Below are 57450 nucleotides of genomic sequence, written 5' to 3'. Positions count from 1 at the left end.
AGCTGAATTGACCTTCGGAATCATCCCCCCAGTGATCACTTCCTGTTTGATCAGCGTATGAACTTCTTCAGGGGTCAGAACGTCGAGACGCTGTTTTTCTTTCATGATCCCATCGACATCTGTGACGAACATCAGCTTATCAGCTTCGAGCGCCCCGGCGACTGCTGAAGCAGCCAGATCGGCATTCACATTCAGCGTCTTGCAGTCACTCGTCATAGACAACGGCGCGATAACAGGAATAATGCTCTTTTCCATCAGCGCGGTCACCATGGATGCATCGACCTTTTTGATTTCTCCGACTTCCCCATATGCTTCCGGATCGAGATAATCAGCCTCCAAAAGGCCGCCGTCCTTACCAGAGATGCCTGCTGCACGCAGTCCGTGTTTGGCAAGCTCCGCCACAAAAAATTTATTCACCGAGCCGGATAAAACCATTTCCGCCACTTCGAGCACCGGCTTCGTCGTTTTCCGCTGTCCTCCGGAAAACTCTGTTTTGATGTTTAACCGTTTCAGCATATTTGTGATTTCCGGGCCGCCGCCGTGAACGATCGCCAATTTCCATCCTGAGGCCATCAGTTCTTTCAGGTTATGAAAAAATTCCTCCGACAGCTCTCGGATGACACTTCCCCCGCATTTAAAAACGATTGTTTTCTTCATCATGCTCCCCTTTATTACGTGCGATAACTCGCGTTAATTTTGATATAGTCATAGGTTAGGTCACAGCCCCACGCTCTTCCTTTCCCGTCACCTTCATGCATCTTGATGATAATGGTGATTTCATCTCCTTCAAGGTACTCCTTAGCGAGAGATTCAGAGAATGGCTGAGGTTTATTGTGCTTAAACAGGCATTGGCCTCCGAGATAAACTTCTACTTCTTCTGCCGTTACCTGAGCTGCGCTGTGCCCGATGGCTCCGATGATGCGCCCCCAGTTGGCATCTGTTCCATAGACCGCAGTTTTCACGAGACTTGAGCCGACAATTTTTTTGGCAATCACATTTGCGTCAAGATTATGTTTCGCTCCCTGCACTTGGGCTTCGATTAGCTTTGTCGCGCCTTCTCCGTCTCTGGCAATCTCTTTCGCCAAATCCTCGCAAGTGAGCAAGAGCGCTTTTTTAAAGACCGGCCAGTCTGGATGATCTTCTGTCAGGCACTTATTTTTCGCGCAGCCGTTTGCCATGACCAATACCATATCGTTCGTGGATGTTTCACCATCAACTGTGATTTGGTTAAATGAAACGTCAGTGATATCGCGAAGCGCTTTTTGCAGCGCTTTTTCTTCGATGGCTGCATCTGTTGTGACAAACCCCAGCATCGTGGCCATGTTCGGGTGAATCATTCCCGAGCCTTTCGCCGCTCCGCCGATCGTGACTGTTTGACCGCCGATTGTCAGCTCATAGCACGTCTGCTTCATCACCGTATCGGTTGTTAATATCGCTTCTTCAAAATCTCCCGACCCCGCAGGTGTTTTTGTCAGCCGTTTGATGCCTGCCTGAATTTTTTCCATGTCTAAATACTCGCCAATGACGCCTGTTGATGAAACGGCGACAAGTTCCGGCTCAATATCAAGCTGTGCAGCAAGGCTCTCCCGCATTGTGTATGCGTCCTTTATGCCCTGTTCTCCCGTGCAGGCATTGGCAATGGCGCTATTGACGATGACGGCTTTCAATGCTGATCCATGCTTTAAGCTGTCTTGTGTGACTTTGATCGGAGCGGCCTGAAAGTGGCTTTGGGTATAAACCGCCGCACTTACGGCCGGTGTCTCGCTGATAATGACGCCGAGGTCTTTTTTTGAGTAGCGCAGCCCGCAATGCACGCCCTTTGCCTGAAAACCTTTTGGCGAGGATACATCACCTGTTACTTTTATAATTTGATCTTCACTTAACTGAATCATGGTTCGATTCTCTCCCGTTCTATGGATAAATTGGCGTCATGGTGAGCCCAGTCTCTTCATTCCAGCCATTCATCACATTAAAGTTTTGCACAGCCTGACCGGCGGCGCCTTTCATTAAATTATCGATTACCGAGACGATCGTGACTCTGTTCGTTCTCTCGTCAAGCGCAACGGCGATATCACAGAAATTGCTGCCGTACACTTCCTTCGTTTGCGGATAATGCCCTTTTGGCCTTACTCTCACAAAATATGAATCTTGGTAAAATTCCGAATATAATTGATGCAAGTCATCTGCTGATCGATCAGAGGTTAATTGTGTGTACATCGTCGCCATGATGCCCCTTGTCATCGGCACCAAGTGAGCCGAAAAAGTAATAGGCCCGAGCCCCGGCTGCCATTCTTGCAGCGCCTGTTCAATTTCCGGCGTGTGCTGATGTTCATTGACTTTATAAATTTTAAAATTGTCGTTCAGCTCAGAAAAATGAGTTCCCATGGATGCTTTTCTTCCCGCTCCGGAAACACCGGTCTTCGCGTCAATGATAACGAACGATTCATGAAGCAGTTTCTGTTGGGCCAATGGCGCGAGGCCAAGCAACACCGCCGTTGGAAAACAACCCGGATTGGCAATGAGTTTCGCCTGTTGAATTTGCTTTTGATTCAGTTCTGCAAGACCGTATACCGCCTCATGAATCACTTCCTTTGGTGCTGAATTCCGTTTATACCACTTTTCATATTCAGCGGGCTCTTGTATCCTCAGATCACCTGACAGATCAATCACCGGAATTCCCGCGTCTGCCAGCTGCGGAGTCAATTCACTTGATACCCCGGGCGGCGCAGCAAGAAACATGAGATCTATTTCGTGTTTGATCGTCTTCATATCAATCGGCTTCAGCTTCTGATCGGCTAAGCCGGTAAGGTGAGGATACACCTCGCTATAGACATTCCCTTCACCGCTGGATGAATAAAGCATACATTCCTCTGCATGAGGGTGTTGGGAAAGGATCCTGACAAGTTCAGTGCCTCCATAACCTGTAGCGCCTACAATTCCTATTTTCAAAACAAGTTCACCTTCTTGGTCTTTGTGAAATTATTTAACATTATAGCATGAATAAAAATTAATTCAATCGTATATTTAATATTTTTATTCACTTATACATTTTCTGTTCACTGAAAAATCCGTTCAAAGAAAATAACGTTGTTGCATTAAGAAACACTGACCCGCCGCTTTTTTCAAGCGCATAAAAAACAGGCTGACCGCGTCAGCCTGTTTTCATCATCATCAATCCGCTCAAAAAATAGACAATAGAGCTTGCATAAAAAATCATTTGCACCGTAAAAAAGTCGGCCAGAAAACCGCCGAGCATAATGGCCGCCGCTGAAAAGATCGCCGTCCAAAAGTGGTAATTCCCAATCTTTCTTCCCCGCTCTCCGCTGTCTGTAAAATCGGCGATTAGCACTTTTTCTCCGTGCTTTTGCATCGCTCCAAAAACCCCTAACAGCACTTGGACGATGTACACTTGAACAACGCTGCCAATATGCGGGACATACAAAAGCAGGACGGCCATGCCCCAAGAGTTCGCCAGCAGAAAATAGCGGCTGTCGAGCCTTCCAGACAGCCGTCCGAGGAGCGGATAAATGAGCGCCCCGCTTAGCCCGAACAATCCGTAGGAAAAACCGAACTGCGTGTAGCTTGAGCCGATGTTTTTCACAAACAGAATATAAAACGGAAAGATCAAGCTGCTCGCGAAAAAGACGCTGCTCTGTGATAATGTGAGCCATTTTAATTTGTTTTTCCCCATTATTTATACCTCTGATAAAAATAATTCATAAAGCGTTCATCCGGGTCATACGTTCGTTTTTTCTGAAAAAACACTTCGCTTTTCGGATACGCCTGCCTCATTTGCGCTTTTGTCTGGTAGGTCATATACGGCAAATAATAGCTGCCGCCGTGCATGATGGCAACGTCTGTCATGCGCCTGATGATCCGGGCGGTGTCTGCCTGGGCTTCTTTTGAAAACCCCTCGTTGATTAAAAGCACGAGCGAAAACATATCATCCTTTCCATAGGAAAGGTCGGCTTTTTCATTTTTCTGCACGTAGCGGATCGTAATGTTCACAAGGTTTAAATCCTCGTCAGACAGCGTTTGTCTCAGGTCGTCAATATAGGACGCATACTCCTTCACCGGCACAAAGTATTCCTGCAAAACATCTGTGTTGTCATTGTTTTCATATTCGAGAAATGCTGATTCGGACCGCATGACGTTATTGCGGGTGATCTTTGTGCCGTTTTGGCTCAGAAAATAGGATTTCTGCGTGTTCCACAGCCAATTTCTGCCCCATTCATACCGTCTTGACAAGCCGAGTGCAAACTTTGTGACCCCGGTATACTCGTCTTCTTTAAGATCGCTGTATGATGACAGCTGATCCTGATCATCTGCCACTTCATAATTCGTAACATACATGTCTTCCAGAAAACCTTTTTTCGCTGTTGAAATTCGCGCCAGATGCATTCGGACATCCGGATTTCCTTTTACGTGCTTTGTAAAATAGTCTGCGTATTCGCTGTCATTCATTTTTTCCGTCTTCATGACATACAGCTCATCATCCGTCAGCTCAAGCGTTACATCAAGAATCACGCCAAAAAGACCGTACCCTCCGATGACTGCTGTAAACAAATCATCTTTTGGGGTGACGGTGACGATCGTTCCGTCCGCTTTTAAAAGCCGAAATGATTTGACAGTATCAATCAGCGAGCCGTAGCGGATATCACGTCCGTGAGCATTGGCGCTGAGAGATCCTCCAATGGTGAAAATATTTTGTGACTGCATGACCTTTACCGCAAGTCCGTATGGATTCACATATTTCTGGATGTCATTCCACGTCGCGCCGCTTTGGACTCTGATGGTTTTTTTCTCTTGATCAAGTGATAGGATTTTGTTATAGCCTGTCATGTCGAGAACGATGCCGTCCTCATAGTATGTATGGCCGCCCATGGAGTGCTGGGTCCCGGCGATTGAAATCTTTATGTTTTTTCGATTGGCCTCTTTGATCGTGTCAATGAGCGTTTCCTCTTCCTGCCCTTTCACTGTTTGCTTAATTTTCACAGGCATCAGCCGGCTGACATCCGTCATCTCGCTTGTGTCTGTTTTTTGCTCTGAGTGCACAGAGTAGGCAAACAGGGCCGCATACGCGCCTGTACAAAGCGCGAATGCAAGCAATTTCTTTTTCATAGCGCTCTCCCTGCTGTTTTTATGGCCATTATACCATATCTCACGCCCTCATTTTTCCATATTATCTCCTTGCCCGTTTTTCAGCGCGGCGGTCAGCCACGACAAAGCAGGCGTGAATCGCGCCCGGCAGCCAAAAGATACAGGTCAATATGAGGTTCAGCAATGCCTGAAACGGTTTTCCCGTCAACAAAACAGCGAGCGGCGGGCACAGGACAGCCAGCAGATACATCATTTTCTTTCACTCCTTTCAGCTGTAAAAAAGGACAGCCCCACAGTAAGGCTGTCCTCTTTTGTTTGTTTTATTGAATGCCAAGCGCGATTTTCGCGTATCTGGACATTTTATCTCTTGTCCAAGGCGGATTCCACACAATGTGAACCTCCGTCTCTTTTACTTCTGGAATGTCCGCTAACGCTTTTTTCACTTCATCCACAATAATCGGCGCTAAAGGGCACCCCATTGATGTCAGTGTCATCGTCACGTGCGTTAATCCGTCGTCATCCATATCAACATCATATACCAAACCAAGGTTCACGATATCAACGCCAAGCTCAGGATCAACAACCTGTTCCAGGGCGCCCATGATGTTTTCTTTTAATGCTTCTTCCACGTTCCCTCACTCCTTTTTCTACAGTATAACGTAAATCCGGCCCTTCTTCACACCATTGTGCTTTATAAGTGCGTATCAAACCATTCAATCGTTTGTAACACAGCTGTTCGCGGGACTTTATGGTCGGCGTGTTCATCTCCGATAAATTGGAGGCGTTCCGGCTGCTCGCTGTAATGCGATTTAATCGTCTCATAAAATTTTCGGGTCGGCGCGTAAGGCACGACTTTATCTTTTGCGCCGTGCCAAAATAGTAGCGGGCGCTGGCGCAATTTCTCCGGCTGAAGGCTGAGATCCCGCATTTCGAGACGCTTCGTCAGCTCTTCTACCTTTTCTTCCGGCACCTCGATATCAATGCCCTGAGTTTGAATATGGTCAATCTGCTGCTGAAACAGTTCCATGTAATTCGGGCTCCCCATCAGGCTGACGCCGGCTTTTATCCAATCGTAAGCAGTCAGTGCGCCAAGCGTTGTGATGCCGCCCATTGACGTGCCGGCTAGTCCGATGCGGCCGCTGTCTATCAGGCCCTCACTTTCAAAGTGGGTTTTGAGTGCGCCGATCTCTTCAATCTCGTTGAGGACGATGTCCCAAAAATGGCCGGCCAGCTCTTCAACAGCCATTTGCCCACCTCGTTCGCCATGGTGCAGAGCCTCTGGCAGAATGGCTCTGAAGCCCTTCTCCGCCAGCAGATAAGCGATATGAAGATTGTGTTCTTTCGCGCTCGTAAAACCGTGGATAAAAATCACGAGAGGAACAGCGCGGTGCCTGTTCTCTTCCTTTACAATATGTAAAAACGGAATACCGGAAACGGTTTGATGTTCAATTTGGATCAAAATGTGTCCCTCCTTAGGATAACCATAATCATAAGTGTAACATGTAGACAATAAAGATGGTAAAAAGCTACACTGTAAGTAAGGCAAAACAAGCAAATTCTAAGATCAAAGGAGCTTTTCATGGAGACAAAACCCTATTTAATCGCATTAGACTTAGATGGAACGTTATTAAAGGATGATAAAACCATATCCGAAAACACCCTTCGGACGATACAGCGCCTAAAAGATGACGGGCATCATGTCTGCATCTCGACAGGCCGGCCATACCGTTCAAGTTCCTTGTACTACCAGCAGATGGAGCTGACAACGCCGATTGTCAATTTTAACGGAGCGTTTGTCCACCATCCGCAGGACGACAGCTGGGGACGGTACCATACCTCGCTGCCGCTTGATGTTGTCATGCAGCTCGTGGATATCAGCGAGAAATACAACGTACATAATGTGCTTGCTGAAGTCATTGACGACGTGTATTTTCATTACCATGACGAGCACTTGATTGATGCTTTTAACATGAATACAACACATGTGACAGTCGGAGACTTGCGGGAAAATCTCGGTGAGGATGTTACATCTGTGCTCATTCATGCAAAAGAAGAAGATGTGCCAGCCATACGCTCCTATTTATCGGATGTACACGCCGAGGTGATCGATCACAGAAGATGGGCCGCGCCGTGGCATGTGATAGAAATTATTAAAAGCGGAATGAATAAAGCGGTCGGCCTTCAGAAAATAAGTGATTATTACAACGTGCCGAGGGAGCGGATCATTGCTTTCGGGGATGAGGATAACGATTTGGAAATGCTTGAATTCGCCGGCTGCGGCGTTGCGATGGGAAATGGAATTGACGCTGTCAAGCAGGTGGCCAACCGAACTACGGGAGCAAATGAAGAGGACGGCGTGGCAAAATTCTTGAAAGAATATTTCTCACTGTAAAGGCATGCCCGTATTAATTTTTGCCACTTATAAACCTGACTTTGCCCCACCATACTATTGAAGACGACTCATCTCGTCAAAGTATGGAAGGGGGCAGTCTCAAAATGGGTAAACGAAGCAAATCCAGAAGGTTTATTCACCAGGGTAAAGACTCCATCGGGCAACACGCCACAAGATTTCCATATCGGTCTACTTTAGAAGAAGCTCACCAGCATGCCGCGGCACGAGACTCGGCTGAAAGGCAGTATGAATATTAATGAGAAATGAACTGTTTCAGCAGGCAAAATCATTTGTTCAACAGGCTGTCATGGTGACAAACGGCTTTGAGGAAGGCGATCAAGATCAAGCGATTCTGAGAGCCAAAAATGCTGTGTCTTCTGCGTACGCCAACTCGACAGATGCAGAACGTCGCCAGCTCCATCAGTTTCAGGATCAGCTGGACAAACTCCAATAAAAAAAGGCTATGGCGATTGATTCGCCATAGCCTTTTTATTTCACTTCAAACTGCTGAACAGCCTGAACCTGCTTGAGATTTTCCGCTCTGCCCTTAAATGTTACCTTCACCTCGTAGGTTCCAGGCTCAGGGACTTCCTTCCATACATCAGAGAAATCGTACGTTTCTCCAGGTTCAAGTGTCATGTTTTGAAAAGCCTGCGTAAACATTTTGTCTTTCGAATAACGGTATCTTTCTTTGTGCTCAGAATCATACACGACAAGTTCAAATTTTTGCCCTGTGCTAAATTGAAAATCAATCGCACGTTCGCTTTGGTTCTTCAGCGACATGTTAAACTTGATTTGTTCAGGCTCCTGAATTACGTCAACAGATAAAACAACCTCTTGATTCTCCATTCCGCCTGATACCTCCTTATCGGGTTCTGTCTGCTCATCCTTTCCGCAGCCTATCAAAAGCAGTACGGGCAGGAGCATCACAAGCAGCCGTTTCACGACTTCCACCTGCTTTCGTCAGTCTTTTCTAAAGAAGCCAAAAATCCCAGTTGTTTGCACAATGTTTGTAAATGCTTTCGGATCGACTTCTTTGACGATCTTCTCTAAATCGTACAGTTCATACCTTGTGATGACGATAATCATCATCTCTTTCTGTTCATTCGTAAAGGCTCCTTTGGCCGGAACAGTGGTAATGCCGCGCACCATTTTTCCGTAAATGGCTTCCTTGATTTCGTCCGCCTTTTTCGTCACGATCATCGCCGTGAGCTTCATGTGGCGCGTGTGAATGGCATCGATCACCCTTGTTGTCACATACAGCGTAACCAGGGTATATAATGCTTTCTCCCAACCTTGCAATAATCCTGCCGTCAAGATGATAATCCCGTTTAGAATGAAGAAATACGTGCCGATGGGTTTATCCTTCCACTTGGCAAGCACCATGGCGACGATATCGAGCCCGCCTGTCGAAGCGCCGTATTTTAATGTTAAGCCGATACCGACCGCAGAAATGACACCGCCAAACACCGCGTTCAGCAAAATGTCATGTGACAGGCTTGTTTCCGGCAGGATTCCCATAAACAATGTAGTCAGCCCGACACTTAAAATGCTGTACACCGTAAACGATTTGCCGACCTTCATCCATCCTAAAATACCGACCGGAATGTTTAAGAGGAACAAGAGCGTTCCCGTCGATATGTAAAAGGGGGCGTATTGAACAATGACGCTTGATAAAAGCTGGGCGACTCCCGTAAATCCGCTGGCATATACATCTGCGGGAATTAAAAATAAGTTCAGCCCGGCCGCATTAAGTAAAGCGCCGATGATGACGACGAGTAATTTTTTTGTTTGATCTAGTACCATGGCATGTTCCTCCGCTCTATCTTCTTTAATATGTTTTCCCTTAAAACAAATATTTGAACACGATTTTGGCAAATTAATATGATATAGTTGGCTTAACTCTTATGATAACGAGCGATAACAGAAAGAAGGGAAGCAATATGACAGTTCATCTCATCGCTGACAGCGCCGCCGATCTGCCCCGTTCTTACTTTGAAGAAAACGGCATTGGCTTTATTCCGCTCAGGGTTTCTCTCGGCGATAAAGAATTCGAGGATGCAGTCACGATTGATGCGGATCAAATATTTGAAGCGATGCAAAATGGAGAAACGCCTAAGACGTCCCAAGCTTCACCGCAAACGATTAAAAATGTATTTTTGCAATATGCCAAAACAGGTGAGCCCGCTCTTTACATTGCCTTTTCCTCAGGCCTTTCCGGCACGTATCAGACGGCTGTGATGATGGCCAATGAAGTGAAGGAGGAATTCCCCGATTTCGATTTGCGGGTCATCGATTCCAAATGCGCTTCATTAGGATACGGTCTGGCCGTCCGGCATGCCGCCGATCTCTGTATCAACGGGAATACAATACAAGAAATCGAAACGTCTGTAAAGAACTTTTGTGAACAGATTGAGCACATATTTACCGTTGATGATCTGACCTATCTTGCACGAGGCGGCCGCATCTCCAAAACATCCGCTTTTGTCGGCGGCCTGCTCAATATTAAACCGCTGCTTCAGATGGAGGACAGCAAGCTTGTGCCTCTGGAAAAAATCCGCGGACAGAAAAAACTTTTCAAACGGATCATCGAAATAATGAAAGAGCGCGGTGATGATTGGGGCAATCAAACCGTCGGAATCAGCTACGCCGCGGATGAAGATAAAGCCATTAGCATGAAACACTTAATTGAGGATGAGTTCAAGCCGAAAGAGATCATCATCCATTCAATCGGCTCTGCGATCGGGTCGCACGCCGGCCCCGGCACATTGGCGATATTCTTTTTAAGAAAATGAACAAACAAAAACCTCCAGTATGTGGTGCAGTCTGGAGGTTTTATAGCAATGTTTTCTTTACATACATGATGACTCCCGCTCCATATGCCAAAATCATAGGCGGAATCAGCTGGTCTTGTCCTTGAAACGAAATAAACCCGTTTAACAGAATAAATATCCCTGAATTCAGAAAAAAGTATCCCGCAATTCTAGCCAGACGGCCTTTGTCACGTATCCGGGACTCCCCGAAACCGGACAGTATCCATGTTTGCTTTTTTATTCCTGCCATATAAGCAATCCAAAAGAAAAGCCCCGCAATCAAGATCAATAAAAAATCGATCCGAACTTCCATGAACTCTCCCCCCTGTCTTTTCACTGACAACACACTCTGTCTCCCGTCATGATACGTAACAGCATTTTATTTGTGAAGTCCTTATATAAAAAATAGAAGGCGCGAGGCCTTCTATTTTTTCTCGTATGTCCATCCATTTTCCTGATACACTTTTCCGTATTTCATTAAATGGCCGAGCGCGCGTTTAAAAGCGGCTTTGCTCATGTTAAAACGTTCTCTGATATCGTCAGGCTCGCTTTTGTCGCTATACGGCATAGCGCCGTTTCTTGTTCTCATATACGTCAGAATGTACTCGGCATCTATAGACAACGCATCCTGTTTTCTCGGAAGCAGCGACATGTTGACTGAACCGTCTTCTTTTACTTGAATCACCCGTCCCGTGATTCTTGAGCCGAGTCTTGGCTCCTCTTTTCTTTCTGACGGATGGATAAAACCGCGGATGCCGTCGTCCGTAATGATGAATGAACCCGTTGCGATCAATCTGTACACCGTACCTGTCAGCTCTTTATTCATCAGGTCTTCTGAGGCGTCGGTAAAGAGTTCGCTGATGATATCTTCCGGCGCTGGTTTCGCAAACATGCGCCCCCGGTTCGTCACCTTCAGCATACAGTAGAGCTTGTCGCCTTTTTGCGGCCAGACATCCTCGTATGGCGGCAAATGCTCAGTTGCGACAAGCGCATCCTTGGATAAGCCGACATCAACGAAAACGCCCATATCTTCCACTTTATCCACCACTTCGACCCAGCCGTACTCGTCCGCGCTGATGGACGGAATTTTCATCGTGGCCGCAAGTCTTTCCTGCTGGTCGACGTATATAAAGACCTCTACTTCGTCTCTGTCCTCGATATCCTCAGTTATTTCACTGTTATGTAAGAGAATCGTGTCTTCTCCATCGGTCAAAAAGTAACCGAAGTCGGTTTGGTGATCTATACTCAAGGTGAGTTGCTGCCCTGGTCTCATGCTATCGTCCTTCCTGTTCCGCTTGTTTTCCGCGGATTCTGTTAACATTTTTTCCAATCATCACAAATTGATTCTTTGTTCTGTTGGAAGTTTCTCTTTATTCTACTATAATCAACACATAAGTTAAATGTTATGGAGGTTTTCATATGGCAAAAGAAAGTTCATTTGATATTGTATCCAAGGTCGAGTTGCCTGAAGTGCAAAACGCGATCCAAATCGCACTCAAGGAAATCAGCACACGCTATGACTTTAAAGGCAGCAAAAGCGACATTTCTTTAGATAAAGAGGAGCTTGTCCTCGTTTCTGATGACGAATTTAAATTAAGCCAGCTGAAAGACGTGCTGGTCAGTAAATTGATTAAGGGAAACGTGCCGACAAAAAACATTGATTACGGCAAGATTGAAAGCGCGTCAGGCGGAACGGTGCGCCAGCGCGCCAAACTTGTTCAAGGCATTGACAAGGATAATGCCAAAAAAGTTAATGCGATCATCAAAAACTCCGGACTGAAAGTCAAGTCACAAGTGCAGGATGATCAAGTTCGTGTCACCGGTAAAAACAAGGATGATCTGCAGCAGATTATTACAGCAGTGAGAGGCGCAGATTTGCCAATTGACGTTCAATTTATAAATTTCAGATAAATTTTCTGAATCCTATTGATTATTGTCTTTATTTTCGGTAAATTTAGAGAAAGGGAAAAAGCCCCGCAGCTTTTGGCATTTCCTCATACGAAAACTTCATATCCGTTCTTATCAAGAGAAGCAGAGGGACTGGCCCGACGAAGCTTCAGCAACCGGTGTAATGGCGTTCAGCCATGACCAAGGTGCTAAATCCAGCAAGCTCGAACAGCTTGGAAGATAAGAAGAGACAAAATCACTGACAAAGTCTTCTTCTTAAGAGGACTTTTTTTATTTCTCTTTTTTTCCTTGCTGAATGTGAATAAAGGAGGCAGACAATGGGACTTTTAGAAGATTTGCAAAAACAGGTGTTAATCGGTGACGGCGCAATGGGGACGCTCCTCTACTCCTACGGCATTGACAGGTGCTTTGAGGAACTCAACATTTCAAAGCCGGAGGAAATTCAGCGCATACATAAAGCGTACGTTGAGGCTGGAGCCAATATCATTCAAACAAATACGTACGGAGCCAATTATATTAAATTATCCAGGCACGGGCTTGAGGGTGACATTAAAAAAATGAATCAGGAGGCAGTGAAGATTGCGCGGGCTTCAGCAGGCGATGCGTACGTTTTGGGGACAATGGGCGGCATCCGCACATTTAATAAAAACGCGTACAGCCTTGACGAAATCAAACGCAGCTTTCGCGAGCAGCTGTACCTGCTCCTGCATGAACAACCGGACGGCTTGCTGTTGGAGACGTATTATGATTTGGAAGAAGCCCGTGAAGTGCTGAAAATCGCGCGCAAAGAGACCGCCCTTCCGATTATGCTTAACGTCTCCATGCACGAGCAAGGTGTACTGCAGGACGGAACACCGCTTTCTGAAGCATTGCGGTCAATCGCTGATCTCGGGGCTGATATCGTCGGCATTAACTGCCGGCTCGGCCCTTATCACATGATTGAAGCGCTAAGCGAAGTGCCGATTTTTGATGATGTGTTTTTATCCGTTTATCCGAACAGCAGTCTTCCTTCGCTTGAAGAGGGACGGCTCGTCTATGAAACAGACGACACATATTTTCAAAACAGCGCCTTAGAATTCCGCAAGCAAGGCGCGCGGATTATCGGCGGCTGCTGCGGCACCACGCCAAATCACATTCAGGCGATGGCGGAAGCGGTTGGCGGGCTTGCTCCCATTACTGAAAAAGAAGTCAAAGTCCCTGCTAAAGAATGTATTTCTGTTCAGCATGAGCGGACAGAGCCCGGCCTGAATGAGATCGCGGTTGAAAAACGCTCCATCATCGTAGAGCTGGACCCGCCGAAAAAATTGAGCTTTGATAAATTTTTGTCCGCCGCTGCTGAATTGAAAGAAGCGGGAATCAACGCCCTGACGCTCGCCGACAATTCTCTGGCTACTCCGCGGATCAGCAATGTTGCCTGCGGCGCTCTTGTGAAGCAACAGCTCGATATGCGCTCCCTTGTCCATATTACATGCCGTGACCGAAACATTATCGGCTTGCAGTCACATTTAATGGGCCTTGATACGTTAGGGCTGAATGACGTGCTGGCCATTACAGGCGACCCTTCTAAAATCGGGGATTTCCCGGGGGCGACGTCTGTGTATGATTTAACATCCTTTGATTTAATCAGGCTGATCAAACAATTCAACGAAGGACTGTCCCTGTCTGGAAAACCGCTTGGCAAGAAAACGAATTTCTCAGTCGCCGCCGCATTTAATCCTAACGTGCGCCATCTGGATAAAGCGGTGAAACGGCTTGAGAAAAAAATAGATTGCGGAGCCGATTACTTTGTTTCACAGCCTGTTTATTCCGAGCAGCAGCTCGTCGACATCCATAACGAAACAAAGCATCTGAAGACACCGATCTATATCGGCATTATGCCGCTCACAAGCAGCCGGAACGCTGAATTCATCCACAATGAAATCCCAGGCATTAAGCTGTCTGACTCTATTCGCGAAAAAATGGCTCTCGCCGGCGAGGATAAAGAGAAGCAAAAAGCGGAAGGCCTTGCGATTGCACGCTCCCTGTTGGATACGGCATGCGAGCTGTTTAACGGCATCTATTTGATCACGCCTTTTCTCAGATCTGACTTGACCGCTGAGCTCACATCGTATATCCAGCAAAAGGATGAGCAGCGCCAAAATATCTATTTGCATTAATACTAGAGACCGCCTGAACCAATCAGGCGGTCTATTTTTGCCGCATTCGTGTTACGATATAAAAAAGCCATTTTTGAGGAGAAACATCATGCTCGTAGTCAAAACCATTTTCGCGGAAGATACATACGACACCCTGCAAAAACCGGCAGACAAAGGCGTGCAGGCAGTATGGCACAATGCAAGACAACATGTCCAAGGCTGCTACGCAACGCTTGGCTGGGAACCGTTTGAGCTTCCCGGCATTGGCACACATATTGTGATGTACAAAACACTCGGAACAAGCAGGTGACCTGTATGAAGATAGCAGATGAGCTGATTGAGCTTCACGAAAAACATACCCCCGGTCTATTGCGGCTTTGCAGGCAAGCCGGGTGGCCTGATTATGGCGAACTAGAACTGAAAATGCTTGTCCAACAAGGACGCTTTTTCGGTTATCAAAATGACCGCGGAGACCTCATTTCCTGCATCGGATTGTTTTTGTTTGGCCGTCTTGCTTCAATCGGACTCGTCATCGTGGATAAGGAATACAAACGGCTCGGTCTCGGGCGGCGGATGGTAAACGCGTGCATCAGCCAAACGGATGAAAGCACATTCATCAGGCTTTGCGCCACAACAGAAGGTTTGCCTCTTTATGAAAAAGCAGGTTTTCATACGGCGGGGTCAGTCCAAAAGTACAGCTGTCACAGGTTTCAACCGATTGAAAAGCGAGATTACCTTGATGCTGAACTGACCTCCTTTCGAGAACAAGACTTTCAAGCATTAGCCGCTGCCGACCTGGCGGCTTTTGGGGGAGATCGGTCAAACCTTCTGCAACAGCTTATTTCCGCTTCAGAGGAATGTATCATCGCCAGAAACAACAAGGGGCATCTGATTGGCTACGGCCTATCTGTACAGACACCTGCCAACTTGAAATTCGGGCCCGTCATTGCGCCATCATCGGACATTGCTGCACGACTACTCAACAGGCTGGCCGCCGGCAAACAAGGTCCGATGCGCATCGATATACCGGCAGAACACACATCGTTTCATGACAGGCTGATAAAAATGGGATTTCAAGGAGACGCAGAGGCACCGCTTATGCTTTACCAGGAAAAGATGCTACCTGACCAGAATGGACATTTATATGCGTTGACTTCGCAGGCGCTCGGTTAACCCTCTTTTTCCCGAACAGGCAGTTTCTGTTCGGTTTTTTACTGTCTTAACGTTGAATAAACGAAGCTATCAGGGACATTCTAAGCAGAAGAAAAGGAGTGTGCTCTGAGATGGAATCATCAAAACAAAATAACGGAATGACGATTGTTGCAATTGGTTCAATTCCTTTAATATTAACACTTGGAAACTCAATGCTAATTCCGATTTTGCCAAAAATGAAATCTGAACTTCATTTATCACAATTTCAAGTCAGTCTCGTAATCACAGTATTTTCCTTGATTGCGGCGTTCGCCATTCCGATTGTCGGTTATCTCGCAGACCGGTTCTCAAGGAAAATCATCATTATTCCCTGCTTATTTCTGTATGGTGCCGGCGGCTTGTTAGCCGGATTTGCCGCAGGTTTTTTTGACAATGCCTACCCTTGGGTCATGGCAGGACGGGCGCTTCAAGGAATCGGGGCAGCCGGAACCGGCCCGATTGCCATGGCGCTGACGGGGGATCTGTTTAAAGGCGCCCAGGAAAGCAAGGTGCTCGGCCTCGTTGAAGCTTCAAACGGCATGGGGAAAGTGCTTTCGCCAATCATCGGCTCCCTTATCGCCCTGCTTGTCTGGTATGGCGCGTTTTTTGCCTTCCCTGTGTTTTGCATCATTTCGATCGTGCTGACTTGGGTTTTTATTAAAGAAAAGAAAAAGGAAAAAGAACCGCCCCCGATCGGAAAATACGCGAAAGGCCTGTTAAGTGTTTTTAAACATGAAGGCAGATGGCTATTTACCGCTTATTTAGCCGGTGCGACTTGTTTGTTTACCTTGTTCGGGATCCTCTTTTACCTATCTGATGTCCTTGAAAAAACGTACGATACCGACGGCGTCAAAAAAGGCTTGATTTTGGCGATTCCGCTTTTGGTCATGTGTGTGACGTCCTATATAACCGGAAGCAAAATCGGGAAAAAGCAATCGCTGATGAAAAAGCTGATCGTCCTTGGATTGGCTTTTATGACGGTTTCTTACGCATCATTGTCTTTCATTGAAAATCTTGTGTTCTTTATCAGCGTTCTCGTGTTGAGCAGTATAGGCTCCGGCCTTGTCCTTCCTTGTGTGAACAGCTTTATTACCGGGGCTGTCGGTAAAGAAAGACGGGGATTTGTGACCTCGCTGTATGGATCGGTTCGTTTTTTAGGCGTTGCCATCGGGCCTCCCATTTTCGGCCGCCTCATGCAATGGTCCAGACCCGGCATGTTTTTAAGCATTGCGGGATTGACGCTTGTTGTCGGCATTCTCGTGATGTTGCTCATCCATGTGAATCAAAACAAAGAAGACACAAAAGAAAAAGAAGATTCTAAAAAGGCTGGCAATCGGCTTCAGCCTGCTCAGGAAAGGTAGTATCAGTTTGAAAATCGAACGGGTTGAGACCTTTCCGCTTTTGCATCGGTTGAAAGAGCCGTACGGAGACGCAAACGGATTCAAACAGTATCGAACTTGCTATCTCATCAGAATTGTCACAGAAAGCGGGATTGACGGCTGGGGAGAGTGTGTTGATTGGCTCCCGACTCTCCATGTCGGTTTTACCAAACGGATCATTCCTTATCTTTTAGGAAAACAGGCCGGCAGCCGCCTGCCATTAGTGCGCACGATTCAGAAATGGCATCAGCGCGCGGCCTCCGCCGTGAGCATGGCGCTGACAGAGATTGCGGCCAAAGCTGCGGATTGTTCGGTTTGCGAACTATGGGGCGGGCGGTACAGAGAAGAGATCCCTGTGTATGCCTCTTTTCAATCGTATTCAGATCACCCGCAATGGATCAGCCGTTCTGTTTCCCATGTAGAGAAGCAGTTAAAAAAAGGCTTTAAGCAAATCAAAGTCAAAATTGGCGGGACTGCATTTGAGGAAGATTTTCGGCACATTAACGCCCTGCAGCATACGGCCGGCAGCTCCATGACGATGATTCTGGACGCGAACCAAAGCTACGACGCCGCGGCCGCTTTCAAATGGGAACCTTATATTTCAGAGTGGATGAACATTGGCTGGTTTGAGGAGCCTTTGCCCTTTGATCAGCCGCAGGATTACGCGCTGCTCCGCAGCCGTTTATCTGTTCCAGTTGCCGGGGGAGAAAACATGAAAGGAGCGGCTCAATTTGCCTCCCTTCTTTCACAGCGGTGCTTGGATATGATTCAGCCTGATGTTATGCATGTCAACGGGATCGATGAGTTCCGGGACTGCCTCCAGCTCGCGCGTTATTTCGGCGTCAGAGCATCTGCACATGCCTATGATGGATCGCTCTCACGCCTATATTCTTTATTTGCGCAGGCCTGCCTGGCTCCATGGTCTAAAATGAAAAGTGACCAAATTGAACCGATTGAGTGGGACGTCATGGAGAATCCTTTTACAGATCTCATCAGCCTTCAGCCTTCAAAAGGAATGGTCCACATTCCGAAAGGCACAGGCATTGGCTTAGACATCAATATGGACATCATCAGCCGCTATAAGTGGGATGGCTCAGCCTATTAAGCTGGGCCATTTCCTTTTTTGCAGACATAAATCTTGGACAGCCTCATAAAATGGAAACAGCGGACAAGTCTTTTCATAAAGGAGCAATTGACGTAATGGCTGAACTGCTGATGAAAGCAAAACTCACGTTTATGATTGTCGTAGGCGGCGTACTGCAGGGACTCGGCATGTCCTTGTTTTTATTTCCGCATGATATTCCGACAGGCGGGGCAGCAGGTATTGCGGTGCTATTGCATTATCTGTTTCAGATTCCCCATGGCTTTTCAGTATGGGCCGTGAATGTGTCGATGCTTTTTACCGCTTTAAAATGGCTGGAGATGAGAACATTCACCGGCACCCTCGCCTCGATTACCGTCACATCTGTCTCGGTATTGATCTTTGACGCGATTGTTCCGGATATCACATCAAACCTGTGGATTGATCTGGCAAGCGGCGCTGTGTTATTGGGACTCGGTATCGGACTTTTATACAAATATAAAATTTCAAACGGAGGATTCGGAGCCCTTGCTCTGATGATTTCCATTTATCGGGGAGGCAATCCCGGAACGATCCTGCTCATCATGAATTGCATCATTTTTATGGTGACCGCTTCAATTATTGACTGGGGCATCGTGTTCCAAGCCCTGATATGCCAAGTGATATCAACTAGAGTCATTGATTTTATCTATAACATCCGCCTGACTTCCCTTCCCTATCTCACGCCTATGTACCGCCATAAAAAATAATAGGCAGAGGCTCTCTGTAAGGCGAGAGCCCCGCAGCCACCGTTTTACAAATAAAAGGTATCGGATCTTAACCCTAAACGCAGCGTCTCCAACGCGATCGCATCTTGAAACGGGATGTTGGCCAGATTCACATTCGACCCGACCCTTTGGATAAACCCCTGCTGGAGCGTTTTGTTCGGCGCTTCAAAAATCAGCCTTGTGATATCAATATCCGAGGACATGATGTCATCAACAATTTGAAACCGGACATCCCCGCTGCTGGAACAGATTCCGCCTGTCCCGCTCTCCCTTGCCTCTGTCATCACTTTTTCCGCGCCCGCTTCCATATCCTCAACGATATACTCAAGCCATTCCTCGGAGCTTTGCCGGCTTGATAATTCCGCATCCTTGCTGCCCACCTCGCTCAGCACAAGAAATTCATCAGAAAAATCGGCAATATAAGCCGCTTTCTCTTTATTTGTCATCGGAAGCGTGCCATTTGAAATCTCGATATATTCACAGCCGAAATAGGTGCAGTACCGATGAAATTCATTCACTTTTTTCTGGCTCACATACTTCTCAAACAGTGTGCCGCCAAAGAAAAATTGAATGTCGTGCTCTTTCAGCGTGCTGATTTTTTCTTCAAGGTCTTTCGTAAGTAATGATGTGCCCCAACCGAATTTCACAAAATCAATATAGTCAGACGCCGCTGTGATGACATCTTTGAAATATTGCAAAGGATAGCCGTTATCAATTAAAATGGTCTGCCCGGTTTCTCTCGGCTTGCTTGTTCTCACTGGCAATTCTAGTGAAAAATCATTCATATTATGACCCTCTCTATCGTAGGAACTTCTCTTTCTTGTCTCACTTTCATGACAAAATCGCCTGCCAATTCTTTTGTGCAATAGGCGATGTCTTCTGGATCAAACAATGGCTGGCGGCGGTCAAAAAATTTCTCCGCAACAGTAGAGCGATTGATTCTTTCAATCGCCTCCGCAGCCGTTACCTCATTTGTCTCTTCAATGATGCCCTTTATATACTGCGCACACACCATGTCGTCATCACCTGACGGATGGGAAGCGACAATGTTGATCACGCAATTCTTGTCGCCAAGCGTTTTCACGTGCTCTGCCGTTGTTCTGGCGTTGGAAAATCCAGTCACGAACAAGTGCTTGGCGTTCAGCGCCCCTAACGCCGCTGTGACGCCGTTTGTTGTTTTCTGGACCAGGTGCTTATCCGCCATGTCCTGCTCCGCCATGCGTTTTGGCGAATTATCCAAATCAAATCCGCTGATACCGACCCCCTTTTCTTCTCCCGTCAATACATAATCCGGATAGGTGTTTTTCAGTGCAAAGGCTTCGTCAGCTGTCCGGACCAAGTAAATCTCTTTCGCCCCGCCGATAAACGCATAATGGGCGACCGTAAAGGCTCTGATGACATCAATCACGATATGAATATCCCCCGGGGCAAGCGTATGATGATGCCCCTGATAAATGGTAATCGGCATAATACCTCTCCTTGGGCATAAAACCATTTTGCTTAAAAGCATATTCAGGCGGTCTCTTAATGGTTCCGCTCCTCATTTTAGGCGCGGGCCGCACCTGAAAAACCTGAACCTTTATGCAAAACATGAATAGTCTGCCTATAACTCGATCAATAGATAAAAAACAGAGATGCAAACGGGGGGAAAACGTTGAAGGAGCAAATCATCACTTATGACACGTGGAACGACACGCTGTCCAAACAGATAACAGATCAATTGATCGATGAGCTCGATGTGTTGAAATGGGCTTTCCGAACATACGGGGATAAGATTGTGTACGCGTGCAGCTTTGGCGCAGAAGGAATGGTGCTACTCGATCTCATATCAAAAATCAACAAAAACGCGCACATCATCTTTTTGGATACAGGGCTGCATTTTCACGAAACGTATGAGCTGATCGAGACCGTCAAAGAGCGATATCCGGCATTTACAATCCAGCTGCTCAAACCCGAGCTCAGCTTAAAAGAGCAGGAAACAACATACGGTGGAGAACTGTGGAAGCATAACCCGAATTTCTGCTGCCAATTGAGAAAGATTGAACCGCTGCAAAAGCACCTGTCCGGCATGACAGCTTGGATTTCGGGACTGCGCCGTGAGCAATCACCCACGAGAAAGCATATTCAATACGTGAATCTTGACCAGAAGTTCAAACTGATCAAAATTTGCCCGCTCATCCACTGGACATGGGATGACGTGTGGACGTACATCCGCCTGCACCATTTGCCTTATAACAAACTGCACGATCAACATTACCCGAGCATAGGCTGTGAAATGTGTACGTTGCCTTCCTCGGACCCGAACAATGAGAGGGCCGGAAGATGGGCCGGACGGGAGAAAACAGAATGCGGCCTGCATCAAGATTAATGGCCGGCATGTCTTTGTTAAGGGATTGAAAACATGTTGAGCGCTGCTAAAACTTTCAGCAAGCGCAGATAAGAAAACAAAGCAAACGTAAAAATGGAGGTTGAACACGTTGAATGGAAACGAACCCCATGGAGGGGTGTTAATCAACCGCTGCGATCCCGCATGCCATTTTGAAGGGTGCACGTGCGAAGCGGAGCTGGACCAACTTGCACTGAGCGACCTGGAGCTTATCGCGATCGGCGGCTACAGCCCGTTAACTGGTTTTTTGGGAGAAAAAGATTATCATTCTGTTGTGAAAGAAATGAGGCTGGCAAACGGATTGCCGTGGAGCCTGCCAATTACGCTAACGGTCAAGGAAGAAACAGCAAACAAACTGTCTGCCGGAGATCGCGTCAAGCTTGTGAGAGACGGCGTTGCCTACGGCATGATCACAGTCACTGATATTTACCGGCCTGATAAAACACAAGAAGCGCTGTCTGTTTTTCAAACAACCGATCCTGCCCACCCAGGCGTAAAAAAATTGCTGGAGCGTCCGGATTACTATATCGGAGGGCCTGTCACGGTCAGCCGCCTGCCCGACAAATCCTTCGAACAGTTCTATGCGGCGCCTGCCGAAACAAGAGCGGCCTTTACAAAACTCGGCTGGAAAACGATTGTTGGTTTTCAAACCAGGAACCCTGTTCACAGAGCGCATGAATATATTCAAAAAACAGCGTTGGAAACGGTCGACGGTCTGCTGCTTCACCCGCTTGTCGGAGAAACGAAGTCAGATGATATCCCGAGTGATATCAGAATGGAGAGCTACCAGGTTTTGCTTGATCACTATTATCCAAAGGATCGTGTCATGTTATCGGTTTTCCCTGCCGCCATGCGGTATGCAGGTCCGCGTGAAGCGATTTTCCATGCGCTCGTCCGCAAAAATTACGGCTGCACCCATTTTATTGTAGGCCGAGATCATGCGGGTGTCGGCAGCTATTACGGAACGTACGACGCGCAACATATTTTTCAATCATTCACAGAAGAGGAGCTGGGCATCAAGCCGCTGTTTTTTGAACACAGCTTTTACTGCCGGAAATGCGGAAACATGGGCACCTCAAAAACGTGTCCGCACAGCCCAAGAGACCACATCCACTTATCGGGCACAAAAGTGAGAGAGCTTCTTCGCCAAGGCAAAAAGCCGCCTAAAGAATTCAGCCGGCCTGAGGTCGCCAACGTGCTGATCAAGGGACTTCATCAACAGCCTGTTGCGATCCAGCAAAACAACGGGGGATTGCAATGACTCACAAACCGAACCTCATTTGGCACCCCGCTGCCATTTCAAAGTCTGACAGACAATCCTTAAACGGACACAAAAGCTGCGTTCTCTGGTTTACCGGGCTGTCGGGCTCAGGAAAATCGGTGCTGGCCAATGCCGTTGATGAAAAGCTGTACCGGATGGGCATTCAGAGCTATGTGCTTGACGGCGATAATATCCGCCACGGCTTAAACAAAGACCTTGGTTTTCAGATTGAAGACAGGATTGAAAACATCCGCCGGATCGGAGAAGTGTCGAAGCTGTTTGTCGATAGCGGGCAAATGATTTTAACGGCTTTTATTTCTCCATTCAGAGAAGACCGTGACATGGTCAGAGCGCTCTTTCCTCAAGGAGAATTCTTTGAAATTTACGTAAAATGCCCGCTGCATGTCTGTGAACAGCGCGATCCGAAGGGGCTTTATCAAAAAGCGCGAAACGGAGAGATCAAACATTTTACCGGGATCGATTCTCCGTATGAAGCGCCGCTTTCACCGGACTTCATCATTGAATCAGACCAGATCTCTATTTCCGATGGAGCTGACATCATCATTGCGGAACTGCAAACCAAAGGCATCATAAAAAAACCCGAATGATATCGGGTTTTTTCTTATGATTTGGCGAATTGCGCAATCAAACGGTTCATCTTCTCTTTTTCCTCATAAAAAGCGCCGTGCCCACTGTTTGCAAACGGAACCAATTCCGACTGCTTGATGCCGCGCTTCAATTCTTTCGCGAAATCAAACGGCGCAATTTGATCCTTACTCCCGTGCAGGATCAGTGCTGGAACTTTGATTGACACAAGATCCTTTCTGAGATCCTCGTCTCTTAATGCATGGCCTGAGCGGATCGTCCCGTAGGAGGAAGCCTCCAGCATCAAATGGAGAAACCACCGCCTGAGCTCTGGTGATACCTCTTTCTCAAAAAATTGTTTCCCTAAATCATCCAGCGTTTTTGGCCGATCCATTTTGAATTGTTCAATCATATCGTCAATATCCTGCTTCCTCATCCCGTACGGATAACCCGGGCGTTTTGTAAATGCGGGCGCCGCTGCTGACAATAAAATCAGCTTATCAATATCGGCTCCATCATGCCTTGCCATATAACGGATGGCAATGGCGCCGCCCATCGAAAAACCGGCAAGCACCGCGTTTTCAAGCTGCAGCGTATAAATGACTGCCTTCACATCGTCGGCCATCGTATCATAATCGTAGCCTTCCCAAGGGCGGTCAGATTGCCCATATCCCCGGAAATCAATGCCAATAAAACGAAATCCTCTTTTCGGAAGCTCATTCATTTGATATTCAAACATCTTATGATTCAACGGCCACCCGTGCAAAAAGATGATCGGCCTTCCATGCCCGATATCCTCTACAAACAATGTGACATGCTCCTCGGTTTTGACGTAATGCCCCATTTCGCATTCCTCCTGTTCCCTTTTCTTTCCCGGCCTGTAAACGCCTTGACGCACAGGAAGCTTTCCATTTATGCTTACAAAACAAGCGGGCTGCTGTACCAAGAAAAGGCTCTTCACGATTCACTATATGTAGCAATCCCCGTAACGATCTATTAAATTGATCCCGAAGACGTCTGGTTTTCGGGCAGCAAAGGATGTCATCGTATGAATAAAATAGTGATTCAAAAACCGCACATACCGGAAAGCCTGCAAACCGCAGATTTTCATGAAACCGTGACACAGGATGATGTGGTCAGCATGCATTTGTTTCAAAATTGCACAATCTGTGGCGAAGATATCGACAGACTTTGTGTGGAAAAAACGCTTTTCAGAAATGTCGTGTTTATTGATGTGTCTTTCCGGCATATTGAATTGACCGATGTGATCTTTGAAAAATGTGATCTGTCAAACGCCGATTTCAGCGGAGCTGTCATTCACAGAACTTCCATTAAGCAATCCAAAATGGTTGGAATGAATGTGGCGGAATCAACGCTGCGGAATGTGTCATTCGAGGAGTGCCACGGACATTTCAGCTCATTTTCGTACTCAAATATGAAACAAGTTCGATTTGATCGCTGCGCCCTTTTGCAAAGTGAGTGCAGCAATACGATGCTCCAGCACACACACTTTGACGGATGCGAACTGGAAGGTGCGAACTTTTCCGGCACGTCCCTTCAAAACATGGACATCAGCACGTGCCGCTTTGACCAGCTTCATGTCTCTCTCGACAAATTGAAAGGCTGCAAAATCGCGCCGGAGCACGCGATTGCTTTTGCCAGGTCGCTTGGAGCTGTCATTGTATAACAAACGCTTAAGACATCATCAGGCGTCGGGCTGTATCAGCTGCCGCTTGAATGCCCTTTTCCAAATCCGCAAGAGATGCATAAGAATATGACAGCCTGATGCTGCTTCGCTCTTCGCCGTTGTAAATAGAACCGGGATTCACCAGCACCTGCTGTTTCAGCAGTTCATGAAAGAAATGGCTGACAGGCAAGGGTTTGTGAAATGTCACCCATATATAAAAGCCGCCTGCCGGAATCCGCCACGTGGCGATGTCTCCGGCATACCGCTTGAGAAACTGAACTGCCGCGTCTCTCTTTTGTTTTAAGACCCCGCGTATCCAAGTCAGATGCTTTTCATAATGCCCCTGCGACAGCCATTCGGCGGCCGCCCACTGGGACAATCCGCTCGAGCCGTAGTCTGTCTGCATTTTAATGTCGGCCAGCCGTTCAATGACCGGCTCCGGTCCGGCCAGCCAACCGATTCGAAGGCCAGGGCTCACTGTTTTTGAAAACGTGCCCACATATAAAACATTGCCTTCATGATCCATTGCTTTTAACGGCTGTGCCGGTTTTTCTTCAAACCATAAATCACCGTACGCATCATCCTCAATAATCGGCAGCTGCTCTTTTTTTGACAGGCCGATGATCTCTTTCCTTCGCTGCTCTGACATGACAGTGCCCGTCGGATTATGAAACGACGGTATGGTGTAAAGCAGCTGTCCCCCGTATTGTTTTCGATAAGAAGAAACCAGCCCCGTTTTGATTCCCGATTCATCCATCGGCAAGCCGCGAAGCCGCATCCCCGCTGATTGAAACACATGCAATGATTGAAGGTAGGACGGCTTTTCGGTCAAAATGACAGAACCTCGTTTTAAAAGCCCGATCGAGATGAGCTGAAGCGCCTGAAGTGCCCCGGACACAATGAAAATCGCTGACGGTGATACATGGATCTGCTTGCTTTTTAAATGATCCGCCACCGCCTCCCTCAACTTAGGATTTCCTTTCGGCTGCTCGTATCCTAAAGACAGGGCGTGCGGATTGATCTGCTGAAACATCCGGCGCATTGTGTCAACAGGCAGCAGATCCGGTGAAAGCTCCCCTGTGCCTAATCTGATGATATCCGCTCTTGGTTCGTTTTGATGAATCCCCTGAATGATAGAAGAATTTGGGTGATGAATGCCCGAACGGACGTAATCGTTCCAATCTAGCGGAGGCTCAGCCGCCAGCACGCTCCACGTACTGTTTACAACCTTCGTGCCCCCGCCCCTTCTCCCCTCTAACAGGCCTTGAGAAGTGAGTTCATCAATGGCTGCTGTCACTGTGCTGCGGTTCACTTGAAACATATCGGCCAGCGTTCTCTGCGAAGGAATTTTCGTCCCCACAGCCCACTCTCCGTGAAGAATTTTATCTTTTATGTATTGTTCGATCTGCCGATGCAGCGGAACATCCGAATATCGGCTTGGCTGCCATTGCGTCAAGGTCATCCCCCCTCTTTTCTTCACATTATACATTTGGCTGGTTCTCAACCCAACCAAATGGCCGGTGACTCGGGAAAAAATCTCCCTTATGATTGAAAAAACAGATGTGAAAGGAGTTTTTTCAGCATGAATGCAATCATTCACGGAGTTGTGCTTGCCTTTGGCCTCATTTTGCCGCTGGGAGCGCAGAATGTATTTATTTTTCAGCAAGGGGCGTGGCAAAGGCATATTTGGCGGGCACTTCCTGCCATCATCAGCGCTTCTGTCTGCGATACTCTGTTAATTGTTTTAGCTGTTGCTGGCGTATCTGTCATCGTCCAGCAGCTGCCTGTGTTTGAAACAGTGATGATGGCCGGCGGATTTTTGTTTCTCCTCTATATGGGCTGGGTGACTTGGAACAGCCGTCCGGAAGCAAACCAAAATGAGGAAAATACGTTCACAGCTAAAAAACAAGCTGCGTTTGCGGCCGCCGTTTCTCTTTTAAATCCGCACGCTATTCTGGACACGATCGGCGTCATTGGCACGAGCTCGCTCCAATACTCTGGGAATGAGAAATGGCTCTTTATGGCCGCATGCATCGCTGTGTCTTGGATTTGGTTTATCAGTCTTGCGATAGCGGGACGGCTGTTTCAGACAATGGATACAAGCGGCAGGCTTATGCTGATCGTAAACAAATGCTCGGCAGTTGTAATGTGGATAGCAGCAGGATATTTCGGGGCATCATTATTCAGAAATTAAAGGAAAAACAAAAGAGACAGCGAATGTCATAGAAAAGGAGGCAATGCTGATGACTGATGCTAAACAGTTTTATGACTACCACGCGTGGGCAAACAAGCGAATATTCAATCATATCGAAAACCTGCCAGAGGAAACAGCTTATCAAGAAGTACAAAGCGTATTCCCTTCTATCAGCGATGTGCTGCTTCATATGTGCAGGGCTGACTACATTTGGCTGAAGACTCTTTCAGGAGCAACCTACCAAGAGGTGATAGACAGCGTCGGAAAATTCGAGGCCGCGCATCGTAATTTGGCAGTGATAAAAGAGCATGTTTCTGAACTGGAGGCACAGTATCACGATTTCTTCAGCCGCCAGACGGACTTTGAACAGCAGGTCTTATTTCAGCATCCGACACACGGGACACTGGCAACAACTTATACAGGGGTCATCCTGCATGTCGTCAATCACGGCACGTATCATAGAGGGAACGTGACCGCTATGCTGAGACAGCTTGGCCATTCAGGCGTACCTACTGATTATGTGTACTATTTATATGAAAAGAAAGAAAGCAAGGGCTAAACTGTCCTTGCTTTTTTGATCGCAAAGAGGTACGTGCGGGAGTGCCGACGTCTATAAACGAATATGAGCACGATTCACATCCAGCTGTACAGGCCTGCCGGTTCGATACGAATGGGTCGCGGCAATGCCCACTTCTAAATTGATCGTTGCATCGACATCTGTCACGATCGGTGTTTTTCCATCCCGCACACACTCGGCAAAATGCTGCAGCTCTAAGCAGTAGGCTTCATGAAAACGAGTTTGAAAGTCTGGAATAATGTCATAGCTGCTCCCTTTCGCCGACAGGATGGTCACATGTTGGTTTCTCAATGTCCCTATGAAAATACTCCCCTCTGTCCCGATAACCTCCGCTCGAATGTCATGTCCGTATGGAGAGGTTCTGCTTGCCTCGACATCTCCCGCAGCACCCGAGTCAAATTCTAAATACGTCAGCGCCTGATCCACATCGCCATACTGCTCCATAAACGGATTCTTCAGTATCCTGCCGTGTCCCGAAACAGAAGTAATCTCCGCTCCTAGCAAATAACGGGCCATATCATAGTCATGGATGGAGCAGTCTATAAAGATCCCGCCGCTGTGTTTGATAAACGCTGCCGGAGGCGCTCCCTGGTCACGCGTAAAGCCTTTATAATAGATGGGTTTGCCGATTTCTCCAGCGTCGATCCGCCGTTTGGCATCTGCGTACGCGGGATCGAATCGCCTCATAAAGCCGACTTGGCAAATGACGCCGGTCTCTTTCACTTTTTCAGAAACCGCTTTTGATTCCTCAAGTCTTAATGTTAACGGTTTTTCAACGAAGATGTGCTTTCCGTTCTCCGCTGCTTTGATGATCATATCGCCATGTGTGCTTGTCGGCGTTACGATAATGACAGCGTCAATGCCGGGATCTTCTAACAGCTCATTCGGGTTCTCAGACCATTTTTCGATACCGAATTCTTTGGCAACCTGCTCCGCTCTCCCTTTCATCGGATCAGCGACACTGACCAGCTTTGCCCCCAGAACACGGGTGACGAGATTTTTCGCATGATCATAGCCGAGCCGTCCTAATCCTAATACCGCGCATCTTACTTGATGTTCCACGTCCCATCCTCTCCTTTACCGCATTTTTGAACCGCTTCAGGAAAGCGCTTTCTTACAATAGCTAAAAAAACAGCGCTCCAAACCGCTTTCACACCTTGCGCAAGCGCTTTCTCAAAAGGTGGTTTCATTTTACAATGTCTTATGCCTGCACGCAATATGTTTTTTGGCTTCAACTGTCAACATGAAAAAACCCGCTCATTAGCGGGCTCGTGTTTTGAGCGTTGATGTGGAATGCCTGACCACAAGCTCAGGCGGCAGCACGATTTTTTGTTTCATCTTTCGTTTTCCTTCGATGGCTTCGGCCAGCAGCTCGATGACGCACTGTCCCATATCTTTAATCGGCTGGGCCACGGTCGTCAGGGGCGGGGCCGCCATTTCTGCAAGTATCGTGTTATCAAAACCGATGATGGAAAGGTCATCCGGCACTTTTATGCCTCTTATCCTCGCAGCTTGTATGGCGGCGCAGGCCAGTACGTCGTTGAAGGCAAAAATAGCCGTCGGGGCGTTCCTGTCCAGCAATTTTCCCGCTTCTTCTTTGCCGCTTTCCAAAGAAAACCGTGTCGGAACGATAAGCGATTCATCGACAGGCACGTTCGCCTCCTCCATCGCCTGGCGGAAGCCTTTGATCCTGTTTTTTTCACCCGTTGTTGATCCGTCCCCAACAATGCAGGCGATGTTCGTATGCCCGAGTGACAGCAGGTGCTTGGCTGCCTCATAACCGCCGCGAACGTCATCCATGACAACAATATCCATCGGAAGCAGCGGCTTATCCTGCGAAATCATCGCAAGCGGAATTTGTTCGCTGGCGATTTCCTCCAAAGCAGACATGCTGTCATGATTCTCAATCCCAGTCGCAAAAATAATGCCATCCACTTTTTTCTGCTTCAGCACTGAAAAATACTTTGTTTCTTTTTTCGGATCGTAATCAGTGCTGCAAATCATCATTTGAAAACCGAGCTCATCCGCCTTTTCCTCAATGCTTTTGGCCAGTTCGCCGTAAAACGGGTTTGAAATATCTGGCGTCACAAGCGCAATCATATTCGTTCGTTTTCCCGTCAACGCCGCGGCATGGACATTGGGCGTATACGCCATTTCCTTCATGACATTGATCACCTTCTGCCGCGTTTTGCCGCTGATTCTGCCGGTATTGTTAATGACACGCGACACCGTTGTAATCGAGACCCCCGCCGCCCTTGCCACATCGTAAATGGTCGTTTTCATATTCATCCCTCGTCTGGTTATTGAACTTTCCGGCTGACAATTTTCCGGTATTCAATTGGTGAAATGCCTTCTATCTGCTTAAAGAGTTTGGAAAAGTATGTCGGGTCTTCCATTCCGACCGTTTCCGCAATGACGCCCATTTTATCGTTTGTAGAGGATAGAAGACGCTTCGCTTCCGTCATTCTCACCCGGTTCGTGTATTGTGCCGGGGTAACGCCGAGCACCTGTTGCATGCAGCGGCTCACATAATCCTGATGATAGTGAAGGGCGAGTGATAGATCTTTGATTGTTGTTTTTTCCTTATAATGCTCCTGTAAGTACCGGGCCGCCTCCCAGGCAACCCGCTCTTTCGCAGACGGAATTTGAAACGCCTCTTTTTGAAGATGCAGCATCAGCTCCTCAAATAAGATTTGTTTTCTAAGCGGCAAATCGGAGTTTTCCGCGGAGTAATCGATCAGCCTTTCAAACTGCTGCGCCATAAACTGCGGGCGCTGCACCTTGCCTTTTCTCGGCAAAGCCAGTCCGTAGCGGGCCGGCTCCACGAAGCTCCCTTTCTCCTGTTGCAGCTCAGACCAATTGCTGCCTCCCTTTGCCGTCAATTCATATCGGTTTTCATCAAAGTGAAGCCAATAATAGGAGGTCGCTTCATCACTGCCCTTCGTTCCATAGTGTTCAAGACCGGGAGAAAGCAAGATGTACTCGCCTCCCTCTACAGAGAACGATTGTTCATTTTCCGTTATATATAACGTTCCCTGCTTGACGTATATCAGGTCAAACACAGAGAATACGCGTTTTACATGGGTTTCTCCCCTTTTAAAAACCCCTTCTCCGGCTGCGATAAATACCGGGAATGGGGGAACTGTAAACTGGATGCGGGGCAATTTGGTCATCCTCCTTTTTAAGTCGGATTTTTGCAAGAAGTATCGTTTCTCTCCCTTTTTATTATAAGGAAATGGAGGTACACTTTAAAACGTTGATTTTATTTACGAAAGGGGTTAGACACAATGAAACAAGCTGTCTTCAAATCAACTGCTTTGAAAAAACCCGCTGACAAGTCGTTTTCCTTATTTACGCTTACTTGGCCGATCTTTATTGAGGTCTCATTATATATGTTTATGGGTAATGCCGATACACTGATGCTCAGCCAATACTCAGACAACAGCGTGGCAGCAGTCGGCGTCAGCAACCAGATTTTGAATTTAATTATCGTGATGTTCAGCTTTATCGCAACAGGAACGACCGTAATCATTTCACAATTTTTAGGGTCACGGCAAAAGAAAGAAGCCATGGAAGTCGCTTATGTGTCAATCGGCGCCAACTTCTTCATCAGCCTTGCCATCAGCGCCCTCGTCTTTTTCGCGGCGGTCCCTCTCCTTCATATGATGGGATTATCAAACGAACTGATGCCTGATGCGAAAGTCTTCTTACAAGTTGTCGGAGGTCTGTCCTTTATTCAAGCTTTAATCATGACATTCAGCGCGATCTTAAAAAGCTATGGTTATACAAAAGATACGATGTTTGTCACAATCGGCATGAACCTTTTCAATATTGCCGGAAACTTTATTGTGATTTTCGGACTGTTTGGCTTTCCTGTTCTCGGCGTTACCGGTGTGGCCATATCCACATCTATCGCCCGCGTCATCGGATTAATCGCGATGATTGTCATTGTCAACAAACGCATTCAGCTTAAGATGTCACTGAAAAAAGTCTTTCATATGCATAAAGAGCATTTGCGCAAGCTGCTGAAAATCGGCATCCCTTCTGCGGGAGAACAGCTTTCATACAACCTGTCGCAAATGATTGTCACTTATTTTATCGCCATCATGGGCGCGCAGGCTTTAACAACAAAAGTGTACACGCAAAATATTACGATGTTTATTTTGCTGTTCGGCACCGCGATCAGCCAAGGCACGCAAATTTTAATCGGCCGCTATATCGGCGGCAAACAGTTTGACGCCGCTTATGAGCGCTGCATGAAGAGCTTATATTGGGCACTCGGAATTGCCGCGGCAACATCAGTTTTAATGACGATCTTTTCAAAAAACCTGATCGGCATCTTTACACAAAGCCCTGATATTATCGCGACTGCGAGCCTTTTGATTGCGATGACGATTATTCTTGAACCGGGCCGTTCATTTAACGTCGTCATAATCAACTCCTTGCGGGCGGCTGGCGATGCGAAATTCCCTGTCTACATGGCCATGATTTCGATGTGGGGCATCGGGCTCCCTCTTGCTTATCTATTCGGCATCCACCTCGGTTTCGGTCTTGCCGGCATTTGGATTTCCTTTATCGCGGACGAATGGGTCCGGGGAATCTTAATGTATAGAAGATGGCGCTCACGCATCTGGATTCAAAAAGGTATGGCATAACACCCGGCACAAACAAGGCCGGGTGTTTTTTTATATGTCGGACAGAATCCCCTTCGCTTCGTTCTCCGTGACCTCGTATTGCTGGCGAAAGACATCGTGCTGCGCCGACCGGATTTTTTCTAAAACAGCACGGTGCAAACGAAGAGCGGCTTTCACCGTTTTTTGAGAATACTGCGGACATAGCGGCAAGGCATCCTGACACTCCTCAAGGTAGGCTTCCGCTTCAAAAGCGATATACTCCCATGTCATTGTGAACGGCTTATTGACGGTTCCCTTCTGAAGATCGTCCTCTGTATAGCCGAATTGCTGCATCACCTGCCGGGGGATGCGGTTTTTTTGCTGTTGGCTCGTGCCGAGATCACGTAAGGTTCGAATCAGCTGTATAGCCAAGCCGAGAGAGACGGCTGCTTGTTTGAGCTGATCTTGGTTTCGGCGTGTCAGTATCGGCAGCAGCATCAATCCAGCCGCACCGCCCGTCTGATATGCATGCATGAGCAGTTCATCAAGGCTTTCGAACGGTTTATCTTCCGCTTTCTGTGCGGCAAAGAACTCACGAAATGGCTCGCTGTCCAATGTAAAGGTCTGGTACGCATGGCTAAAAGCCTTCCACAAAAAATGATTCCCGTTATATGTCCCGGAAAAAACCTGTTCCGCCTCAGCTTCAATGGCAGATAACGCGTTCTCATCCGCATTGGCCGCCGTATGGCAAAACGACAGTACCGCCCAAGCAGCTTGTCTTTGCTTCAGCGGGAGAAATGAGAATGCTTTGAAACAGGCTGGCGCGCATTCGCTGACGATCTGCCCGCACTGCTGATAGGCTTCTTTTATCTCTTTCATTTCTTTTCACTCCTATGTATCACTGCTTCTTCCAGTCTATTATGTTTTTTCCCAATTGTATATGAAGAAAAAGCCGATTCAAACTCTTTGTAAAAGGTAAGTGAGTATGTTTTTATGATGACAGCTACACTTGTCTTTCATGTCACAGGCAGGTTACTTCAATAAAAAGAGGAATGTAAGGGGGGAAAAGGATAATTGTTATTTGATGTATTCTATTAGTGGAGTGATGTGAATGATAAAATTTTTTGAGTATAACTGGCAGGTAAGGGATCAATGGTTTACTTGGTGTCATCAACTAACCACTGAAGAGTTGCTGAAAAATCGTCTTGGTGGAGTAGGAAGTATTTTATATACCCTTTTTCATATTATTGACGTGGAATATAGTTGGATTCGTGCTATCCAAGGGAAAGAAGATATCGTTGTTCAGTTCGCTGATTATCATACACTAGATCAGGTTAAATCCCTTTCAAATCGTTTCCGGACTGACATTATTGACTTTTTAGACACATATGCAGATGACATAAAAGATGAACTTGTAAGCGTTCCTTGGGATAAAGAGGTTTTATATACGAGAGATGATATATTGCACCATATCATAGCTCACGAAATTCACCATATCGGCCAACTTTCTGTATGGGCCCGGGAATTAAAATTAAGCCCCATATCAGCTCATTTCATCGGGAGAAGATTGAACTATTGAAGTAACAGAGGACTTTCGCGCAACAAGCCGTGCTTCAATATTAAAAAGGATAAGCAGAGCATATTTTCTGCCCACCTATCCTTTTTTAGTTTATAAGTCTGACATTCCATTGGGAACCTTGTAGATCATCATGTTAAATATCTTTATCCTTCATCAATATCAATGCGATACGCTTCAAACCATGTATGGATCTGAGCTAGATGGGCGATCAGCTGAGGCCCCTTCATAAGCTGCCCGAACCACGGAACCTTGAAGGAGGAGCCTTCCGTTTCTAAAAGCTGATCCAATTGTTTTCTGTCCAGCAGCGTATGGAGCACGGAGTCTTTTTGGTTTCTGATCGTTTTCAGCCATTCACTGACGCCTTTTGTATATTCCGGGTGGTGTGTTTTCGGATACGGGCTTTTTTTGCGATACAGAATGTCATCTGGCAAAATGCCCTCGAGCGCTTTGCGCAAAATGCCTTTTTCCCGGTTGTCATGCATTTTCATTTCCCATGGGATATTCCACACATATTCTACGAGCCGGTGATCAGCGAACGGCACCCGCACTTCAAGGCTCGCTCCCATGCTCATGCGGTCCTTCCGATCCAAAAGGTTTGTCATAAACCAAAGCATATTTAAATAGAAAAGCTGTCTTCTTGCTTTGTCCACACCCGTTTCTCCGTCTAATAATGGCGTTTCCGCCAAGGTTTCTTCGTATTTGGCATTTACGTATTCTTTGAGATTCAATTTTTTCTGCCATGATTCAGAAAGCAGCTTGATCCGTTCCTCTGTCGATCTCATCCATGGAAAGCCCGACTCCACGTCTGCCGTATGGAACCACGGATAACCTCCGAAAATCTCATCCGCGCACTCTCCCGACAGGCTGACGACAAAGTCCTTTTTGATTTCCCGGCAAAACCACAACAGGGATGAGTCGACATCAGCCATTCCCGGCAAGTCTTTGACCAGCACGGCTTCCTCCAAATGATCGACGAGATTCTTTTGGCTGATAACGCATTTGTGGTGCGTTGTGCCGAAGGCCTCTGTCATTTTTTCGATCCAAGGCCCATCATCATTCGGCTGAAAAGCGCTTGCTTGAAAAAATTTATCGTTCTCTTCGTAATCAATCGAATAAGTATGAAGCGGCGCATTTCCTTCCTTTTCAAAATGGCCTGCCGCAACCGCCGTAATGGCGCTTGAGTCCAGTCCGCCTGATAGGAACGTACAAACCGGCACATCCGATACAAGCTGCCGCGTCACCGCGTCCTGAAACAACGATCTGACATTGGCAACCGTGTCATCAAAACGATCCGTATGGTGTTGGCTTTCAACATTCCAATAACGCCAAATATTCAGTCCGTCTTTGGAAAACGTCAGCGCGTGAGCCGGACGGACTTCTTTTATGCCTTTAAATACACCAGTGCCCGGTGTTCTGGACGGTCCGAGCCCGAAAATTTCAGAAAGCCCTGTTCTGTCCACTCGCGCTTTGATCTCAGGGTGCGCGAGGATCGCTTTGATCTCTGACCCAAAGAGAAAAGAAGATCCTTGCTCCGTATAAAAAAACGGCTTCACGCCGAGACGGTCTCTCGCGGCAAACATGAGATCGCGCTTTTCATCCCACACAGCAAAAGCGAATATGCCATTGAGATGGTCTACACAGTCTTCCTGCCATTCAATGTAGCTGTGCAACAGCACCTCGGTATCTGATGTCCGCTCGAACTGATGGCCCCGCGCCCGCAATTCTTTGCGCAGATCCTCCGTGTTATACAGCTCGCCATTGTAAATAATGGTGTACGTATCCCCTTGAAAGGTGCATGCCATCGGCTGGCGCCCGCCTTCAATATCCACGACCGCCAGCCTTTTATGTCCGAATAAAACATGGTGCTCTCCCCAAACGCTAGAATCATCAGGCCCCCGTTTGGAAAGAGTGTCTGTCATTCTATTCATCGTTTGTTTGTTCTGGACGAGCTGCTTTTTAAAATCGACCCAACCCGTAATTCCACACATGTGATATCAGCTCCAATCCCGTTTCTTTCATAACAAATTCGTTTCTTTCAGCACCTTAGTAAGTTTATGCATCTATAGGCAGATAGTTGATTTGTCCATAAAAGAGTTGTATGGGACAGGCTTGAATTGGAAAGAAAAGAGAGGAAAGAAGAAAAAGGAGACAACATTGATGAAACGGAAACAATTATTATATAAAGAAGAACGAAAATGGGAATACGGCATCATTTTTATTGAAGAGGGCATCTGTTTAATCGAAACCGGAGAAGGCGAGATCCTTCTCGCGGACAGTCTCCATCACAGCCCAATCTGGATTCATCATAAAGGAAAGTGGGAGCAGGCCAGCTTTCAGAAGCAATTGGTTCTATCATGCGGTGAAGAAAACATCTCCCTTTCTGGCGGAGAGCGCATTCGTTATGAAAAATCAGTCAAGCGGCCGCTCATCGCGCTTTTGGATTCGCTTGATGACGAAACCTTTCTCGCATTTTTACAGCACTTGCACAGTTTTGGCTTATCGGTATTCGATTGTGTGTTCTCTTATAATAAAGGCGTCTTTTCGAATACACCTGCGGAGCAGGGTGTTTCTTTTTATCATTTTTCAAACGACACCGCCCAATGCGCGATGCAGCATCACTACAGCCATGACGGGACAGGAGACCGGTTCGAATGGACAGCTTCAAATGGAAAGCGGTCCATTATGTATTCTGCCGTCCAGCGGGGGCGCAAATAAAAAAAGCGGTGCAGGGAGCACCGCTTTTAGATTACTTTTCAACAACAACTTTTACATCCTTGCTTTCTTTTTTGTCTGGGTCAGCAGCCGTGACGTACAGCACCGTTCCGGCTTTTTGTTTTTTGATTTTCACTGAAAATGTTCCTTTCGCGTCAGCTGTGGCAGAAGCAATGACTTTCTTTGATTTGTTTTTCACTCTGATCATCGCTTTGCTGTTCGCCTTTCCTTTCACAGCCGTATCCTTCGCTTTCATCGCGTTTACTTTCGGTGTGCCCGAAGGTTTCCCTTTGACAACGACAACTTTATACGAGGTTTTTGCATCGCCTTTTGCCGCTTTCACATACAGCACTTGATCCTGTTTTTGAGTCGGAATATTGACCTTGAACGCACCGTCTTTTCCAGCTTTGGCGCTGCCGAGTTTTTTCTTGCCGTTCATGACCTCGATAAGCGTGCCTTCCTTCGCGCTTCCTCTGACAGCTGTTTGTGTGTTTTCCAGCTTGTTGACCTTGAGCTGTATATCAACCGCGCTGACAGCCTTCATGACATTTAGCCGCCCGTAACCTGAGTGCCAGTCTACTCCAGGCGTCTTCGGAATGTCAATCGGATCGCCATTATCGTCATACATTTCTTCTTCCTCGCCATCAACGCTTTCAAAGGAAATATCGTCCGCCGTCTTTTTCAAAATATCCTCTGCTTCTGTTCTTTTCAGCTTTGGATTTTGAGCAAACAACAAGCCCGCAGCTGCAGCAGCATATGGCGTCGCCATGGATGTCCCGCTCATGTACGTGACATTTCCGTTCGGCACTAAGCTCGGGATATCAGACCCTGGTGCGGAGATATCAAGACCCTTTCCATAGTTAGAAAAATCCGCGGTCATATCCATGCGGTTCGTTGCTCCGACTGACATCACATATTTAGAAGAAGCCGGATAAGATAAGGAATTGGCCCCGTCATTCCCGCTGGCTGCGGCAATCAAGACATTTTTGTCAGCCGCGTATTTCAATGCAAATTCAAGCACACGGCTATAGCCTCCGCCTAAACTTAAATTAATCACCTTGGCTCCTTTATCAGCAGCATATTTGATGCCGAGGGCAATTTGTTCAGTATCTCCGTAACCTGTAGAATCAAGCACTTTTACGGGGATGATTTTCGCTTTGGCGTTCAATCCAGTCATCGAAAAGCCATTATCGCTTTGGGCGGCGATAATGCCTGCAACGTGTGTCCCATGCCCTTGATCATCCATTGCGTCGTTATTCCGTCCGACAAAATTGCGTCCAAGATCGGTTCTTACTTTTCCTTTTAAATCGGCAAGCGAGCTGTCCACACCAGTGTCTACCACCGCAATCAAGGTATCGTTCAGCTTGCGTTTGGACAGCATGGTGCTGGCAGGCTCGTATTTCACATCCGCGTTTTTGACACCGCCGTTTTCACCATTGTTTTTGAGCGGCCATTGGTAAGGATATTGAATATCGTTTGCCAGGCTCTTGTATTCCTGCACAGGCTCGGCAAACTCTACGTTAGACATTTTGGATAATGTCGCAGCAGCGCTTTTGACCCGTTTTGCGCTTGCCGTATATGTGCCGTTTCGTTTCTCGTCTTTCGGAAGCTCAAATGAATACAGATTGTCAAACAGTTTCTTCGCCTTTTTCACATTGGAAATGTCTTTTTTCGATTGCGCGCTCGCAGAAAACCCCTTCATTTCATTATGTACGGATGAGAGGCTTTTATTGTTCTTCACCTTGAAAATGACCTTTGTTGTCTCAACTTCACTTTTTGCCGCCATTTTGTTTTCTGTTAGAATGTTTCCAGCTGTTTTGCCTTGCAGCTGCTTCATATTGAATCGTTCCGCCTGTTTCTTCATCTTTTCTTTAAGAAAAGACGGAACTGATTGTAAAGCTTTCTCGTATAGCCGATTGATCGCTTTTTGATCCTTTTCAGTTATCTGATATGAAGAAGACGCTCCGTTTTCAGACACATCATCAAACAATGGCTTTAATGTCATAAGATCCTGATAGATTTCATTTCTCGCTGTTTTATTGAATGCGAGCTTCGCCACGATAAACGGCGCCGCTTTGTAGTAAAGGCTAGTCAGCTCTTTGCCTTCAGCTGTTTGGCTCAGCTGCTCATCACGAATCGCTCTCAGCTTGTCCAAGATGCTTTTGCCCGATTTTTTCTGATCGACACTCATTTCCACCGGACATGCTTCTTCCTGTTCTACATCTGACGGCTGCTTATTGGTGCCTTTATACCCAATCGTATACTTGGCTTCCGCAGGTGCTTCTAACGTCCCGCCGTCCTCTGGCTCTTCTTCTCCAAGGTATTCAACTTTTACATAGTAAGGGCCGCCCCACGCGTATGGAAAAACAATGTTGTTTTTTCCATCATCTTCCGAGTAAGAACGGTACATCTCAAACGTTTCATCTTTAAGCGCTTTCTCCTTGCTTGGATATACAGATACATTCAGTACTGAATCACTCTTTACGGACAGTGCCATATGTGAGTTTTTCTGAATATCCGCTTTTCCCGGGGTCACTTTGTACCATTTCACCTGTTCCGGTTCCTTCATTGTGCCTGTTTGTTCTTTGCCGTTTTCCAGAGCAGCCGCCTGATCGATCGCGCCGGCTGCCGCTTTGGTTCCCGGAGAAAAAAGACTGAAGGTCAGTGCAAAAATGAGCACTGCGGCCACAAACGAGCTCCATTTTCTGCGTTTCATGATATCCCTCCTGTAAAATGATGAATCTTCTTGAAGGTATCATAATTTCATAGAACGAGATACCGCCCTAAGGTAATTTTAAGGTTATTTTAAATGTTTTTGGAATATTAGGAAAATAGTAACAAAAAACCCGGCTCCATTCATAGAGCCGGGTTCACGTTCGCACTGTTTCTATTAAAATAAGTGAAAGCCGATTGGCAAATGCAGGCCGAGCAGCACTGTCAGCACAAGGACAATGACGAAACCGATCCAGAGGCCTCCGGTTGATTTTTCTTTTTTCTTGCGGATGAGGAGCATTTCCATCAGGCCGATGGTGATGATGCCAAGAATGATTTTACCGGCGTATTCTCCGTTCCAGTTGGCGAAACGGACAAATAGCTCCACTCCTGTCAAAATAATTAAGATATAGAATAGCCGCAGAATCATATGAGTGATTTTGGCGCCCTTCGCACTTCTTGACGAATACAGTGAGTAGCTGACGAAAAGCAGAATCAGCGCTACCACCCATGTCGTAATATGTAAGTGTGTCATACAGGTTCCCCCTATCAGATAATTTACCCCACCTATCGTACCATGAACTTATCCTCTGCCACAAAGATGAATCTCAGAAAAAACGGGCGGGTCCGCGTCCGCCCTTCTATTGATTCAGCCGATATGGTTTGACAGTGTTCCGATCGGTTCAATCGTAATGTCGATTTTGTCACCTGGCCGCAAGAATTTTGGCGGCGTAAATCCCTTTCCGACGCCAGACGGCGTACCAGTGGCAATGATATCTCCCGCTTCAAGCGTCATCCCCTTGGAGAGGGTTTCAATTAATTCCGGAATGGAAAAGATCATATCGCTCGTCGAACCGGATTGGCGCAGCTCGCCGTTGACTCTTGTTTCAACCTTGAGACGCTCAGGCTCCTGAATTGATGATTGATGGACAAGGACAGGTCCCATCGGACATGTGGTATCCAGGCTTTTACCGATAAAAAACTGCTTATGCCTTTTTTGCAGATCACGCGCCGTGATATCATTCACAATCGTATAGCCGAAAATATGGTCATAGGCATTTTCTTTTGAAATGCGGGTGCCGCTTTTTCCGATGACAACAGCAAGTTCTCCTTCATAATCGAGCTGAGAGGTGACCTCTTCATGGCTGTTTACGGTATCACCATGCCCTGTAACCGTTACCGGCGATTTTGTAAACACCATCGGATGTTCCGGAATGTCAGCCTCGCTTCCCATTTCAATCGCGTGATCCCTGTAGTTTTTGCCGATGCAGATGATATTTTTTGATGGCTTAGGAATTGGTGCATGGAGCTTCACCTCAGATAATGAATAGATAAATGACCCCAGTTCATCATTCGGTTTTTTTGCCCACTCGGCCAGCTGCCTTGCATGTGAAACGAATTTTTCCCCTTCTGCGATACATTCAATCAGCGAGCCCGGAATCGTCTCTAATTCAAACAGTTTTTTTTCAGCCTTTTGCAGATCCATGATTTTCTCATCATCAATCATCAGGCCGACAAACATTCGGTTGTAAAGTTCCCCTGTCGCAAATTTCATGTTATTCCTCCATCGTCTTTTAAATCAGAATGCTCCTTCATGTATTCTCTGTCGAATGCTGAAATCCCTTTTTCTCACGACCGTTTCATTTCGTTTCAGGACGGGCTTTCAGTACATATCATGGGAATGTCGTTTTGAGGAGGAGGAAAAAGGTATGGAGAGCGTCCATTTATTTTTTCATCGGCAACAGCTTAAGGATAAAGGTACTGCCAAGGGGCTTCTGGTGACAGACCGATCAGTTTCTCCCATTCTTCTCACACAGCGTGACAAAGCGGAAAAGACATCCTATGAAATCAGCTGGGAAAAGTCTCTGCTAGGTGAAGGCACACTTTTTTTGAATGCGGAACAAGATGATCCCTCCCTGATGCGGCGCAGGCTTGCTTATTGTTTATTTGACGAGATCGGTATTCCCGCTCCCGCCGTCTCGTACATCTTTCTGACCATCAATGGCGAGCCAGAAGGCATTTATTTGAACATCAAGAACCATCAGTCAGCCGGTAGAACAAGTTGCCAAGTGAAGACAGCCGATCCAAGGGTTCCGCTTTCCGTTTTTAAACATGAATCTTCCCCGTTTTTACATGATTTTTTTACGCTGGTTCACACAGCTGAAGATGCCGAAATAGCTGAACGCATCAAAATGTATCTCGATGTCAAATCGTTTTTTTTGTGGCTGATCGGCAACGCTTGCACCAATCAAGGCATTAATTACACATTTTGTGTAAACGACTCCGGCCGGCTCTATGTTACCCCGCTGGAGACAAGAGCACTGGCGATACCCGTCACATTTGACGAAGATCCTCTGCTGACGAAAGGACGGTCGCTTGCGTCAAAGCTGCTTTCCATCCCCGCCTTCCGGTCGCAATATCACACATTAATGAAAATGTGCTGAACCGGTCATTTACCATTGAACGGCTGTCTCCTATCATCAGTAAATGGCGCCTTGACATTTGTCAAAGGTCTGATGAGGATCCTTTTATAAAAAAAAGCCCCTTTCACTTCGAAAAGGAGCAGGCAATCATCCTTAGAGAAATTGAGGAGCGGCAGGACTTTTTGCAAGCACACTTAGCAAGACTATAGTCCTTCAATATATGAAAAAAGGCCGCAGCAAAAATTGTCGCTTTTTTAGTCAAATTGACGAAAGGCAACCTTTTCAGCAAAAATAGGTTATACTAACGATATCCTCTGTTTATGAAAATAAATTCTAGAATTGGAGATAGGGCAATGAATAGTAAAATTGAAGAAATGAGAATCACACTAATTGAAACAGCACAAAAATACGGCATGAATTCAAAGGAAACGATCCAATGCAGCCAAGAGCTGGACAGTCTGCTGAATACCCGAATTAAAGAAGAAATGATTTTTGAAGGATATCCTGACAATCCCCGTATGTGAATCATTTTCTATAACGCTTGAATTCGCCGCATGGCATTCCGCTTTTTGCTCAGCACTTCTGGGACCATACCTCAGGGCGAGAATAGTCCGCCCAAAAATGAATTACCACAGCACGACATACTCCAAAAAGCTTTTCTACAAGCAAAACACCAAAGAAACTAATACAAATACACGCAGGCGGATCGCGGCACCCATCGCCGCATTTCCGCTCAGTTTGTCCATTACCCGCTTTTTTAAAAAATGAAACATAACGGCTGACAAAATGTAAAAAGCTGATATATCCTCTTTACATTTTCCTCACACAAATATGTGTCTGTCATAAACTATCGTGAATCGCCCAAAGGAAATTAATTTCTATTTTAACTCTACCTGCATTTTTTCAATTTTACAACAAAGGATGTGCTCGTATGCCGGCCATTGTCGGAGCGTTTAAAATTAATGCGATTGGTACGAGCGGAGTCGTTCACATCGGGGACTGCATTACAATTTCTCCGCAGGCACAGGTCAGAACGTTTGCCGGTGCGGGCAGTTTTAATACCGGTGACAGCCTCAAGGTGACAAATTACAAAAACGCGACGAACGTGTATGACAGCGATGCCGTTGATCAGCCGATCGCAGGCAATGCATAAAGGAGTGTGGCCCCATGAATTTCTATGTGAATCAAACGATTCAAATTAACTATCTTCGGCTCGAATCAATCAGCAACTCCTCTATTCTGCAAATCGGAACCGCCGGATCAATCAAATCTTTGTCAAACTTGTATAATACGGGCAGTTATGTAGAACCTGCTCCAGAGGTAACCGCCTTGGGGCAGCCAGTCGAATTGCAGGAGCCTGATACAGGTGCCTTAGTTCCGCTCCAGCCTCCTGGCCGTTAATCATATGAAAGAGGTGAAAGACCATGTATGATCAATCTGTTTCCTCTTACTTGCAAAATTTGAACTCCTTCGTTCAGCAGCAGGCGCTTCATATTCAGCAGCTCGAACGCCAGCTGAAAGAGTTTCAAACTGAAATGGATACGATGAAGCAACGGCCGGCTACAACCATTGAGCGTGTGGAGTATAAATTTGACCAGCTGAAAATTGAGCGCCTCGACGGCACACTAAATATCGGCTTAAATCCGGCCGACCCGAACAGCGTCCAAAATTTTGAAGTCAGCCAAACCACACCTGAAATCGGGATGATGCAGCAGGAAGAGATCGCCCAGCTCATGCAGCAGATCCGACAAAATGTCGATATGTTTTTAACTGAAGAAATCCCAGATGTTCTGGAACAGCTTGAAAACCAATATGACAGCAGGCTTGACGATACCAACAGGCATCATGTCATTGAAGACATCAGAAAACAAATGGACAGCCGGATTCAGTATTATATGTCCCATATCAAAAAAGAAGAACACACGCCGCCTAAACAATATGCGGAACATATCGCTGAACATGTGAAGCGGGATGTCATCCGTGCTGTAGAACATTTTCTGGAGCATATCCCATCTGAAATCAAAGGAGATGAGCAAGCATGATTTTCACAGTCGTCAACCGTAATCTGGAGGTCGGGGATATCCGAATGAACGGTGTGTCCAGCTCCTCTATATTTCACGTCGGAGACACTGAAGCGATCTATCTTTCTTCTATTTTCGACACTCCGCCTGAATCTCTTATTATCGGGCCGCTAGCTCCGCTGTCGCCGGAATAATGCTTAAGCGTATATCCCGCATCAGAACGATTAAATTTAACTCCCTTGGGATTGCAAGTGTGTTTCAAGTTGGCGACACAAACGAAATCGATATGCGTGTAAAAGTATTCGCTGTACAACGCTCACTGCCTACGTTTAACACTCATGAGGGCTCATTCAGCAGGAAGGATTATCCGATCTTTCAGCAGCAGGCCGTGTTGCCGATTCCGGAAACAAGGGTGCAAAGCGCATTTTGCCACGAGGTGCCGATCATTCATGTCCGCAACATCAAAATTCAAGGGGTCTCATCTTCTTCTGTCTTTCATGCGGGGGCCGTTTCCCTTGTCCGCGGCGATGCGAGACTCAAACATATCAGGCAGATTCAGTCACCGCGCTCACAATCGCCAGACAAGAGCATATAATAAACAGAGACTTCGATAAAGGGTGTCGTTTATGCCAGCAATTGTCGGGCCTATAGCTATCAATTCCATATCGGGCGGAGTCGTTAACTTTGGTGATTCCTTTTACCTTTCTCCGAAAAGCTCTTCAAAATCTGCGCTCGGTTCGGGAGCAGGGAACACGGGAGACTTCCTTCTATTAAATAATGCCGTCAATGCGACAAATTATATAGACCCCGATGTCAGCGATCAGGATATGGTTGGAAATGGATAAAAGCAGCCGCTCTGCAAATAGAGGGCTGCTTTTTCGTCATTTTTTCTTTTTTCGTTCATTCGATTTCTTTGTTTTGATCAGCTTCTCAGGCGGCTGTTTTCTGATCCATTTGACAAATCGGGCAAGCTGCGTATCGTTTCTCAGTTCATCTATTCCGTTTAAGCGAACGGCAAGCTCTTGATTGCTATATACAGCATGAATTTGCTTATGGCAAGGAATACAGAGCATCGCTGTCGGCAGGAACGTTCCGCCTTCCTCTTTCGGTGTGAGGTGGTGCTCTGTCAGCTGGACATCACTCCGTCCGCACAGCTCACATATCCCGACAGTCTGCTTTGCCATATTCGCTTCCCCCTTACATCAACTCAAGTGATACCCGTGTACCGCGGCCGCTCGGTTCAGCCGGATGAACGATCAGCTTTTTCGGAAGCCGTGCCCGCAGTTCCTGCACATGGCTGATCACACCGACAGACAGATTGTCAGACTGCAGTTTTTCCAAGGCTGTCACAACCGTATCTAGCAGATCTTGATCCAGAGTGCCGAACCCTTCATCTAAGAAAAAGAACTGCAGCGGGTATTCCCCGCGAAGCTGGATCTGCGCAGACAGCGCAAGAGCGAGAGAAAGCGAGGTGAGGAACGTCTCTCCTCCAGACAAGCTGGATACTGGTCGTTTGACGCCTCCATTCGCGTCATCGCGCATCACAAATCCGCCTTCTGAATCCACTTCGATGGCATAGCGCTGTCTCGTCAGCATGCCAAGTCTTGCTGATGCGTCCCTCGCAACGCTTTCAAGCTGCTCTTCAGCTAAAAATTCGACAAAGGTATTGCCTTTAAACACTGCTTGCAGCTTGTCCAGCCTGTCGATATGCGTCTGCCATTTCTTCAATTCAGCTTCAATTTCGTTAAACCGTTTATGATGGTCGCGAATGACGGCCAGCGCTTTCGCAGCCGCGCCTTTTTCTTCTATCGCAGCGCCAAATGCGTCCTCAGCTTCTTGTAATGCTGTAACGGTTTCGCTCCATTCGTCCTCTGACAAGGCACGGTCGGCAAGTATCTCTGCTACACGTTTTAAGTTTGCGGCATTCTGCTTCCTTTTATCCATAAACTGGTCGATTCTGGTTTTTATCTTGTCAAGCTCATCGGCTGGGATAAGGCTTCGCTCCACCTCTTCAGTCCGGGTAAAGCAGGTGCTTTTCGCATGCTCAAGCCAAGCGGCTTCAGCTTTTTCCAAGCTGTCCTTCACCTCTTTCAAGGTGAGCGCGCTTGCTGAAGCGCGGCTTTTCGCCTGATTCAGCATCGTTTGGGCGCTTTGGAGTTCTTCATATAGAGATTGCTCTTTTTCCTTTAACAGCTTTAGATCCTGCTGGACAGAGCGAAGTTTGATCTCGATTGAGTCTCCTTTTGCGTAATCTCCAAGTTCGTGCTCATAATCCGTGATCACGCTTTTGATGCGTTCAGCCGCATAATGAAGCTCCAGTTTTTCCCGTTCAAGCTGGTGTGCCGACTCCCGCAGCTTTTCCTTTTGTGCTTCATGCTCAGAAAGAAACGCGATGCTCTTCTCAATTCGCTTCTCGCATTCTTCAGCAGCCCGGTCTTTTTCTTCGATGGCTTGCTGCCATTTTTCCGCTTCATCCACAGATTGATCCCCAAACGCTTCGTTAAACTGTTTCAGGCGGCTGTCCATTGAGGACTGAAGCTCAGCGATGATGCTTTCAATGCGGTCAGCCTCTCTTTTTTCAAAACCGATTTTTTCATTAAGCTGCTCGGCCTTTTTTAAAGACTCCTGATAGGCGCTGATCATTTGTGCCATTCGTGTTTTAACAGAAAGAATATCCTGCTTGACTCGCTTCCATTCTAATTGGGCAGTTTCAAATGCTTCATACACCGGCTGATTCTCGTAAGAAGCCGCCGCTTCAAGGTTCGGTGCTTGAATCGTTTGCAAAAACGGACACTGTTCAATAAACCGCTCGGATTGTTCTTCAAGCGTGATTTTGGATGAAAGAATCTCCTGGCTTAGAGATGCAGCTTCCGTCAAAATCACATCCGTCTGTTTGATGTCCTCTTCTAGATTGCCGTCAAGCTCATATGTTTCATGCGCTGAGGCAGATGGATCATGATGGATTGAACCACAGACCGGACAGGGCTTTCCAGCGGTCAGTTTTTCAGACAATTCTTTTGTAAGCAGCGCCATTCTCGCTTTTTCACGCTGCGCGTGAAGCGTTTGCTGTCTCTTTTTCCCCTGCTCTGTCATACGCGTTAACGAACGTTCCGCCTCGCACACCATATGGTACACAGTTTGTACAGCCTCATATGCCTGAATGATGTTGTTTTTTTCCGCTTCCGTCTTATGAACGAGTGTACTCTTCTCCTCATTCATCTTCTGCAGCACGAGGTTTAATGCGTCACTTCGTTTTTTCTCTTTTCTGATTTGCTCTTCAGTCTGCCTGATGCGCAATGCCATTTCTGCGGCCTGCTGGCAGCTTTTTCGCTCATCGGAAGTCACCTGCAGGGATTTGAGCTGCTGCTTCAATTCCGTCTGTCTGTTTTGCCCTCGTGACAGACGGTCTGTTACAGTCTCCAATTCATTCACGACAGATTGAAGGGACTCTTCTTTCTGCTGGAGTTCAGCCTTTTTGCGTTCTTCCTCTTGCTTGGCCTCACTCAGTTTGATTTCGATCTCCTGCAAACGGGAAAGCTGCTCCTGCTCGGTTAAAAGCTCAGGCTCTTTCTCGCTTTTATGCTGGCGCCACGCTTCATACTCTTCATGTTTTTGATGACAGAACGCGGTCCGGTCTGCTAAATCCTTTTTGGCAAGCGTTTGTTCTTTTGCAGCCTTCTCCTCTTGCTGGATCGCTTCTGCGTACCGATCCGCATAGGGCTTCAGTGCTGCGGCTGTTTCTGCTTCTAGCAGGCGTTTCTGCATGCTGTCTACGTGCGGCTGTTCTTCTTCGAGACGTCTTTTCTCTTCTTCATAAGCTGATTGTTCCTTTTGGACATTCCAAATTTCCTGATGTTCTGTAAACCGCTCTTTTGCCTGATCACGATTCTTCTTCCTCGTTTCCAGCTGGGCTTCGGCTTGTTCGAGAGCCTTTTCCGCCTGCTCAACCGCTTCTGAACTCGCCTCGCCGAGACCGGACTGTTCAGCAAGCATTTCATTTTTTCTCGCGTTGGCTTCCTGCGCCTGCCGTCTCAGCTTTTTCACCAGCCGGTCTCCATACTGCTCCAAATGAAATAAACGCTGAAGCATATGCCTGCGCTCCGCTCCCTTTAAAGACAGAAATTCGGCAAATTTCCCTTGAGGCAGCACCACCGCTCTTGTAAAGTCGTCGATCGTCAGCCCCAAAAGCTCCTCCACTCTTTTATTCACTTCGCCGGCCTTATCAGCCAGCACCGTATGCTCGTCTTTGATTTCAATGAAGCGGCAAAGTGCTGTTTTCACCTTCATCTCATCGGTTCTCTTAAACACGCGCTCGACTTTGTAAGAGATTTGATGGTTCGTTTGAAGCGCAAAAGTAAAGGAAACAGAAAGCGTATCTTCCGCATGGTTTAAGATGCCGTGTGTATTATTTGCCGCCCGCTCCACCTTTCCGTATAAAGCAAGCGTCATTGCGTCGAGGATAGAGGATTTGCCGCTTCCCGTCGGGCCGAAAATGCCGAAAACTCCGGCACCGGAAAGGCCTTCAAAATCTATCGTCTGCTCCTCTCTAAAGCTGTGGAGCCCTTTAATGCTTAAGGCGATCGGCTTCATGTCGCATCCTCCTCTTCAACACCTGATGCCAGCTCTAAAAACAGCTTCACCATTTCTTCATCCGGCACCGCGCCTCCGGTTTGTTTTTCATAAAATGTCTTAAAGCGGTCTTCGATCGATACATGCTTGACCTCGACTCGCTCCCGGTCTTTGTTCTGTTCTTCAAAAACCGGCCGGATATGGATAAAACCCGGGTGCGCCTTCCTCAGCCTATGGATTTCTTCAAGTGACAGCTGGTCCGCCACACGGATTTCAAGGTCAATCCAGGCATTCTGGTCCCTGCCTTCATCCAGCCAGCTGTACACCTCGCTTAAGCCATTTGCCGCTTTCCACTTCACAAGCGGCTTGCCGCTCGATAATAACACCTCGTTCCAAGAGGCCTCTTCCCCCGGCTTCGCGTCCACGATCGTCACTGATTTGGCGTAGCCCGCTTCTGAAAAGCTGTAAGCGAGCGGAGAGCCTGAATAACGCGCAAGCGTCCGCGCCCGCTTGATCGTTTGCGGCCGATGCAAATGACCGAGCGCCACATAAGCGGCATCCGCCGGCAGGCTTTCAGCAGCCACCGTATAAGCGCCGCCGACTTCAATCGGCCGCTCTGAATCCGTTTGGTTTCCGCCCGCGACATAAATATGGCTGGCGGCAACCTTCACTGCGTCGTTGCGGAACCGGCTTGTCATATGCTCAAACGCCTGCCTGATTTTCACGTCATAATGATCCCGGAGCAGTTTTTCATCAAATGTATCGGAAAGCACTTCATTTAACCGCGCTTCAGATGGGTACGCCAGCGCTCCGACCGCCAAAAGCTCCCCTGCTGAAGGGACTTCAATATGAAGCGGTTCTGTCGTCGGATAGCCGATTAAATAAATGCCGTTTTCATGTGTCAGCGGTGAAGCGGCGGACAAACGGTCGGGATTATCGTGGTTTCCGGCAATGACAACGATCGGGCGCTTTCCCCTGTCGCTGAGCGCGGACAGGCTTTCATAAAACAGCTGCTCGGCTAAAGCAGGCGGGTTGACGGTATCGAACGCGTCCCCCGCCATGACAATGGCATCAACCTGCTCTTCCTTTACAATCGTATTCAATTCATCAAGCACATCGGCCTGTTCACTCAGTCTGCTTCTTCCCTCTAGCGTTTTTCCAAGATGCCAGTCCGCCGTATGTAAAATCCGCAAATGCTTTCACCCCTCTTTTTTGTATAGAAAACGAGACCCGCTCCGCCTGAATTCCCGGAGCTTACGGATCTCGTTATAATGTCAGAATGTGACCTCCGTCAAAGAAATAAAGCGCACATCCCTTTACATTTGTGTTTGCAATTTGCTCAACTGCCTTCATGTACAGCTGAATTTGCGTTTCATATCGTTTCTTCAAGATCGGGGCCGCTCCTTCAAAGCCGTGCTGGAATTTGCCCTCAATCCGGTCTGATTTATAGTCCAAGAGATATAAGCCGTTTTCAGTTTCATAGAGACAGTCGATGATTCCCTGCACCAAAAGCGGCTCATCCGCCTCCTGTGCATCAGGGTAGATTTCCTTGGCCGGAAGCGCCAAACTAAATGGCACTTCCCGATCCTTCCACTTAGCGCTGATCAGCTGTCCGCCGATTTCCGTATGGAAAAATTGCACGATCTCTTCTATATCAATAGCGGCTTTTTGTTCTTCAGTGAGCAGCTCCTTTTCATAAAGCTTGTGAACCGTTTGCTCCGCTTCCTCTGTTGTCGGCACATGTGTCAGCGGAATATGCTGCATCACTGTATGCATGGCCGTCCCTTTTTCAGCCGCTGTCAGGCCTTTTTTCATCATGAAAGCGGGCCGCCTGTACAGCATGCTTCCGTCAGCCGGTTTAACGGGGGCCCTGCCGCTGTATTCATCCTCGTACTCTCTTTTTCTCTTGATTTCAGAAACTGACTGCTTTGTCCGAATGTGCGTCACCTCGTGATGAGGATATGTCCAGCTCAGCTGCTCACGGGCTTTTTCATCAAACGCAAACGAGCCGGGAACTGGTTCACCTTGGCGAATGGCTTCTAAGCGCTCGCTTTTTTCTTCCATTCTTTCTTCAAGATCATCATCCAGCAAATCATAGGAATGGATCATACGAACGGCAAAACGAGCCGGGTGGCTTGCTATGTCGGCAGGCGCTGCCATAACGTTTTCAGACAAATCCTCTACATCTTTGTGTCTGGCAAGAGCCGGACCGATGAAATCTAAATACGTTTTTGCCTGATAACGGTCAAATTCCGGAAGAAGCCAGTCCGTTTGGGAGGCAGATGCCTGCCATTTTGCGAGCTGTTTCTGATGATCCTTGCATGAGCCAATCAGAAACAGTTTTTCTTTCGCTCTCGTTAAGGCAACATAGAGAACACGCAATTCCTCTGACAATAGCTCCCTGCGCATTTTTTTCTTCATCGCAATGAGTGGCAGCGTCGGATAGGTGATGCGCAATTGCGGATGAATATACTTCGTGCCAAACCCTAGCTCTTTGTCCAGCAGGTACGATTTGTTCAAATCCATCATGTTGAAATTCCGGCCGAGGCCTGCCGCAAACACGACGGGAAATTCGAGCCCTTTGCTGCTGTGAATCGTCATTAAGCGGACAACATCCTCCTGCTCGCTGAGCGCGCGCGCCGTACCAAGATCATCGCCCCGCTCCTGCATGCGTTCGATAAACCGCAGGAAACGAAACAGGCCGCGAAATGCCGTCGATTCATATTGGCGCGCCCGGTCATAGAGAACGCGCAAATTGGCCTGGCGCTGTTTTCCGCCCGGCATCCCGCCGATATAATCCATGTATTTCGTGTCGCGGTACACTTCCCAAATCAGTTCGGATACGGAGTGGTTTTTTGAAAAGGCGCGCCATTTTTGCAGGTGAGTGTAGAATGTTTGCAGCTTTTGATAAAGCTCGTCGTTCCGGTCGCCGGCCGCCAAATAGTCTTTCATCGCTTCATAGTACGGCGCTTTTTTATTTTCAAGCCTGATCAAAGACAGCTCGTTTTCATCCGCCCCGACAATGGGTGAGCGCAGCACAGAGGCCAGCGGTATATCCTGATACGGATTATCGATCACCTTCAGCACAGAAAGCGTGACGGCGACTTCGACCGCATCAAAATAACCTGACGTTAAATTGGCGTATACCGGTATGCCCTGCGCCCTCAGCTCGTCCATGATTTGCGGCGCCCACGGCATGGAACGAAGCAAAATCACGATATCGCGGTACTGAATATTGCGGTGTGTTTTCGATTTTCCGTCATACACCTTAAATGGCGATGAAATCAGCTTGCGAATTTCCTTGGCGATCGCTTTCGCTTCAAACTGTACCGTTTCCAGCTCTTCCGCTTCCTCGTTCGCATCCGTCTCTTCGGCGTTGTCGATCAGCAGCAGCTCCGTTTCCGTCTCATTATTGTCCGGATACGCTGCGCCAAGCTTCAGCTCAGCCTGCTCATCATAATCAACCTCACCGATTTTGCCGCCCATCAGCTGTTTAAATAAAAAGTTTGTGCTGTCTAAAATATCAGTCCGGCTTCGGAAATTTTTATTCAAGTCGATTTTCCGGCCCGTGCCTTCTCCGCTTTCTGTAAACCGTTTGTATTTGGAGAGGAAAAGAAGCGGCTCCGCCAGCCTGAATCGATAAATCGACTGTTTGACATCTCCTACCATAAATAGGTTGCCTGTTTCCTCGGGTCCGCTTGTGACGAGCTGCAGGATCGATTCCTGCACTAAGTTGGTATCTTGATATTCGTCAACGAGCACCTCATGAAACTGCTCCTGATAAAATCTCGCTGCCTCGCTCGGCTTCTGTTCACCTTTATCATCCTCAGCTGTCAAAATGGATAAACAGTAATGCTCTAAATCAGAAAAATCAATGATTGATTTTTCCTGTTTCGCGGCTTCGAACCGTTTTCCAAAGTCGGTGACAAGCTGTATGAGCGTTTCAATGACAGGCTTCATCTCGGCTAAGCTGTTCAAATGCTGTTCAGGACTTCTCGTGAAGTAGTCGGTTTTAAGCTTTTCAAGCAGTTTTTTTGCACCGTTTCTCAAATCTGTCGCTTCTTCAAGGAGCGCAGGATCAAACTCGTCCCCTTTTACCGCTTTCGCGCGCTTAAAGGAGACTGCCGGCACCCGCTTATAAAGCTCATTGAATTCATCCTGATGCTGAATCAGTTCATCAATCTGCGCGAGATCATCAAGAAAATTGTCAGCGCGCGGCGCGGGACCGCCCGGCGCTTTCGTCAGCTCAAGCGCGCGCTGGAGCTTCTCCTTCGCTCCGTTAAGCACCATCGCAATATCCTCTTTGATATATTGATAAAACGGAAGCTCCTCGATGGCGCTCTTTTCCGATACATCATACAAATGAACAAAGCTTTCGAGCCATGCCTCCGGATTTGGGTGGGAACGGGAATACTCGTACACCTGTTTGACGAGAAATTGCAGGTCCAGATCATGCCGGTCTGTCGTGTAGCGGTCAACAAGCTCAAAAAACGCTTTTTCGCCCTTTGCGTATTCGTCTTCAAACAGCTCGTCCAGCACTTCATCCCCCAAAAGCTCGCCTTCTGTTTGATCAGCAATCCGAAAGCCCGGATCAAGATCGATTAAATAGTAATATTTCTTCAGCACTTGCAGGCAAAAGGAATGAAGTGTCGAAATGCTGGCCCGGTTTAAAAGAGACAGCTGGCGTCTGATATGCAGCGAGCCTGGCCGGTTGACAAGCTCTTTTTCCAAGGCATCCGCGATCCGGTGTTTCATCTCTGCCGCTGAGGCGTTTGTAAACGTCACAACGAGAAGCCGATCCACATCAATCGGGTTTTCCTCCGCGGTGATCTTCCGGATCATTCGTTCGACGAGCACAGCGGTTTTTCCGGAGCCCGCCGCCGCTGCCACGAGAATATCCTGGCCGGTTGAAACAATGGCATTCCATTGGTCATCTGTCCATGTGCTGTCTGCCGGTTTAGGAATGTTCATTGCCATCCGCCTCCTTTTTTATCCACTCAAGTATCGTCTTGTCCTTTTCAGCCTTTAACGGGCGATACTCGTTTTCTTCTAATGATTCATCGAATTGGCATACTGATTTGAACGAACAGTATGTGCACGGCGTCTTGTTCTTCATTTTATACGGCTCGATGGATACGCGCCCGTCGGTGATTTGTTCGCCTGCCTCTTGGAAGGTGCGGCGCACATGCTTCGTCAACAGGTCAAACTCCTTTTCGCCGACTGCCGCTGAATCCGATCTGAGAGAGCCGTCTTTCTTCAAGCCGGCGTTGATGATATTTGACCGTCCCTCTTGAAGGGTTGTATCCATGAGGCGAACCGCTTCCTGATCGCCGAGGAGCAGGCCCTTCATCTTAAACTTCTTAAAAATCTCCTGTTCAATCTCGTCAAGCCCGAGCGGGAGATGAGATTGAATCATCGGGTCATGGATATGAAAATACAGCACTCCGGCCGGCGTCGCTCTCATGCCGAGCCAGTCGGCTGAATGTGTAATTGATAAATCAAGATACGTCAGCATTTGCAGCGCCAGTCCGTAATATACTTCCGCTAAGTCAAGGCCTTTGTCGCTTGATTTATAATCGACAATCCTTAGAAGCAAACCTTTTGAGCTCTCGGCTTTATCAACACGGTCAATTCGCCCGACGAGTTCCATCGTGCAGCCGTTTTTCAGTGTAAAGGTCAGCGGCGGAAGCGGCCCTTTTCCTCCAAAGCCCAGTTCTAGCCCGATCGGCACAAATCCGCTCGCTTTCGCATGCTCGCTTAAAATGCCGGACACGCGTGTCACAATTTTTTGCAGTTTTTCCTTCACATAATAATGCCGGTTTGAGCTGAGCAGAATTTCCTTTTGCAGTTTTGGGGCCAGCCGCTCTACCGCATCATAGGAAAACAGCTCGCATTGCTCTTTTGTTAAATCGCGCCAATCCATTTTTTGCTCGCGCAGCCTGTCTGAAATCAGCTTTAAGCTGGAATGAAACAGCTGGCCGATATCCGGTGCTTCGAGCTTGAAAAATTGCCGTTCCTTGAGATGCAGCCCGTGTGAAGCAAAATGGGAGAACGGGCACGCGTTAAAGGTTTCCATTCTTGACACACTGCCCTGAATGCGTTCGCCATAGAGCTGTCTCGACACGCTGCGTTCAAGCTGCTTTACTTCATTTCGGAAAAACAGGCTTGAGAACAGCTTTTTCGATTGCAGCCTGTCCGGCTGACTCATCAGCACATTATACGTGCTCCACCAGACGTCGCTGATGTCGTATTCCCGCGTCCATAATCTGAGCTGGCTCGCGGTAAAGGACTGTGCCACGCTTTGATTGACGACGTACTTAAGCTGTTCCTCATCGCTGACCTGTTCAGGTTCATTTGTCAACAGGCGCTCCATGTGCTGAGGAAACAGTTCTTCCAGCCGCTTAATGACAATCGACGGCAGAAGCGTTTTTCCTTCCGCATCGGCAATCGGATACGATACGTAAAGCCGGTCAGACGGACTGGAAAACGCCATATAAATGAGGAAATGCTCATCAAGGAGACGTTCCCTGCCACCCGAGGAAAGCTCAATCCCTATGTTTTTCAGCCATTCCCGGTCATCATCCGACAGCACCCCGTTTTCATCAGGGCGTGCCGGCAGAACGCCATCGTTTGCCCCCAACACAAAGGTGCAGGAGGTGCCGTACATTCTGGACAAATCCATATTGCCGACAAACACCTGGTCAAGCGCAGGCGGAATAAGCGAAAATGTAAGCGACTCTGCGCCTGCTTCCATCATTTGCTGAAACAATTCAAGGGAAATCTCATCATCCCCCATCATTTCAACAAACTCCTCAAGCAGCTGAATGACAGCATCCCACGCCTGCTGATGCTGCTGCGCTTCAATGATTCTGCCGTCTTCTTCAGCACGCTGTCTTTCCTGGTCCAGCTTCAGCGGCACATCCGTCTCTTCTAAATAGCGGTAGAGTGCCTCCGCCTTCTCCCGAACCGTCTTTGCTTTTTTCATTCGTTTTTGAAGCTGAAAAAGCGGCGGAACAATCCAGTCGCGTGTGTCATTCAGCATGTTTTCCATTTCGATTTCCTGATCGGTTTGCGCAAAATCATCATCCAATGACACAAAACGTCTGTAATGGAAACGGTCGCCCTTTGTCCAGCGATCGCCTTTAATCCCGTAGGCGATACAGTAATTTTCAAGCTGATCAACCTGTTCTCTCACCTTCGTTTTCGGCTCGTTAAGCGGGAATAGCAGTTCGGTTTTCACGCAGCGAAACACCGCTTCATACCGCCAATTCCCTTTCAGAACATCAATGCTCGACCGGATAAATTCGATTAACGGATGATTCAGCATGGATGCTTTTCCATCAATGAAATAAGGAATCTCGTAATCCGCGAACACTTCCTTTACCATATCCTTGTAGTCTTCCGGTTGGCGCGCAAGAATTGCTATATCCTTATAGCGATACCCCTTCTCTCTGACAAGCGCGTGAATTTCCCGGGCAATGCCTTCCAGCTCAGCTCGTCTGTTTGCGGCCTGCATGACCGTAAAAGCCTCTTGTTTTTCGGCGTACGGAATGGCGGGGCGCGCTTCATACTGCGCCTCCAGATGCGCCAGTTCCGGTGTGCGCTCATGCCACTGAGTCCCGCTTAGCTCTTTATACGCAATGTCCAGATTCAGTTCCTTCGCCTTCTGATGCAGGCGGTAATAGGTTTTTCCCGTCATTCTGAACAATTCCAGCTCATGCGGCTCCCGCTCGTATGACGGCTTGTCCGCTGTGAGCGAAAACGTGATGTGCTCTGCATGAACCATCAGCTGCTCCAACACCCTGAATTCCTGCGGTGTAAACTGATAAAAGCCGTCCACGTAGATATGCGCGCCTTTTACATCTTCAGACAGCGGGATATGCTCTGCCAGCAATGTCAAATAATCCTCAGAGTGAAGATATTGCTCTGAAAGGCTTTTTTCCATCTGCTGGTACAAAATCGATAAGTCATAAAGCTTTTCAGATAAAACACGTTCTCCGCGATACTCGGAAACCGTTCCGCTTTCCGCCATCCGGCGGATATCCTCCGGCTCCAGACAGTAACGCTTAAACTCGGTCAGCATCCGTTCAACCTGTGCGGTAAATCCGCTTTTGTCACTCGCTTTTTGATAGACTTTGAACTCCTGTTTATGCTCCTCAATGAGCTTCCGCAGGAGCATCTGTACGCCTGTGCTCGTAAGAAACGGCCTGCTCATTCCTCCTGTATGCTGAAGGACGCGCCAGGCCAAACGTGAAAAGCTGAATACTTGAGCACGTATCATTCCGCCCATATCAGGCGTTTTAGCAAGCTCGTATTCCATTAAAAACGTCATTTGATCCGGGACTAGAAAAATGATCGGTTTCCCGAATGGAGCCCGGCGCAGTTCATCCTGTATGCTGTCGATGATCAGCTTCGTTTTTCCACTCCCGGACCTGCCTACTAAAAACTCTGCTCCCAAATTAGAAGACCCCTCTCTTTTTATCTCACTATATTTTATCGAATGTTGACGAAAATGACCAATCTGATTTATTGGTAAAAACGGCCTTTTCGCATAGAAAAAGCTGATTGTTTCCCCCGGTCAAACTTACCCGCCGCGGCGCAATCAGAAAACAGATTGAAGACACCAGGCATCGCCAAGGCCTCAGCAGGCATGCGTCCTAAAAGACAAAGAGGGTTCAAGAAAGAGCCCTCTTTTCACTTAGACAGCCACACGGCGTACAAATCAATCCATCCCTCTTCATCAAGCATCAGGCCTCTCACATTCTCGCTTGATGTCACCCGCAGCACATTTTGATACAGCGGAATCGCATGAAATTCCTGCATAAGCTGGCGGTCAATGTCCTGGAGCATATGGATTCTCGAACAACGATCAGGCACCGAAAAAAAGCGGTCTATCATTTCTTTGCATATCTGTTTCATTTTTCCAGATAGATGCTGGCACAAAAAACTGTTCTCAGACAGCAGCAAATGCAGAAAACCAAATTCACTGTCTTGATAAAACGTCGCGCTGTCATGGATGATATCCGCCTGCTGCACGATGTCGGGCCGGCGCAGATCAGCAGAATCACAGAATTGAAGTGTAAGCCTGATGCCATGTCGGGCGCAAACATTTTGAATCCATTCGGCGTCCTCACGATGATCCGCTTCCGAAAAGGTATACAGCACAAGCGGTTCCCCCTCGTATCCGCTCTGCTTCAGCAATTCAGAAGGTGAGAAGCCCTCCCAGTCAAAGGGACTCGAATGCAAAAAAGACGAAACCGGAATCTTGCGGTGCCCGCCCGCTTCACAGACGAGCCGCTCAGAGGAAATCAGCAGGCGGAGCGCTTTTCTAAAGCTTTGATGCGAAAGAGGCCCCTTCTTTTTCA

At 47.4% G+C, this 57450-nt stretch carries 56 protein-coding genes, 4 pseudogenes and 1 riboswitch (2 of these 61 running past the window's edge); of the genes and pseudogenes, 28 read left to right on the top strand and 32 right to left on the bottom strand.

Going from position 1 to position 57450, the window contains the following annotated elements:
* The 8 genes from argB to SC79_RS01225 all read right to left on the bottom strand — a co-directional run.
* Nucleotides 1-657, bottom strand: partial view of an acetylglutamate kinase gene (gene argB / locus SC79_RS01255; RefSeq protein WP_039073524.1) — the 5' portion only. The gene continues 120 nt to the left of window position 1, outside the view; 657 of the gene's 777 nt are visible here — the first part of the coding sequence; the start codon lies at nucleotides 655-657; the stop codon falls past the left edge of the window.
* A 14-nt stretch (nucleotides 658-671) separates the two neighbouring features.
* On the bottom strand, nucleotides 672-1892 hold the full coding sequence (gene argJ, locus SC79_RS01250; protein ID WP_039073523.1) for a bifunctional ornithine acetyltransferase/N-acetylglutamate synthase: 1221 nt from the start codon (nucleotides 1890-1892) through the stop codon (nucleotides 672-674).
* Nucleotides 1893-1911: 19 nt separating this feature from the next.
* Nucleotides 1912-2949: an N-acetyl-gamma-glutamyl-phosphate reductase gene (gene argC / locus SC79_RS01245; RefSeq protein WP_039073522.1), complete on the bottom strand. Its 1038-nt coding sequence runs from the start codon at nucleotides 2947-2949 to the stop codon at nucleotides 1912-1914.
* 202 nt (nucleotides 2950-3151) lie between these two features.
* Nucleotides 3152-3691: an MFS transporter gene (locus SC79_RS01240; RefSeq protein ID WP_039073521.1), complete on the bottom strand. Its 540-nt coding sequence runs from the start codon at nucleotides 3689-3691 to the stop codon at nucleotides 3152-3154.
* Nucleotides 3691-5121: an FAD-binding oxidoreductase gene (locus SC79_RS01235; RefSeq protein ID WP_039073520.1), complete on the bottom strand. Its 1431-nt coding sequence runs from the start codon at nucleotides 5119-5121 to the stop codon at nucleotides 3691-3693. Before SC79_RS01235 ends, SC79_RS01240 begins: the two co-directional genes overlap by 1 nt.
* Nucleotides 5122-5182: 61 nt before the next feature.
* Nucleotides 5183-5353: a YqaE/Pmp3 family membrane protein gene (locus tag SC79_RS19685; RefSeq protein ID WP_010329351.1), complete on the bottom strand. Its 171-nt coding sequence runs from the start codon at nucleotides 5351-5353 to the stop codon at nucleotides 5183-5185.
* Nucleotides 5354-5420: 67 nt separating this feature from the next.
* Nucleotides 5421-5729 carry a metal-sulfur cluster assembly factor gene (locus SC79_RS01230; RefSeq protein ID WP_010329350.1) on the bottom strand — a complete coding sequence of 103 codons (309 nt, stop codon included), beginning with the start codon at nucleotides 5727-5729 and terminating at the stop codon, nucleotides 5421-5423.
* A 62-nt stretch (nucleotides 5730-5791) separates the two neighbouring features.
* Nucleotides 5792-6559, bottom strand: a complete 768-nt coding sequence (locus SC79_RS01225) for a prolyl oligopeptidase family serine peptidase (protein WP_039073519.1) — start codon at nucleotides 6557-6559, stop codon at nucleotides 5792-5794.
* A gap of 120 nt (nucleotides 6560-6679) precedes the next feature.
* On the opposite strand from SC79_RS01225, the gene yitU reads away from it, so the two are divergent.
* The 3 genes from yitU (at nucleotide 6680) to SC79_RS01215 (ending at nucleotide 7946) form a co-directional block, all read left to right on the top strand.
* Nucleotides 6680-7492 (top strand): 5-amino-6-(5-phospho-D-ribitylamino)uracil phosphatase YitU, encoded by an 813-nt coding sequence (gene yitU / locus SC79_RS01220; RefSeq protein WP_039073518.1) that lies wholly within the window; start codon nucleotides 6680-6682, stop codon nucleotides 7490-7492.
* Between the two features lie 104 nt (nucleotides 7493-7596).
* Complete coding sequence (locus SC79_RS21115; protein WP_052245545.1) at nucleotides 7597-7749, top strand: hypothetical protein; 153 nt, start codon at nucleotides 7597-7599, stop codon at nucleotides 7747-7749.
* Entirely contained in the window at nucleotides 7749-7946 is a 198-nt protein-coding gene (locus SC79_RS01215; protein ID WP_010329346.1) for a DUF3813 domain-containing protein, read from the top strand. The genes SC79_RS21115 and SC79_RS01215 overlap by 1 nt, the downstream gene beginning before the upstream one ends.
* Nucleotides 7947-7981: 35 nt before the next feature.
* Here the strand turns inward: SC79_RS01215 and SC79_RS01210 are convergent, their stop codons facing one another.
* Nucleotides 7982-8437, bottom strand: a complete 456-nt coding sequence (locus SC79_RS01210) for a BsuPI-related putative proteinase inhibitor (protein ID WP_039073517.1) — start codon at nucleotides 8435-8437, stop codon at nucleotides 7982-7984.
* Between the two features lie 18 nt (nucleotides 8438-8455).
* On the bottom strand, nucleotides 8456-9298 hold the full coding sequence (locus tag SC79_RS01205; protein ID WP_010329344.1) for a YitT family protein: 843 nt from the start codon (nucleotides 9296-9298) through the stop codon (nucleotides 8456-8458).
* 137 nt (nucleotides 9299-9435) lie between these two features.
* On the opposite strand from SC79_RS01205, the gene SC79_RS01200 reads away from it, so the two are divergent.
* Entirely contained in the window at nucleotides 9436-10287 is an 852-nt protein-coding gene (locus tag SC79_RS01200; RefSeq protein ID WP_039073516.1) for a DegV family protein, read from the top strand.
* Nucleotides 10288-10327: 40 nt separating this feature from the next.
* Here the strand turns inward: SC79_RS01200 and SC79_RS01195 are convergent, their stop codons facing one another.
* Nucleotides 10328-10618, bottom strand: coding sequence for a DUF3784 domain-containing protein (locus SC79_RS01195; RefSeq protein WP_039073515.1), 291 nt, complete (start codon nucleotides 10616-10618; stop codon nucleotides 10328-10330).
* A 111-nt stretch (nucleotides 10619-10729) separates the two neighbouring features.
* Nucleotides 10730-11626 carry a CvfB family protein gene (locus SC79_RS01190; protein ID WP_082022494.1) on the bottom strand — a complete coding sequence of 299 codons (897 nt, stop codon included), beginning with the start codon at nucleotides 11624-11626 and terminating at the stop codon, nucleotides 10730-10732.
* 98 nt (nucleotides 11627-11724) lie between these two features.
* Between SC79_RS01190 and SC79_RS01185 the strand changes: the two genes are divergently transcribed.
* The 7 genes and pseudogenes from SC79_RS01185 (at nucleotide 11725) to SC79_RS01155 (ending at nucleotide 18748) form a co-directional block, all read left to right on the top strand.
* Complete coding sequence (locus SC79_RS01185) at nucleotides 11725-12216, top strand: YajQ family cyclic di-GMP-binding protein (RefSeq protein WP_039073513.1); 492 nt, start codon at nucleotides 11725-11727, stop codon at nucleotides 12214-12216.
* A gap of 105 nt (nucleotides 12217-12321) precedes the next feature.
* Nucleotides 12322-12439, top strand: a riboswitch (SAM riboswitch).
* Nucleotides 12440-12530: 91 nt separating this feature from the next.
* Nucleotides 12531-14369 (top strand): bifunctional homocysteine S-methyltransferase/methylenetetrahydrofolate reductase, encoded by a 1839-nt coding sequence (locus SC79_RS01180; RefSeq protein ID WP_039073512.1) that lies wholly within the window; start codon nucleotides 12531-12533, stop codon nucleotides 14367-14369.
* Between the two features lie 139 nt (nucleotides 14370-14508).
* Nucleotides 14509-14658 (top strand): annotated as a pseudogene (locus SC79_RS01175) (GNAT family N-acetyltransferase); the annotation flags it as partial.
* A 5-nt stretch (nucleotides 14659-14663) separates the two neighbouring features.
* Nucleotides 14664-15521 (top strand): GNAT family N-acetyltransferase, encoded by an 858-nt coding sequence (locus tag SC79_RS01170; protein WP_039073511.1) that lies wholly within the window; start codon nucleotides 14664-14666, stop codon nucleotides 15519-15521.
* Nucleotides 15522-15631: 110 nt separating this feature from the next.
* Nucleotides 15632-16900, top strand: coding sequence for an MFS transporter (locus tag SC79_RS01165; protein WP_039073510.1), 1269 nt, complete (start codon nucleotides 15632-15634; stop codon nucleotides 16898-16900).
* A gap of 7 nt (nucleotides 16901-16907) precedes the next feature.
* Nucleotides 16908-18023, top strand: a complete 1116-nt coding sequence (locus SC79_RS01160; RefSeq protein ID WP_039073509.1) for a mandelate racemase/muconate lactonizing enzyme family protein — start codon at nucleotides 16908-16910, stop codon at nucleotides 18021-18023.
* Nucleotides 18024-18118: 95 nt separating this feature from the next.
* Nucleotides 18119-18748 (top strand): YitT family protein, encoded by a 630-nt coding sequence (locus SC79_RS01155; RefSeq protein WP_026014477.1) that lies wholly within the window; start codon nucleotides 18119-18121, stop codon nucleotides 18746-18748.
* A 44-nt stretch (nucleotides 18749-18792) separates the two neighbouring features.
* On the opposite strand, the gene SC79_RS01150 is transcribed toward SC79_RS01155, so the two are convergent.
* Together SC79_RS01150 and SC79_RS01145 are read right to left on the bottom strand one after the other, a co-directional pair.
* A complete protein-coding gene (locus tag SC79_RS01150) occupies nucleotides 18793-19551 on the bottom strand; it encodes a phosphosulfolactate synthase (RefSeq protein ID WP_039073508.1) in 759 nt (252 codons plus the stop codon).
* Nucleotides 19548-20234, bottom strand: coding sequence for a 2-phosphosulfolactate phosphatase (locus tag SC79_RS01145; protein WP_039073507.1), 687 nt, complete (start codon nucleotides 20232-20234; stop codon nucleotides 19548-19550). Before SC79_RS01145 ends, SC79_RS01150 begins: the two co-directional genes overlap by 4 nt.
* Before the next feature lie 186 nt (nucleotides 20235-20420).
* On the opposite strand from SC79_RS01145, the gene SC79_RS01140 reads away from it, so the two are divergent.
* From SC79_RS01140 to cysC, 3 genes are all read left to right on the top strand, one after another.
* Entirely contained in the window at nucleotides 20421-21134 is a 714-nt protein-coding gene (locus SC79_RS01140; RefSeq protein ID WP_082022489.1) for a phosphoadenylyl-sulfate reductase, read from the top strand.
* A gap of 109 nt (nucleotides 21135-21243) precedes the next feature.
* Nucleotides 21244-22413, top strand: a complete 1170-nt coding sequence (gene sat, locus SC79_RS01135; RefSeq protein WP_039073506.1) for a sulfate adenylyltransferase — start codon at nucleotides 21244-21246, stop codon at nucleotides 22411-22413.
* Nucleotides 22410-23021, top strand: a complete 612-nt coding sequence (gene cysC / locus SC79_RS01130) for an adenylyl-sulfate kinase (protein ID WP_039073505.1) — start codon at nucleotides 22410-22412, stop codon at nucleotides 23019-23021. The genes sat and cysC overlap by 4 nt, the downstream gene beginning before the upstream one ends.
* Nucleotides 23022-23035: 14 nt before the next feature.
* On the opposite strand, the gene SC79_RS01125 is transcribed toward cysC, so the two are convergent.
* Nucleotides 23036-23842 carry an alpha/beta fold hydrolase gene (locus SC79_RS01125; RefSeq protein ID WP_039073504.1) on the bottom strand — a complete coding sequence of 269 codons (807 nt, stop codon included), beginning with the start codon at nucleotides 23840-23842 and terminating at the stop codon, nucleotides 23036-23038.
* 204 nt (nucleotides 23843-24046) lie between these two features.
* Here SC79_RS01125 and SC79_RS01120 point away from each other — a divergent pair, with 204 nt between their 5' ends.
* On the top strand, nucleotides 24047-24685 hold the full coding sequence (locus SC79_RS01120) for a pentapeptide repeat-containing protein (protein ID WP_039073503.1): 639 nt from the start codon (nucleotides 24047-24049) through the stop codon (nucleotides 24683-24685).
* Nucleotides 24686-24692: 7 nt separating this feature from the next.
* Here the strand turns inward: SC79_RS01120 and pdxR are convergent, their stop codons facing one another.
* Entirely contained in the window at nucleotides 24693-26147 is a 1455-nt protein-coding gene (pdxR, locus tag SC79_RS01115; protein ID WP_039073502.1) for a MocR-like pyridoxine biosynthesis transcription factor PdxR, read from the bottom strand.
* A gap of 82 nt (nucleotides 26148-26229) precedes the next feature.
* On the opposite strand from pdxR, the pseudogene SC79_RS01110 reads away from it, so the two are divergent.
* Both SC79_RS01110 and SC79_RS01105 read left to right on the top strand, forming a co-directional pair.
* A pseudogene (locus SC79_RS01110) lies at nucleotides 26230-26879 on the top strand (LysE/ArgO family amino acid transporter).
* Nucleotides 26880-26928: 49 nt separating this feature from the next.
* Nucleotides 26929-27438, top strand: coding sequence for a DinB family protein (locus SC79_RS01105; protein WP_039073500.1), 510 nt, complete (start codon nucleotides 26929-26931; stop codon nucleotides 27436-27438).
* Between the two features lie 51 nt (nucleotides 27439-27489).
* Here the strand turns inward: SC79_RS01105 and SC79_RS01100 are convergent, their stop codons facing one another.
* From SC79_RS01100 to SC79_RS01085, 4 genes are all read right to left on the bottom strand, one after another.
* Nucleotides 27490-28518 carry a Gfo/Idh/MocA family oxidoreductase gene (locus tag SC79_RS01100; RefSeq protein WP_039073499.1) on the bottom strand — a complete coding sequence of 343 codons (1029 nt, stop codon included), beginning with the start codon at nucleotides 28516-28518 and terminating at the stop codon, nucleotides 27490-27492.
* Nucleotides 28503-28646, bottom strand: coding sequence for a hypothetical protein (locus SC79_RS21110; RefSeq protein ID WP_180298679.1), 144 nt, complete (start codon nucleotides 28644-28646; stop codon nucleotides 28503-28505). Before SC79_RS21110 ends, SC79_RS01100 begins: the two co-directional genes overlap by 16 nt.
* Before the next feature lie 70 nt (nucleotides 28647-28716).
* The gene (locus tag SC79_RS01090) at nucleotides 28717-29739 is read right to left on the bottom strand and encodes a LacI family DNA-binding transcriptional regulator (protein WP_039073497.1); all 1023 of its coding nucleotides are present in this window, start codon (nucleotides 29737-29739) and stop codon (nucleotides 28717-28719) included.
* A 17-nt stretch (nucleotides 29740-29756) separates the two neighbouring features.
* A complete protein-coding gene (locus SC79_RS01085; RefSeq protein WP_010329320.1) occupies nucleotides 29757-30620 on the bottom strand; it encodes an AraC family transcriptional regulator in 864 nt (287 codons plus the stop codon).
* A gap of 123 nt (nucleotides 30621-30743) precedes the next feature.
* Here SC79_RS01085 and SC79_RS01080 point away from each other — a divergent pair, with 123 nt between their 5' ends.
* A complete protein-coding gene (locus SC79_RS01080) occupies nucleotides 30744-32111 on the top strand; it encodes an MATE family efflux transporter (protein ID WP_039073495.1) in 1368 nt (455 codons plus the stop codon).
* Between the two features lie 30 nt (nucleotides 32112-32141).
* Here SC79_RS01080 and SC79_RS01075 read toward each other — a convergent pair.
* Nucleotides 32142-32971: pseudogene (locus SC79_RS01075) on the bottom strand (phytoene/squalene synthase family protein).
* Nucleotides 32972-33180: 209 nt separating this feature from the next.
* Between SC79_RS01075 and SC79_RS01070 the strand changes: the two are divergent.
* Complete coding sequence (locus SC79_RS01070) at nucleotides 33181-33648, top strand: DinB family protein (RefSeq protein WP_039073493.1); 468 nt, start codon at nucleotides 33181-33183, stop codon at nucleotides 33646-33648.
* A 143-nt stretch (nucleotides 33649-33791) separates the two neighbouring features.
* Here SC79_RS01070 and asnB read toward each other — a convergent pair whose 3' ends face one another.
* On the bottom strand, nucleotides 33792-35636 hold the full coding sequence (gene asnB / locus SC79_RS01065) for an asparagine synthase (glutamine-hydrolyzing) (protein ID WP_039073492.1): 1845 nt from the start codon (nucleotides 35634-35636) through the stop codon (nucleotides 33792-33794).
* A 169-nt stretch (nucleotides 35637-35805) separates the two neighbouring features.
* On the opposite strand from asnB, the gene SC79_RS01060 reads away from it, so the two are divergent.
* On the top strand, nucleotides 35806-36363 hold the full coding sequence (locus tag SC79_RS01060) for a DUF2777 domain-containing protein (protein ID WP_039073491.1): 558 nt from the start codon (nucleotides 35806-35808) through the stop codon (nucleotides 36361-36363).
* 31 nt (nucleotides 36364-36394) lie between these two features.
* Here SC79_RS01060 and SC79_RS01055 read toward each other — a convergent pair whose 3' ends face one another.
* The 3 genes from SC79_RS01055 to SC79_RS01045 all read right to left on the bottom strand — a co-directional run bounded on the left by SC79_RS01055 (nucleotide 36395) and on the right by SC79_RS01045 (nucleotide 40627).
* Nucleotides 36395-39076: a peptidase S8 gene (locus SC79_RS01055; protein ID WP_039073490.1), complete on the bottom strand. Its 2682-nt coding sequence runs from the start codon at nucleotides 39074-39076 to the stop codon at nucleotides 36395-36397.
* A gap of 174 nt (nucleotides 39077-39250) precedes the next feature.
* Nucleotides 39251-39607 (bottom strand): YisL family protein, encoded by a 357-nt coding sequence (locus tag SC79_RS01050; RefSeq protein ID WP_039073489.1) that lies wholly within the window; start codon nucleotides 39605-39607, stop codon nucleotides 39251-39253.
* Nucleotides 39608-39721: 114 nt separating this feature from the next.
* Nucleotides 39722-40627 (bottom strand): fumarylacetoacetate hydrolase family protein, encoded by a 906-nt coding sequence (locus SC79_RS01045; protein WP_039073488.1) that lies wholly within the window; start codon nucleotides 40625-40627, stop codon nucleotides 39722-39724.
* Nucleotides 40628-40781: 154 nt separating this feature from the next.
* Here SC79_RS01045 and SC79_RS01040 point away from each other — a divergent pair.
* From SC79_RS01040 to SC79_RS01005, 8 genes and pseudogenes are all read left to right on the top strand, one after another.
* Nucleotides 40782-41704 (top strand): annotated as a pseudogene (locus SC79_RS01040) (CotH kinase family protein).
* 144 nt (nucleotides 41705-41848) lie between these two features.
* On the top strand, nucleotides 41849-42019 hold the full coding sequence (locus SC79_RS01035; protein ID WP_039073487.1) for an aspartyl-phosphate phosphatase Spo0E family protein: 171 nt from the start codon (nucleotides 41849-41851) through the stop codon (nucleotides 42017-42019).
* A 407-nt stretch (nucleotides 42020-42426) separates the two neighbouring features.
* On the top strand, nucleotides 42427-42648 hold the full coding sequence (locus SC79_RS01030) for a spore germination protein (RefSeq protein WP_010329309.1): 222 nt from the start codon (nucleotides 42427-42429) through the stop codon (nucleotides 42646-42648).
* 14 nt (nucleotides 42649-42662) lie between these two features.
* Nucleotides 42663-42896 (top strand): spore germination protein GerPB, encoded by a 234-nt coding sequence (locus SC79_RS01025; protein ID WP_039073486.1) that lies wholly within the window; start codon nucleotides 42663-42665, stop codon nucleotides 42894-42896.
* A gap of 23 nt (nucleotides 42897-42919) precedes the next feature.
* Complete coding sequence (locus SC79_RS01020; RefSeq protein WP_039073485.1) at nucleotides 42920-43537, top strand: spore germination protein GerPC; 618 nt, start codon at nucleotides 42920-42922, stop codon at nucleotides 43535-43537.
* On the top strand, nucleotides 43534-43710 hold the full coding sequence (locus SC79_RS01015; RefSeq protein ID WP_039073484.1) for a spore gernimation protein GerPD: 177 nt from the start codon (nucleotides 43534-43536) through the stop codon (nucleotides 43708-43710). The genes SC79_RS01020 and SC79_RS01015 overlap by 4 nt, the downstream gene beginning before the upstream one ends.
* A complete protein-coding gene (locus tag SC79_RS01010) occupies nucleotides 43710-44111 on the top strand; it encodes a spore germination protein GerPE (protein ID WP_039073483.1) in 402 nt (133 codons plus the stop codon). The genes SC79_RS01015 and SC79_RS01010 overlap by 1 nt, the downstream gene beginning before the upstream one ends.
* A 31-nt stretch (nucleotides 44112-44142) precedes the next feature.
* Entirely contained in the window at nucleotides 44143-44361 is a 219-nt protein-coding gene (locus SC79_RS01005; protein ID WP_010333667.1) for a spore germination protein, read from the top strand.
* A gap of 36 nt (nucleotides 44362-44397) precedes the next feature.
* Here the strand turns inward: SC79_RS01005 and SC79_RS01000 are convergent, their stop codons facing one another.
* The 7 genes from SC79_RS01000 to SC79_RS00975 form a co-directional block, all read right to left on the bottom strand.
* Nucleotides 44398-44700, bottom strand: coding sequence for a hypothetical protein (locus SC79_RS01000; protein WP_039073482.1), 303 nt, complete (start codon nucleotides 44698-44700; stop codon nucleotides 44398-44400).
* Between the two features lie 13 nt (nucleotides 44701-44713).
* Nucleotides 44714-48106: an exonuclease subunit SbcC gene (gene sbcC / locus SC79_RS00995; RefSeq protein WP_039073481.1), complete on the bottom strand. Its 3393-nt coding sequence runs from the start codon at nucleotides 48104-48106 to the stop codon at nucleotides 44714-44716.
* Nucleotides 48103-49278: an exonuclease subunit SbcD gene (gene sbcD, locus SC79_RS00990; RefSeq protein ID WP_039073480.1), complete on the bottom strand. Its 1176-nt coding sequence runs from the start codon at nucleotides 49276-49278 to the stop codon at nucleotides 48103-48105. The genes sbcC and sbcD overlap by 4 nt, the downstream gene beginning before the upstream one ends.
* Nucleotides 49279-49351: 73 nt before the next feature.
* Nucleotides 49352-53056: a helicase-exonuclease AddAB subunit AddA gene (gene addA, locus SC79_RS00985; protein WP_039073479.1), complete on the bottom strand. Its 3705-nt coding sequence runs from the start codon at nucleotides 53054-53056 to the stop codon at nucleotides 49352-49354.
* Nucleotides 53043-56543 carry a helicase-exonuclease AddAB subunit AddB gene (gene addB, locus SC79_RS00980; RefSeq protein ID WP_039073478.1) on the bottom strand — a complete coding sequence of 1167 codons (3501 nt, stop codon included), beginning with the start codon at nucleotides 56541-56543 and terminating at the stop codon, nucleotides 53043-53045. Before addB ends, addA begins: the two co-directional genes overlap by 14 nt.
* Nucleotides 56544-56611: 68 nt before the next feature.
* Nucleotides 56612-56764 (bottom strand): hypothetical protein, encoded by a 153-nt coding sequence (locus SC79_RS20850; RefSeq protein WP_156122655.1) that lies wholly within the window; start codon nucleotides 56762-56764, stop codon nucleotides 56612-56614.
* Nucleotides 56765-56779: 15 nt separating this feature from the next.
* Nucleotides 56780-57450, bottom strand: partial view of an SgrR family transcriptional regulator gene (locus tag SC79_RS00975; protein WP_039073477.1) — the end only. 1057 nt of this gene lie beyond the right edge of the window; only the last 671 of its 1728 coding nucleotides appear in the window; the start codon falls outside the window, past its right edge — the gene reads right to left on this strand; its stop codon occupies nucleotides 56780-56782.

The organism is Bacillus sp. MSP13 (genome assembly GCF_000815295.1).
GTDB classification, from domain to species: Bacteria; Bacillota; Bacilli; order Bacillales; family Bacillaceae; genus Bacillus; species Bacillus vallismortis.
The sequence above is the reverse complement of the archived record's forward strand: the minus strand, read 5'-3'. Positions and strand labels throughout refer to the sequence as shown.

What these genes read in the sequence shown, in the direction of transcription:
- argJ (WP_039073523.1), bottom strand. Translation starts at nt 1,892, where the DNA reads ATGATTCAGTTAAGTGAAGATCAAATTATAAAAGTAACAGGTGATGTA.
- SC79_RS01240 (WP_039073521.1), bottom strand. Translation starts at nt 3,691, where the DNA reads ATGGGGAAAAACAAATTAAAATGGCTCACATTATCACAGAGCAGCGTC.
- SC79_RS01235 (WP_039073520.1), bottom strand. Translation starts at nt 5,121, where the DNA reads ATGAAAAAGAAATTGCTTGCATTCGCGCTTTGTACAGGCGCGTATGCG.
- SC79_RS19685 (WP_010329351.1), bottom strand. Translation starts at nt 5,353, where the DNA reads ATGATGTATCTGCTGGCTGTCCTGTGCCCGCCGCTCGCTGTTTTGTTG.
- yitU (WP_039073518.1), top strand. Translation starts at nt 6,680, where the DNA reads ATGGAGACAAAACCCTATTTAATCGCATTAGACTTAGATGGAACGTTA.
- SC79_RS21115 (WP_052245545.1), top strand. Translation starts at nt 7,597, where the DNA reads ATGGGTAAACGAAGCAAATCCAGAAGGTTTATTCACCAGGGTAAAGAC.
- SC79_RS01215 (WP_010329346.1), top strand. Translation starts at nt 7,749, where the DNA reads ATGAGAAATGAACTGTTTCAGCAGGCAAAATCATTTGTTCAACAGGCT.
- SC79_RS01205 (WP_010329344.1), bottom strand. Translation starts at nt 9,298, where the DNA reads ATGGTACTAGATCAAACAAAAAAATTACTCGTCGTCATCATCGGCGCT.
- SC79_RS01200 (WP_039073516.1), top strand. Translation starts at nt 9,436, where the DNA reads ATGACAGTTCATCTCATCGCTGACAGCGCCGCCGATCTGCCCCGTTCT.
- SC79_RS01195 (WP_039073515.1), bottom strand. Translation starts at nt 10,618, where the DNA reads ATGGAAGTTCGGATCGATTTTTTATTGATCTTGATTGCGGGGCTTTTC.
- SC79_RS01190 (WP_082022494.1), bottom strand. Translation starts at nt 11,626, where the DNA reads ATGTTAACAGAATCCGCGGAAAACAAGCGGAACAGGAAGGACGATAGC.
- SC79_RS01185 (WP_039073513.1), top strand. Translation starts at nt 11,725, where the DNA reads ATGGCAAAAGAAAGTTCATTTGATATTGTATCCAAGGTCGAGTTGCCT.
- SC79_RS01180 (WP_039073512.1), top strand. Translation starts at nt 12,531, where the DNA reads ATGGGACTTTTAGAAGATTTGCAAAAACAGGTGTTAATCGGTGACGGC.
- SC79_RS01170 (WP_039073511.1), top strand. Translation starts at nt 14,664, where the DNA reads ATGAAGATAGCAGATGAGCTGATTGAGCTTCACGAAAAACATACCCCC.
- SC79_RS01165 (WP_039073510.1), top strand. Translation starts at nt 15,632, where the DNA reads ATGGAATCATCAAAACAAAATAACGGAATGACGATTGTTGCAATTGGT.
- SC79_RS01155 (WP_026014477.1), top strand. Translation starts at nt 18,119, where the DNA reads ATGGCTGAACTGCTGATGAAAGCAAAACTCACGTTTATGATTGTCGTA.
- SC79_RS01150 (WP_039073508.1), bottom strand. Translation starts at nt 19,551, where the DNA reads ATGAATGATTTTTCACTAGAATTGCCAGTGAGAACAAGCAAGCCGAGA.
- SC79_RS01145 (WP_039073507.1), bottom strand. Translation starts at nt 20,234, where the DNA reads ATGCCGATTACCATTTATCAGGGGCATCATCATACGCTTGCCCCGGGG.
- cysC (WP_039073505.1), top strand. Translation starts at nt 22,410, where the DNA reads ATGACTCACAAACCGAACCTCATTTGGCACCCCGCTGCCATTTCAAAG.
- SC79_RS01125 (WP_039073504.1), bottom strand. Translation starts at nt 23,842, where the DNA reads ATGGGGCATTACGTCAAAACCGAGGAGCATGTCACATTGTTTGTAGAG.
- SC79_RS01120 (WP_039073503.1), top strand. Translation starts at nt 24,047, where the DNA reads ATGAATAAAATAGTGATTCAAAAACCGCACATACCGGAAAGCCTGCAA.
- pdxR (WP_039073502.1), bottom strand. Translation starts at nt 26,147, where the DNA reads ATGACCTTGACGCAATGGCAGCCAAGCCGATATTCGGATGTTCCGCTG.
- SC79_RS01105 (WP_039073500.1), top strand. Translation starts at nt 26,929, where the DNA reads ATGACTGATGCTAAACAGTTTTATGACTACCACGCGTGGGCAAACAAG.
- SC79_RS21110 (WP_180298679.1), bottom strand. Translation starts at nt 28,646, where the DNA reads ATGAAACCACCTTTTGAGAAAGCGCTTGCGCAAGGTGTGAAAGCGGTT.
- SC79_RS01090 (WP_039073497.1), bottom strand. Translation starts at nt 29,739, where the DNA reads ATGAAAACGACCATTTACGATGTGGCAAGGGCGGCGGGGGTCTCGATT.
- SC79_RS01080 (WP_039073495.1), top strand. Translation starts at nt 30,744, where the DNA reads ATGAAACAAGCTGTCTTCAAATCAACTGCTTTGAAAAAACCCGCTGAC.
- SC79_RS01070 (WP_039073493.1), top strand. Translation starts at nt 33,181, where the DNA reads ATGATAAAATTTTTTGAGTATAACTGGCAGGTAAGGGATCAATGGTTT.
- asnB (WP_039073492.1), bottom strand. Translation starts at nt 35,636, where the DNA reads ATGTGTGGAATTACGGGTTGGGTCGATTTTAAAAAGCAGCTCGTCCAG.
- SC79_RS01060 (WP_039073491.1), top strand. Translation starts at nt 35,806, where the DNA reads ATGAAACGGAAACAATTATTATATAAAGAAGAACGAAAATGGGAATAC.
- SC79_RS01055 (WP_039073490.1), bottom strand. Translation starts at nt 39,076, where the DNA reads ATGAAACGCAGAAAATGGAGCTCGTTTGTGGCCGCAGTGCTCATTTTT.
- SC79_RS01050 (WP_039073489.1), bottom strand. Translation starts at nt 39,607, where the DNA reads ATGACACACTTACATATTACGACATGGGTGGTAGCGCTGATTCTGCTT.
- SC79_RS01045 (WP_039073488.1), bottom strand. Translation starts at nt 40,627, where the DNA reads ATGAAATTTGCGACAGGGGAACTTTACAACCGAATGTTTGTCGGCCTG.
- SC79_RS01035 (WP_039073487.1), top strand. Translation starts at nt 41,849, where the DNA reads ATGAATAGTAAAATTGAAGAAATGAGAATCACACTAATTGAAACAGCA.
- SC79_RS01030 (WP_010329309.1), top strand. Translation starts at nt 42,427, where the DNA reads ATGCCGGCCATTGTCGGAGCGTTTAAAATTAATGCGATTGGTACGAGC.
- SC79_RS01025 (WP_039073486.1), top strand. Translation starts at nt 42,663, where the DNA reads ATGAATTTCTATGTGAATCAAACGATTCAAATTAACTATCTTCGGCTC.
- SC79_RS01020 (WP_039073485.1), top strand. Translation starts at nt 42,920, where the DNA reads ATGTATGATCAATCTGTTTCCTCTTACTTGCAAAATTTGAACTCCTTC.
- SC79_RS01015 (WP_039073484.1), top strand. Translation starts at nt 43,534, where the DNA reads ATGATTTTCACAGTCGTCAACCGTAATCTGGAGGTCGGGGATATCCGA.
- SC79_RS01010 (WP_039073483.1), top strand. Translation starts at nt 43,710, where the DNA reads ATGCTTAAGCGTATATCCCGCATCAGAACGATTAAATTTAACTCCCTT.
- SC79_RS01005 (WP_010333667.1), top strand. Translation starts at nt 44,143, where the DNA reads ATGCCAGCAATTGTCGGGCCTATAGCTATCAATTCCATATCGGGCGGA.
- SC79_RS01000 (WP_039073482.1), bottom strand. Translation starts at nt 44,700, where the DNA reads ATGGCAAAGCAGACTGTCGGGATATGTGAGCTGTGCGGACGGAGTGAT.
- sbcC (WP_039073481.1), bottom strand. Translation starts at nt 48,106, where the DNA reads ATGAAGCCGATCGCCTTAAGCATTAAAGGGCTCCACAGCTTTAGAGAG.
- addA (WP_039073479.1), bottom strand. Translation starts at nt 53,056, where the DNA reads ATGAACATTCCTAAACCGGCAGACAGCACATGGACAGATGACCAATGG.